General features: G+C 61.0%; 41 protein-coding genes, 2 tRNA genes and 1 pseudogene. 24 read left to right on the top strand and 20 right to left on the bottom strand.

The window, feature by feature from the left end; all coding sequences use genetic code 11:
* A pseudogene (locus AACR93_RS16320) lies at positions 1–443 on the top strand (hypothetical protein); the annotation flags it as partial.
* Positions 440–781 carry an RT0821/Lpp0805 family surface protein gene (locus AACR93_RS16315; RefSeq protein WP_043851361.1) on the top strand — a complete coding sequence of 114 codons (342 nt, stop codon included), beginning with the start codon at positions 440–442 and terminating at the stop codon, positions 779–781. The pseudogene AACR93_RS16320 and the gene AACR93_RS16315, both read left to right, overlap by 4 nt.
* Before the next feature lie 84 nt (positions 782–865).
* On the opposite strand, the gene AACR93_RS16310 is transcribed toward AACR93_RS16315, so the two are convergent.
* Positions 866–2581 (bottom strand): NAD-dependent malic enzyme, encoded by a 1716-nt coding sequence (locus AACR93_RS16310; RefSeq protein ID WP_043851360.1) that lies wholly within the window; start codon positions 2579–2581, stop codon positions 866–868.
* A gap of 246 nt (positions 2582–2827) precedes the next feature.
* On the opposite strand from AACR93_RS16310, the gene AACR93_RS16305 reads away from it, so the two are divergent.
* Positions 2828–3976: a hybrid sensor histidine kinase/response regulator gene (locus AACR93_RS16305; protein ID WP_043851359.1), complete on the top strand. Its 1149-nt coding sequence runs from the start codon at positions 2828–2830 to the stop codon at positions 3974–3976.
* A 72-nt stretch (positions 3977–4048) separates the two neighbouring features.
* Here the strand turns inward: AACR93_RS16305 and AACR93_RS16300 are convergent, their stop codons facing one another.
* From AACR93_RS16300 to AACR93_RS16265, 8 genes are all read right to left on the bottom strand, one after another.
* On the bottom strand, positions 4049–5020 hold the full coding sequence (locus AACR93_RS16300; protein ID WP_043851358.1) for a formate dehydrogenase subunit gamma: 972 nt from the start codon (positions 5018–5020) through the stop codon (positions 4049–4051).
* The gene (gene fdh3B / locus AACR93_RS16295) at positions 5017–5643 is read right to left on the bottom strand and encodes a formate dehydrogenase FDH3 subunit beta (protein WP_005334799.1); all 627 of its coding nucleotides are present in this window, start codon (positions 5641–5643) and stop codon (positions 5017–5019) included. Before fdh3B ends, AACR93_RS16300 begins: the two co-directional genes overlap by 4 nt.
* Positions 5644–5647: 4 nt before the next feature.
* A complete protein-coding gene (locus tag AACR93_RS16290; RefSeq protein WP_043851357.1) occupies positions 5648–8524 on the bottom strand; it encodes a formate dehydrogenase subunit alpha in 2877 nt (958 codons plus the stop codon).
* A 23-nt stretch (positions 8525–8547) separates the two neighbouring features.
* The gene (locus AACR93_RS16285; RefSeq protein ID WP_021229865.1) at positions 8548–8751 is read right to left on the bottom strand and encodes a transcriptional initiation protein Tat; all 204 of its coding nucleotides are present in this window, start codon (positions 8749–8751) and stop codon (positions 8548–8550) included.
* 101 nt (positions 8752–8852) lie between these two features.
* Positions 8853–9470 (bottom strand): TorD/DmsD family molecular chaperone, encoded by a 618-nt coding sequence (locus tag AACR93_RS16280; RefSeq protein WP_043851356.1) that lies wholly within the window; start codon positions 9468–9470, stop codon positions 8853–8855.
* 10 nt (positions 9471–9480) lie between these two features.
* Positions 9481–11220: a 4Fe-4S dicluster domain-containing protein gene (locus tag AACR93_RS16275; RefSeq protein ID WP_043851355.1), complete on the bottom strand. Its 1740-nt coding sequence runs from the start codon at positions 11218–11220 to the stop codon at positions 9481–9483.
* A 103-nt stretch (positions 11221–11323) separates the two neighbouring features.
* Positions 11324–11917, bottom strand: coding sequence for a DUF3306 domain-containing protein (locus tag AACR93_RS16270; protein ID WP_043851354.1), 594 nt, complete (start codon positions 11915–11917; stop codon positions 11324–11326).
* Positions 11910–12464, bottom strand: coding sequence for a DUF3305 domain-containing protein (locus AACR93_RS16265; RefSeq protein ID WP_043851353.1), 555 nt, complete (start codon positions 12462–12464; stop codon positions 11910–11912). The genes AACR93_RS16270 and AACR93_RS16265 overlap by 8 nt, the downstream gene beginning before the upstream one ends.
* Before the next feature lie 318 nt (positions 12465–12782).
* Between AACR93_RS16265 and AACR93_RS16260 the strand changes: the two genes are divergently transcribed.
* The 3 genes from AACR93_RS16260 (at position 12783) to AACR93_RS16250 (ending at position 15566) form a co-directional block, all read left to right on the top strand.
* Positions 12783–13367 (top strand): hypothetical protein, encoded by a 585-nt coding sequence (locus tag AACR93_RS16260; RefSeq protein WP_043851352.1) that lies wholly within the window; start codon positions 12783–12785, stop codon positions 13365–13367.
* A gap of 459 nt (positions 13368–13826) precedes the next feature.
* A complete protein-coding gene (locus AACR93_RS16255; RefSeq protein WP_043851351.1) occupies positions 13827–14684 on the top strand; it encodes a formate dehydrogenase accessory sulfurtransferase FdhD in 858 nt (285 codons plus the stop codon).
* A 15-nt stretch (positions 14685–14699) separates the two neighbouring features.
* Complete coding sequence (locus AACR93_RS16250; RefSeq protein WP_081849330.1) at positions 14700–15566, top strand: helix-turn-helix transcriptional regulator; 867 nt, start codon at positions 14700–14702, stop codon at positions 15564–15566.
* Between the two features lie 385 nt (positions 15567–15951).
* Here the strand turns inward: AACR93_RS16250 and AACR93_RS16245 are convergent, their stop codons facing one another.
* Both AACR93_RS16245 and AACR93_RS16240 read right to left on the bottom strand, forming a co-directional pair.
* On the bottom strand, positions 15952–18066 hold the full coding sequence (locus tag AACR93_RS16245; RefSeq protein WP_043851364.1) for a sensor histidine kinase: 2115 nt from the start codon (positions 18064–18066) through the stop codon (positions 15952–15954).
* Positions 18067–18092: 26 nt separating this feature from the next.
* The gene (locus AACR93_RS16240) at positions 18093–19448 is read right to left on the bottom strand and encodes a sigma-54-dependent transcriptional regulator (RefSeq protein ID WP_043851350.1); all 1356 of its coding nucleotides are present in this window, start codon (positions 19446–19448) and stop codon (positions 18093–18095) included.
* A 251-nt stretch (positions 19449–19699) separates the two neighbouring features.
* Between AACR93_RS16240 and AACR93_RS16235 the strand changes: the two genes are divergently transcribed.
* From AACR93_RS16235 to AACR93_RS16210, 6 genes are all read left to right on the top strand, one after another.
* Positions 19700–20530, top strand: coding sequence for a substrate-binding domain-containing protein (locus tag AACR93_RS16235; protein WP_043851349.1), 831 nt, complete (start codon positions 19700–19702; stop codon positions 20528–20530).
* Between the two features lie 64 nt (positions 20531–20594).
* Positions 20595–21296, top strand: coding sequence for an ABC transporter permease (locus AACR93_RS16230; RefSeq protein WP_104014170.1), 702 nt, complete (start codon positions 20595–20597; stop codon positions 21294–21296).
* Between the two features lie 28 nt (positions 21297–21324).
* Positions 21325–22020 carry an energy-coupling factor ABC transporter ATP-binding protein gene (locus tag AACR93_RS16225; protein WP_043851348.1) on the top strand — a complete coding sequence of 232 codons (696 nt, stop codon included), beginning with the start codon at positions 21325–21327 and terminating at the stop codon, positions 22018–22020.
* A complete protein-coding gene (gene mobA, locus AACR93_RS16220) occupies positions 21992–22627 on the top strand; it encodes a molybdenum cofactor guanylyltransferase MobA (protein WP_043851347.1) in 636 nt (211 codons plus the stop codon). The genes AACR93_RS16225 and mobA overlap by 29 nt, the downstream gene beginning before the upstream one ends.
* The gene (locus AACR93_RS16215) at positions 22624–24369 is read left to right on the top strand and encodes a bifunctional molybdopterin-guanine dinucleotide biosynthesis adaptor protein MobB/molybdopterin molybdotransferase MoeA (protein ID WP_043851346.1); all 1746 of its coding nucleotides are present in this window, start codon (positions 22624–22626) and stop codon (positions 24367–24369) included. Before mobA ends, AACR93_RS16215 begins: the two co-directional genes overlap by 4 nt.
* Positions 24370–24430: 61 nt before the next feature.
* Positions 24431–25489: an FUSC family protein gene (locus AACR93_RS16210; protein WP_043851345.1), complete on the top strand. Its 1059-nt coding sequence runs from the start codon at positions 24431–24433 to the stop codon at positions 25487–25489.
* 76 nt (positions 25490–25565) lie between these two features.
* Here AACR93_RS16210 and AACR93_RS16205 read toward each other — a convergent pair whose 3' ends face one another.
* The 5 genes from AACR93_RS16205 to AACR93_RS16185 all read right to left on the bottom strand — a co-directional run bounded on the left by AACR93_RS16205 (position 25566) and on the right by AACR93_RS16185 (position 30059).
* A complete protein-coding gene (locus AACR93_RS16205) occupies positions 25566–26939 on the bottom strand; it encodes an HD-GYP domain-containing protein (protein WP_043851344.1) in 1374 nt (457 codons plus the stop codon).
* Between the two features lie 87 nt (positions 26940–27026).
* Positions 27027–27581 (bottom strand): DUF3332 domain-containing protein, encoded by a 555-nt coding sequence (locus tag AACR93_RS16200; protein ID WP_041208956.1) that lies wholly within the window; start codon positions 27579–27581, stop codon positions 27027–27029.
* A 160-nt stretch (positions 27582–27741) separates the two neighbouring features.
* A complete protein-coding gene (locus AACR93_RS16195) occupies positions 27742–29037 on the bottom strand; it encodes a methyl-accepting chemotaxis protein (RefSeq protein WP_043851343.1) in 1296 nt (431 codons plus the stop codon).
* A 170-nt stretch (positions 29038–29207) separates the two neighbouring features.
* The gene (locus AACR93_RS16190) at positions 29208–29675 is read right to left on the bottom strand and encodes a GNAT family N-acetyltransferase (protein WP_043851342.1); all 468 of its coding nucleotides are present in this window, start codon (positions 29673–29675) and stop codon (positions 29208–29210) included.
* 183 nt (positions 29676–29858) lie between these two features.
* Positions 29859–30059, bottom strand: coding sequence for a YbfA family protein (locus AACR93_RS16185; RefSeq protein ID WP_005334863.1), 201 nt, complete (start codon positions 30057–30059; stop codon positions 29859–29861).
* A gap of 211 nt (positions 30060–30270) precedes the next feature.
* Between AACR93_RS16185 and AACR93_RS16180 the strand changes: the two genes are divergently transcribed.
* Positions 30271–30564: a hypothetical protein gene (locus tag AACR93_RS16180; protein WP_042029394.1), complete on the top strand. Its 294-nt coding sequence runs from the start codon at positions 30271–30273 to the stop codon at positions 30562–30564.
* Between the two features lie 43 nt (positions 30565–30607).
* Here AACR93_RS16180 and AACR93_RS16175 read toward each other — a convergent pair.
* A tRNA-Cys gene (locus AACR93_RS16175) sits at positions 30608–30681 on the bottom strand.
* A 57-nt stretch (positions 30682–30738) separates the two neighbouring features.
* Positions 30739–30814, bottom strand: a tRNA-Gly gene (locus AACR93_RS16170).
* Between the two features lie 248 nt (positions 30815–31062).
* Here AACR93_RS16170 and AACR93_RS16165 point away from each other — a divergent pair.
* The 10 genes from AACR93_RS16165 (at position 31063) to AACR93_RS16120 (ending at position 45691) form a co-directional block, all read left to right on the top strand.
* Positions 31063–34500, top strand: a complete 3438-nt coding sequence (locus AACR93_RS16165; RefSeq protein ID WP_043851341.1) for a hybrid sensor histidine kinase/response regulator — start codon at positions 31063–31065, stop codon at positions 34498–34500.
* A 415-nt stretch (positions 34501–34915) separates the two neighbouring features.
* Positions 34916–36601, top strand: a complete 1686-nt coding sequence (locus AACR93_RS16160) for an ABC transporter substrate-binding protein (protein ID WP_041208961.1) — start codon at positions 34916–34918, stop codon at positions 36599–36601.
* Positions 36602–36720: 119 nt separating this feature from the next.
* On the top strand, positions 36721–37704 hold the full coding sequence (locus tag AACR93_RS16155; RefSeq protein ID WP_033115357.1) for an ABC transporter permease: 984 nt from the start codon (positions 36721–36723) through the stop codon (positions 37702–37704).
* A gap of 1 nt (position 37705) precedes the next feature.
* Positions 37706–38626 (top strand): ABC transporter permease, encoded by a 921-nt coding sequence (locus AACR93_RS16150; protein WP_041208962.1) that lies wholly within the window; start codon positions 37706–37708, stop codon positions 38624–38626.
* Positions 38623–39642: an ABC transporter ATP-binding protein gene (locus AACR93_RS16145; protein WP_043851340.1), complete on the top strand. Its 1020-nt coding sequence runs from the start codon at positions 38623–38625 to the stop codon at positions 39640–39642. Before AACR93_RS16150 ends, AACR93_RS16145 begins: the two co-directional genes overlap by 4 nt.
* A gap of 11 nt (positions 39643–39653) precedes the next feature.
* Complete coding sequence (locus AACR93_RS16140; protein WP_043851339.1) at positions 39654–40646, top strand: ABC transporter ATP-binding protein; 993 nt, start codon at positions 39654–39656, stop codon at positions 40644–40646.
* Between the two features lie 114 nt (positions 40647–40760).
* A complete protein-coding gene (locus tag AACR93_RS16135; protein WP_043851338.1) occupies positions 40761–42476 on the top strand; it encodes a glycoside hydrolase family 9 protein in 1716 nt (571 codons plus the stop codon).
* A complete protein-coding gene (locus tag AACR93_RS16130) occupies positions 42469–43341 on the top strand; it encodes a BadF/BadG/BcrA/BcrD ATPase family protein (protein WP_043851337.1) in 873 nt (290 codons plus the stop codon). The genes AACR93_RS16135 and AACR93_RS16130 overlap by 8 nt, the downstream gene beginning before the upstream one ends.
* Positions 43326–45191, top strand: a complete 1866-nt coding sequence (locus AACR93_RS16125) for a beta-N-acetylhexosaminidase (protein ID WP_043851336.1) — start codon at positions 43326–43328, stop codon at positions 45189–45191. The genes AACR93_RS16130 and AACR93_RS16125 overlap by 16 nt, the downstream gene beginning before the upstream one ends.
* A 155-nt stretch (positions 45192–45346) precedes the next feature.
* Complete coding sequence (locus AACR93_RS16120) at positions 45347–45691, top strand: MGMT family protein (protein ID WP_043851363.1); 345 nt, start codon at positions 45347–45349, stop codon at positions 45689–45691.
* A 39-nt stretch (positions 45692–45730) separates the two neighbouring features.
* Here AACR93_RS16120 and AACR93_RS16115 read toward each other — a convergent pair whose 3' ends face one another.
* Both AACR93_RS16115 and topA read right to left on the bottom strand, forming a co-directional pair.
* On the bottom strand, positions 45731–45895 hold the full coding sequence (locus AACR93_RS16115) for a hypothetical protein (protein WP_165791285.1): 165 nt from the start codon (positions 45893–45895) through the stop codon (positions 45731–45733).
* Positions 45896–45992: 97 nt separating this feature from the next.
* The gene (gene topA, locus AACR93_RS16110) at positions 45993–48614 is read right to left on the bottom strand and encodes a type I DNA topoisomerase (protein ID WP_043851335.1); all 2622 of its coding nucleotides are present in this window, start codon (positions 48612–48614) and stop codon (positions 45993–45995) included.
* Positions 48615–48958: 344 nt separating this feature from the next.
* Between topA and astB the strand changes: the two genes are divergently transcribed.
* Positions 48959–50296 carry an N-succinylarginine dihydrolase gene (astB, locus tag AACR93_RS16105; protein WP_043851334.1) on the top strand — a complete coding sequence of 446 codons (1338 nt, stop codon included), beginning with the start codon at positions 48959–48961 and terminating at the stop codon, positions 50294–50296.
* The last annotated feature ends 249 nt before the right edge of the window (positions 50297–50545 follow it).

Raw genomic sequence — 50545 nt, 5'->3', positions numbered from 1 at the left:
GTGGCAGTGACCACGGAGGAGGTGGTAGCGACAATAATGGCGGAGGCAGTGAACATGGAGGTGGTGAACACGCTGGAGGAGACCAACATGCGGGTGGAGAGCGCCATGCTGGTGGCGAGTTGCATGGCGGAGGAGACCTTCATGCCGGTGGTCGTGGCCTTGGCAACGGGCTTGATGACAACGGCGTAGACGCCGTCGATGCCAACGGCAACAAACTCAGAGGTGATGGCACGGTCGATGATAATGGCGTAGACGCCGTCGATGCCAACGGCAACAAACTCAGAGGCGATGGCACGGTCGATGATAACGGTGTGGACGCCGTTGATGCCAACGGCAACAAGCTCAGGGGCGATGGCACCGTCGATGATCGCCAGCAAGTGCTTACCGATGAGCAGGAGCGTGCGCTGCTCAACAACGGTTTTCGCCAACAGGAGCAACCATAATGCGTTATCTGCTAACACTCCTCCTGCTCGGCCTCGCAGGCTGCGCCACGGTCGACACACAGCCGCTTTACCATCAAATGGATAAGGCAGATATTCAACTGGCCAATCAGGCTCTCGCCAAGGCGCTGGAAACCCGCACCAAAGGGCAAAGCCTCACCTGGTTCAATCCGGCTAACCGTCACTCGGGTAGCGTCACCCCGCTGCGCACCTTCCGCCATACCAGCGGGGATTGGTGTCGCGACTATCGCGAGCAACTCTATATCGGCAAGGCCAGCCAGCAGTGGCAGGATACCGCCTGCCGCAATCAGCAAGGGAGCTGGCGGCCACTACGCACTTAGTACGTGACGGGATAAACGAAGGGGGTAGCAGTGCTACCCCCTTGTCATCTTGGCCGACCCGTTATCCGGGTGGTGGATACGCGGTTATACCCGACGATAAGGCAGGTAGGCCGGCTCCCACATGTGATTGAGGATATGCTGCTGCAGATCCTGGCCAATCAGCGGGTGGGACGGATCCTTGCGCACTATATCCTTGAGCACTGCGGTCGCCACATGCACCGAGATACTGCGCAGCTCGCGAATGCGCGGATAGACAGCCCCTTTCGCCAGATCGACCTCACTCACGCACTCGGCCAGCGCAAAGGCGGCGGTGGTGAAGATATCGGGTGTGATCTCGCGGATCTGGCTGACAATCGCCGCCAGCCCCACTCCGGGGAAGATAAAGACGTTGTTGCCCTGCCCGACCCGAAAATCCTGCCCGTCATAATTCACATCCTTGAACGGACTGCCGGTCGCGACGATGGCCTTGCCTTGGCTCCAGTTGTAGATATCTTCCGGCAAGGCTTCGCAGTTGGCGGTCGGGTTGGAGAGCGGGAACACCATGGGACGTTCACAGTGCTTTTGCATCAGCTGGATGTGCTCTTCCTTGAAGGCGCCACCTGAACCACTGGTTCCCAACAAAACGGTGATGGGCACATGACGCAACACATCGGTCAGACTGGCCTTGCCGGGCACTTCGGTGTCCCAGCCGGCCAGCAGCAGGCCCGGCTTGGCATAGCGACGCTTGTACTCGTCGAGCCCCTCGCGGTTGTCGCACACCAGTCCCTGGGTATCCAGGATGTAGATGCGATCCCGCGCTGCCTGCGGATCCATCCCCTCGCGGATCATCCCCGCGCAGATTTGATCCGCCACGCCGACTCCGCCGGCACCCGCGCCGTAAACCAGATAGTTCTGTTGGCCCAGCGTCTCGCCCTTGACCTTGACCGCACCAATGATACCGGCCAGCACCACGGCCCCCGTACCCTGAATATCATCGTTGAACGACGGCAGTGACTGCTGGTAGCGGGCCAGATTGTTGAAAGCGTTGGATTTGCTGAAGTCTTCCCACTGCAGCACCGCATTGGGGAAGTGACGCTTGACCCCCTGCACAAACTTGTCGATGAACTCCTCATACTCCTTGCCACGGATCCGCTTGTGCGGGCGACCGAGGTACATGGGATCATCCAGCAGTTTCTGGTTGTCGGTGCCCACATCCAGCGCAATCGGCATGCAGCAGGCCGGATGGATGCCCGCCCCCAGGGTATAGAGCGCCAGCTTGCCGATGGGAATACCCATGCCGCCAACACCCTGGTCGCCGATCCCCAGAATGCCCTGGCTGTCGGTGACGACTATGATGCGGATCGATTTGGCATCGAAGTGACGGGCCTGACTGCCCATGTCATCCACGTTGTCCGGGGTAATGTAGAGGCCGCGCGGCTTCTGGAAGCGGTGGCTGAACTCCTGACACGCCTTGCCGACGGTCGGGGTGTAAATATACGGGGTCATCTCCTCCACATGGCGAGACAACAGGGCATAGAAGAGGGTCTCGTTGCGATCCTGCAGCGCGCGCAAGTTCTGGTACTTTTCGATGTCACTGCCAGCACTCTTGAAGCCTTCATAAACCCGATCCAGCTGGGCTTCGAAGGTTTGCACCTGAGGAGGCAGCAAGCCATCGAGATCGAAATCGGCCCGCTCCTGTTCGGTAAAGGCGGTGCCCTTGTTGAGATAACGATTGTTGAGCAGATCAGTGCCTGTCAGTGCAACGGGGCGAAAATCCTGTCCCTGTGCATCTTTCCACAGCAGATATTGTCCGGTAGCCATAGTCATTCTCTTTGATTTACGTGAAGTTGCCGTTCGGCAGGAGAGCAAGAGTGATAATGAAATCAATCATATGACGTTTGGTCGTTCGGTTTTGTGAGCTTGGCCATACCCTGCGGCCAAAAAGATGTCCAAACGTGGCTCAAACACATCCATTTTCCGCACCAATGGCGACGGCATCAGACCACACTGCGGTTGATGAAGAACTATGCTGAACATCAGACCCATTGCACGGAAACACCAACCGGTATGCCAGGCACCAACACCATACACAACATTCTTGTCGTCGATGATATGGCCTCCAACCGCTATATCCTGCGCAGCCTGCTCGAAGAGGAGGGCTATCAGGTACGGGAAGCGGAAGATGGCCAGCAGGCCGTTGCTGCGGTAGCGCAAGCCACTCCCGACCTCATCCTGATGGACATCAATATGCCGGTGATGGATGGCTACGAGGCATGCCGCCGTATCAAGCAGCAGCAGGGGCACTGGGGCTTGCCCGTCATCTTCATCAGCGCCAACAGCGAGATCAGTGCCCTTGAGCAAGCCTTTCAGGCGGGCGGCTGCGACTATGTCTCCAAGCCGTTCCATCAGCTTGAGGTTCTGGCCCGGGTACAGAACCAGCTGCGCCTGCGCGAGCTTGGTCGCCAGCAGGCCAAGGTGCAGCTCTATCAGAGCTTGTTTCAGCTCACCGCCGGCATCGCCCATGAGATCAACACCCCGGTCGGAGTTGGCATCACCGCCTCCAGCCTGATTCAGGGTGCCGGCGACCTGCTGGCCAATGCGGTAAAAAACGGGGTACTGGGTCAGCGCCTGCTCAACCAGCAACTGACCGATATCAAGGAAGGCACCGAGCTGGTGGAGTCCAGCCTGCGCCGGGTCGCCCTGCTCATCACCCGCTTCAAGGAGCTGACCCGCGACCAGAATGAACAGGAGGCGCGCCCCTTCGCAGTGAAAAAGTGTGCCGAGCATATGCTGCAGGCATTCGCCGCCGAGCTGCAGATTGCCAGAGTCACCCCCCGCCTTGAGGGGAACGAAGTCACCCTGACCGCCCCCGAGACACTCTTCGTCGACCTGTTGCAGGAGCTGGTGAAAAACAGCATGGATCACGCCTTTCACGGCAACGGGGAGCACAGCTTCACCATCCACGTCGCTCAGGATGAGGAGTCGTTGCTGCTCACCTATCAGGACTCGGGCCCCGGCATGCCGCCAGAGAAACTGCCCCGCCTGTTTGAACCCTTCTTCACCACTCTGCGCGGCAACACCAGCCACTGCGGGCTCAGCGCCTGCCGCATCCACAATCTGGTAGAAAACAACTTGCACGGTTCGGTCAACGTCACCAGCCCGCCGGGCGAGGGATTGCGCTACGAAATCCACCTGCCGCTCAAGCCGGTGGCCTGAGCCGGCATTCGGAGAAAATTGAACATAAAAAGGGGCGCCTCAGCGCCCCTTCCCTTTACTCATTTTCGACCATCAGCTTGATTTGCCTGCCTTGGGCTCATCGAGGGTGTGCTTCACCTCTTCATACCAGAGGTCGTGGTGCTCCTTGGCCCAGGTCTCGTCCACCTCGCCGGTCACCATCCCCTCCAGCGCCCCTTCCAGCTGGAACAGGCCCATGTAGATATGGAAGATAAAGCCGCAGATAAGGATCAGCGCTCCGACGATATGGATGAAACTGGCCCACTCCATCTGGCGGCGCAGCTGGCCGAAGATGGGGAAATCGAGGAACAGCCCGGTCGCCACGACTATGCCGCCAAACCAGATCAGCAGCCAGAAAATCGCCTTCTCGCCACCGTTGGAGAAGCCCGCCGAGGGGTGACTCCCCTTGTGGGGCCCCAGCATGCCGCCCGCCTTCATAAACCACTGCACGTCCACCATGTTGACGATGTTGTGGCGGAACCACTTGATGAGCACTCCCATCAGGCAGAGGAAGAAGAGCGGCCCCACGTAGTTGTGGAACACCTTGGCGAACCAGATCCAGTTCTCCCACACCCCGAGGCTCACCACCGGCTTGATGAAGTGCTTGCCGTAGATGATGGCCAGCCCCGAGCCGGAGAGGGTCAGGAACATGCCCGCAGTGGTCCAGTGCAGCGCCCGATCGAGCCGGCTCCAGCGCTTGAGCTTGCGCCCGGTGCGCGGTTTGGAGAGCTTGGTCGGCCCCACCACCCAGTACATCAGGCCGCACATGGCCAAGGAGCCGAAGATGGCGATGGCGCCGAGCGGCGACACCCACTTGGTCTTCACCTCGAACCAGAGCTGGCCCGGCACCGAGATAAGTACCCCGTGTTCCGGCGAGCGGGAGGTGGTGTACCCCTCCTGCCCATCCTTCACCGCCCGCCAGTAGTCGGCGCCGGCAAAGCCGACCGCCTCTTTCTCTGCGTCGGCGAAACTTGCGGTACTCACCAGCAGCAGGGCAGCAAACAGGGCCATTAGCCAAGTTTTCATGCTGCCCCTCCCTGCTTGTTCAGCTTGCTGGCGTCGTGAAACAGCTCATCGCCATTACCCCAGGCCGCATCCTTGGCACCGCGATAGGCAACCCGCTCGCGGAAGATATCGGAGATAACCTGCGCATCCCCCGCCAGCAGCGCCTTGGTGGAGCAGAGCTCGGCACACATGGGCAGCTTGCCCTCGGCGATACGGTTGGCACCGTACTTCTGACGCTCCGCCTCGCTGTGATCCTCTTCCGGGCCACCGGCGCAGAAGGTGCACTTGTCCATCTTGCCCCGATCGCCAAAGGCGGCGGTTTTCGGGAACTGGGGGGCACCGAACGGGCAGGCAAACAGGCAGTAGCCGCAACCGATGCAGAGATCCTTGTTGTGCAGCACTATGCCGTCGTCGGTGTGATAGAAGCAGTCGGCCGGACAGACAGCCATGCAGGGGGCGTCGGTGCAGTGCATGCAGGCGACCGAGATGGAGGTCTCCCCCGGCAGGCCGTCGTTGAGGGTCACCACCCGGCGGCGCTGGATGCCCCACTCGAGGGCATCGTCGTTCTCGTTCTTGCACGCCGTCACACAGCCGTTGCACTCGATGCAGCGCTTGGTGTCACACATGAATTTCATTCTGGCCATGGGATCAGGCTCCTACTTTGCGAAAACGGCACAGGGTGACCTTGGTCTCCTGCATCTGGGTGACCGGGTCATAACCATAGGTAGTGACTATGTTGACCGACTCCCCCAGCACATAGGGGTCTGACCCTTCCGGATATTTGGCGCGCAGATCCTTGCCCTCGAAGTGGCCGCCGAAGTGGAACGGCATAAAAGCGAGCCCCGGCTTGACCCGCGGGGTCACCAGCGCCTTCACCTTGACCCTGCCCCCTTCCGGCCCCTCGACCCACACATCCTGACCGTCGCGCACGCCGACATCGTTGGCGTCCGCCGGGTTCATCTCGACGAACATCTCCTGCTGCAATTCAGCCAGCCAGGGGTTGGAGCGAGTCTCGTCGCCGCCCCCCTCGTACTCCACCAGACGGCCGGAGGTGAGGATGATCGGGAACTCCTTGCTGACATCCTTCTCCTGCACCGAGGCGTACTGGGTCGGCAGGCGCCACAGGCTCTTGGCATCGGGCCAGGTGGCGTAGTCGGCCAGCAGATCCCGGCGCGGGGTGTAGAGCGGCTCGCGGTGCTTCGGCACCTGATCCGGGAAGGTCCACACCACGCAGCGCGCCTTGGCGTTGCCGTAGGGGACGAAGCCGTGCTTGATGGCGACCCGCTGGATACCGCCGGAGAGATCGGTCTTCCAGTTCTTGCCCTCGGCCTCTTTCTTCTCGGCCTCGGTCAGCTCATCCCACCAGCCAAGCTGTTTCATCAGGTCGGCAGTGATCTCGGGATAGCCATCTTCCACTTCGCTTCCCTTTGGCCAGGAGTCTTCGGCCAGCAGCGAGACACCCTGATACTCGATGCCGAAACGGGCGCGGAAACCGCCGCCCCCTTCCGACACCGGAATACTGGTGTCGTAGAGGATGTGGCTGCCGGGGTGTTTCATCTCCGGGGTGCCCCAGCAGGGCCACGGCAGACCGTACACTTCGCCACTGACCGGGCCGCCCTCGGCCTTGAGGTTGGTCTTGTGGAAGGTGTGCCAGTTCTGCTGGTGCGCCTTGAGCCGCTCCGGGCTCTGGCCGGTGTAACCCACACTCCACATGCCGCGGTTGTATTCGCGGGTGATGTCTTCCAGCAGTGGCTGGTTGTTCTCCACCTTGATGTGCTTGAACAGCTGGTCGGCAAAGCCGAGTTTCTTGCTCAGGAGATACATGATCTCGTGATCGACCTTGGATTCGAACAGGGGTTCTATCACCTTGTCACGCCACTGCATGGAGCGGTTGGTGGCGGTGACGGAACCATAGGTCTCGAACTGGGTGGTGGCCGGCAGCAGGTAGACGCCGTCGGTACGATCGTTCATCACCGAGGCAACGGTGGGGTACGGGTCGACAATCACCATCATGTCGAGCTTTTGCATTGCCTTCTTCATCTCGGGGCCGCGAGTCTGGGAGTTGACCGCATGGCCCCAGTAGAACATGGCGCGGATGTTGGAGCCCTGCTCGATGAGATCGGCGTTCTCCAATACCCCGTCCACCCAGCGGGAGACCGGAATGCCGTTGTTGTTCATCGGCAGCTTGCCGTTGTAGGCCTTGTTGTCAAAACGGGCCTTTATCCACTGGTAATCGACATCCCACACCCGGGCCCAGTGCTTCCAGGAGCCCTCTTCCAGCCCGTAGTAGCCGGGCAAGGAGTCGGAGGTGACACCAAAGTCGGTGGCCCCCTGCACGTTGTCGTGACCACGGAAGATGTTGGTGCCCGCACCGCTCTTGCCCACGTTGCCGAGGGCCAGTTCGAGGATGCAGTAGGCACGGGTGTTGTTGTTGCCGGTGGTGTGCTGGGTTCCGCCCATGCACCAGACCACGCAGCCGGGGCGGTTGTCGGCCAGCAGCTTGGCGGCATCGTGCACTTGCTGTTCGTTGAGGCCGGTCACCCGCTCCACTTCGGCCGGGGTCCAGCGCGCCACCTCTTTTTGCACCTCGTCCATGCCATAGACGCGGGTGCGGATGAACTCCTTGTCTTCCCAGCCGTTCTTGAAGATGTGCCAGAGCATGCCCCAGATAAAGGCGACGTCGGTGCCCGGACGCAGGGAGAGGTACATGTCCGCCTTGGCGGCGGTACGGGTGCGACGCGGGTCGACCACTAGGATCTTGCAGCCGTTGCGCTCTTTCGCCAGCAGGATGTGCTGCATGGCGACCGGGTGGGCCTCCGCTGGGTTGGAGCCGATAAACATGATCGACTTGCTGTTGTGCATGTCGTTCAGGCTGTTGGTCATGGCGCCGTAGCCCCAGGTGTTGGCGACACCAGCGACCGTGGTGGAGTGGCAGATGCGCGCCTGATGATCCACGTTGTTGGTGCCCCACAGGGAGGCCATCTTGCGAAACAGGTAGGCCTGCTCGTTGGAGTGCTTGGCAGAGCCGAGCCAGTAGACGCTGTCGGGACCGGACTCCTTGCGCAGGCGCAGCACCTCGTTGCCCACCTCTTCGATGGCCTGATCCCAGCTGATGCGCTGCCACTTGCCGCCCACCAGCTTCATCGGGTACTTGAGGCGACGCTCACCGTGACCGTGCTCGCGCAGGGCCGCACCCTTGGCGCAGTGACCGCCAAGGTTGAAGGGGTGATCGAATGCCGGCTCCTGACCGGTCCAGACGCCGTTTTGCACCTCGGCATAGACGCCGCAGCCCACCGAGCAGTGGGAGCAGATGGTGCGCTTCACCTCGACCGGCACCCCGGCCGCCACGGTTTTGGCCTCGGCTCGCTGCATCATGGCTGGGGCCAGCCAACCGGCGGCCACGGCGCCACCTGCCACCAGACCCGAGTTGACCATAAAGGCGCGACGGGTCAGCCCCTGACCGCGAATGGCCTCATTGCCCTGCTCGTCCGCCTGGGGCTGCTCGGCACGTTTTGTCAGTTTCATGAATTCTCCTTCACTGAGCCGGCTCAGTCGGTGCCGCGCAGGGTGCGATAAAAGTCGTGAACGTGGGGGGTCTCCCGATAGCCCTTGTCGGGTTCGGTGTCGTGGGTCAGCACCTCCTTGCCCACGACCCGGCCGGTGGCACCGGCCAGCACGCCTATGGTGGCAACCACCCCCACCCCCTTGATCAGATTGCGGCGGGACGGGTCTTTCAGCTTTTCATCGCTCATTCTTGTGACCTCTGTTGTTGTTCTTGCCGGCGCCAGCGGGCCAGCTTCGCGTCCAATGGGATATCTCGTCTGCTCGTTTTGTTATGCACAGATGGAGGCGTTCAGCCCGTCACCACGCAGGCGCCAAACGGCAGGCGCAATTCGTTTTCCAGCTTGAAGAAATCTTCGGCAAGGGCCCCGACCGCCCGGTAGAAGCTGCCCCCTTTCGCCTGTTGTTGATCGCGGCAGCAGGCAAGTACCCAGGGGGCAAGGTGGCGATCATAGAAGCGGTTGCGATCCGGGTGCTGCTCGGCGATCAACACCGCCATCACCTCACAGAGGGCGGCGAGATGATCTTCCGGCTCGCACACTCCGCTCTGGCGCTCGAAACCGAGGGACTGCAGATCTGCGCGCAGCACCGCCAGCGGCAGCTCCATCAAAGAGCCGGTGAGATACCAAGAGGCAAACGGCACTATCTCCCCGCGCCCCAGCCCGATAAAGAGATCCTGATACTCCTCGGCAAGCTCGTTTTCGTGGTGGCTACTGGCCGCCAGCTGCACCAGCCCCAGCCCTCTGGCAAAGGGGCCCGGCATCGGCTGCAACCCTTGCAGCCAAGCGAGCTGTTCGCCACGGGGGGCGGCGCGCCAGAGGCTTGCCAGCAGGGCGTAGAGATCGGCGCTGCTCTGTTCCAGTTCGGTCATGGTCAGTTCGCCAGCCTCTTCGTTACGTTGTTCACTCATCACTGGCCCCTCACACCTTGAGCTGGGAGACGGGATCCGCCGCCAGCGCTGCAAATACATCCTTGACCCGGCACTCCTCACACATCAGCAGCCGCTGGGCGGCCTCGTTCTGGAAGTGGGAGTGACCGGCCAGTTTTTGCTGGATGCGGCGGATCATCGAGGCGGGCGCGAACGGCTTGGAGCAGCGAATGCAGCAGGCAGCCTCTTCGGCTTTCAGGCTCTGCACGGCGCGGCGCGCCTCGGGCACGGGTTGCAGACGAGGCATCAGCACTATGGCCTGCTCGGGGCACGCCTTTTCACACATGCCGCACTGGATGCAATCCTGCTCGATAAAGTTGAGGCCCGGCGCATGACCCACCGCATGCAGGGCACGGCTCGGGCAGACCGCCACGCAGCCCATGCAGAGGGTGCAGTCTGCTTCTTTGAGTTCCACGCTACCGTATGGGGCGCCGTGAGGCACCGCCAGCGGCTCGCGGCTCCCTTCGTTGGCCTGCCAGAGGGCGTCGAAGGCGGCAAACAGGTTCTCCCGTTTGTCCCCCTTCAGCGGCTTCTCCAGCAAGGCAACGGCCGGCTGGCCGGAAACAGGCTCACCAGCATCTGCGTCAAACAGAGCAATGCGATCGGCAGCAAGGCCGGCGCCCGCCAGCAGCACGGCGGCGCTCGCCAGCTCCCGCTCAACCAGCGCACGGACGCTTTCGGGGGCATCGTCACCCAGCGCAATGTGCACCGCACTGGCGCCATAGGCGAGTGCGGCGAACCAGCTCTCGATGCCTAAACTCGCGCTCTCCTCCACCCAGACCGGCAGCCAGTTGGCGGGCAGGCGGGTGAGTTCCGTTTCCACCCATTCGCGCTCGCTTTCGCCGGCGATCAGCAGTCGAGGCGCTTCGCCGCCCGCCTCCCGATAATGCTTGAGCAATCGGAACTGGTAGTCGCTGTTGGTGTTGGCATCGGGCTGGTGATAGGCAATCGCCCCGGTCGGACAGGCAGAGGCACAGCTGCCAAAGCCCTGACAGAGATGGGGATCGATCTGGATGCGACCATTGATGGGCTTGAGGGCATCGGTCGGACAGACATCGAGGCAGCGGCTGCAACCGGGCACGCCGCGGGCGGTAAAGGCGCAGGCCTCGGGGTCGAGGCGAAAATAGCGCGGCTTGTCGAAAATACCGGTCAGCGCACAGAGCTCGGCGAGTCGTTCGGCCAGCTCTTGGTCATCGGCAAGATGCAGATAGCCGACCGGCGGGCGCTCCAGCGCAAAGAGCGGGGCACGGCCCAGATCGGCCACCAGATCGAAGCGCGGTTCGCTACCAACAACCGTTTGTTGTGGAAAGCAGAGCGCAGCCAGATTAACCCGCTCACCCTGCCCATTGAGGCCAATGAGCTGAAACTGGCCGAGATACCCTGTCAGGCTCGGCTCGCGCAGGGTCAGGGCCGCGAGGGATGCGGTGGCATCGAAAATGGTTTCGAGATCTGCTGCCTCGGCATCGTGGACCGCTTCGGTCACCAGCAGGGTGGGCTTCACCCCGGCGGGCAGCAGGCTGGCAGCGCGGCGAATGCGATCTTCCGGGCCGACCAGCAGCAGGCGCCCCTGACTCTGGTAAGAGACAGTGGCCGGGATCAGGTTGTCGATCTTGACCGTATGCTGCAGGGCATAGGCGCGAGCGCGCGCGTTATGCTCGGCCGCCCCCGCCCCATGGGCAAGATTGGAGGTTAGATTTGGGGCCAGATTTGGCAATGTTTGTTCAGTGCTCACATACACTCCTGTGCGCGCCACCTCATGGGATGGGCGCTTGTTGGTAAGCCGAGAGAGCAAGAGGCGAGCCAACTCCCCCGGAAAAAAAGTGACTGACAGGGAGTCAGGATCCTGAGGGTTCCATTCCCCCACCTTTGGTTGGGACATTTTGTCCACCAGAGGAAACCAAAATGTCCCGATCGTTGGTGTGGGTTTGAGAATGGTTATCAGCCAGCTCGTCGGCGGCAGGCTCGCTGGCAAGCGCCACCGGTTCAGCGGATCCGCTGGCCGAATTGGCCGATTCGCTCTCCGGGGCGGTTACCTGATCTACCAGCCAGTTGCGCAGCCCGGCGGTCAGGGCTGCGGGCAGCAATTCGGGCTGGCTGAAATCCTGGGTGTAGTCGTCGAGCCCATCCGGCTTATGGCTGCGAAACATGGCCCGCAGTGCCTCCTTGTCGGGGAGTTTTGGCTTGTCCTGCTGGGCCGTTTTCAGCGGCGGTTCGCCACTCTCGGCCCCCTCAATGGCAAGGGGTTCACTGCTCCCCTTGTCAGTGCTGACTACGGGGTTATCCAGCGCGGTATCTGGGTTTCCAGCTTCGCCACTGCCTTCGACTGGGGCGGCAACTGCCTCGGGGATAACCTCTTCCCTCGGCTGCAATGCCTGATGCTTGCGCGCCTCACTCTTGCGAGACGACCAGCGCTTGAGGAACTCACTCATGGGCGCGATTTCCGCTGTCACTGCCACGCTCAAGGCCATCGGGGCCGGTGGCCTTGACGGCGCCGCAGCTGGCTTGATCTACCGTATCGACACCGAGCTGATCCTGCGCCCGCCCCTTGCCCTTCTTGCCCTTGCGACGGGCCTCCAGCAGCTCGCCGTGACGACCGATAAAGGCCTCCACCCAGGCTTGCAGCGCCTCGGGCAGCGGGCAGGAGAGCACCTGCCGCTCGCCATCCATATAGGCGGCGGCCACGGTCTGGCTCAGGGTCAGGCCATCGGCCACAAAGCCATTGTCCACGCGGCTTCCGGTGACAAACAGGCGGGGCGAGCCGGAGCTCAAATTGAAGCGATAATCCCCCCGCTCATCGCGAAACAGGGTAAGGGGCAAGGCACCGGCAGCCTCAGGTTCGGCGGGATGGAGCGCCGCAATCTCGAAACGGCGGCTCTGCCAGCGGCCAACCTGGCTGTCGATGGCCTTTAACTCCAGTTGCAGCCAGCGCTGCGGGGGCAAGGTATTGGTTATCTCTTGCACTGTCACGGCTCCCATCAGAAGGTCTCTGCCGGGCCACCCTCCCCCTTGAACCACCCCGTTCGGGGCGGATCACGGCAGGTGATTTATGGCGGCCACGGCCATCAATGGGATAAGACATAGCAAGAGTGGGGCCAAGGCGGGATGTGGCTTTCCTTCAAGGCGGACAGGGGACGTAGCAATTCCAATACGCAACCGTTCAAATAAGATCCATTATTCGGTTCTACGACCATTTTTGATCATATATAGAGTGTAGGGTGTACCCATTTACCACTGATAGATGATATTCTTTCTTCCTAAAAATAGTTAGGCAACAGTTCTAGGAGCATGAATCCAATGAATTTCATAAGTACTTATGGTAAAGAAATAGTTTCTATTTTGGTGCCTTTTATTACCTGGTTTCTTAATGTTGGAATGAAATCAAAAGCAAAGTTAATTTGGACTAGCCCGCATGCATTCACATTTATTCTGCAGGAACCTATTAAAAATGGTGATGGAGAAGTTATCAGTCCAAACCAAAAGGTTGTCACGGCGTCGTTTAAAGTTATAAATATGGGTAGGGAAACAGCCAATAAAATAGAGCTGATTTTTAATTGGGTTCCACAATATATTAACCTTTGGCCTGTCCGCCACTACGAGCAAAAAACAGATCCTGATGGACGTCACATTTTGATTTTTGATAATCTTTCTCCAAAGGAAGAGATTGGGATAGAAATAATGAGTGTCAACACTGACCTTCCTGCATTACTTGTTGTTCGAAGTGCTGAATGCACAGCAACTAATGTTGCGGTTAGGTGGATCCAGTATGTTCCTGCATGGAAAAACAATATCGCAATCTTTCTTATGATTCTTGGGTTGAGCACATCAATTTATTGGTTGATCAACGTAATTCAATTCCTTGTCCTAAAAACACCACACTAAAATTTTTAAAATAATCGTAGGTTCGAATAGCGAAGCGTATTCGGACGTTCGCGTATTCACATGACCGAATCTTGACTATGTAGATCGCAGGCTCCTAGATTGGTTGATTCGGTCATTCTGACATTTTATAGTAAACTCGTTAGCTGGTTACTCCAATTAATGAAGTAACTGGTCAATCATGCAGCACCAATTCATCGGGTAGATACAGCTTTCTACATAATAATAAAAGATTGAATAAGATTAATTGACCATCCTCTTTTCATAGTCAAAAAACAAACATAGCTTCACAAACCGGCAATATAGATACGTATTCAAGACTACAAGACTCGCGATCGTCCGAATACGCTCCGCTATTCGAACCTACTTAACTCCACAAAAGAGAATCTCGCCCAAAGTAATCTGGAACAAAACTTGCTGTGCCCCTCCCCTTAGATCCCGGCAACCGGTCGCGAGGGGCCCATGACACCGACCTTTATCAAAAGCAATGCTGCCGCCCAGCTCACCATGGCCGTCGAGGTGATGGATGAGCAGGGCACGCTGCAAACCCGCCAAATCGCCTGTGAGCGGCCACTGACGGTCTACCTCAACTGGAAGGAGATCGTAACCCTGATGACGCTGGGGGCCCGCCCCGAGGCACTGGTACTGGGTTATCTGAAAAATCAGGGCTTTATCGAGGATATTGCGGCCATCGAGTCGGTGATCGTCGACTGGGAGAGCGAGGCCGCCGCCGTGGTGAGCAGTCAGCAGGCCGCCGATCTCGACAAGTCGCTGGAGAAGAAGACGGTCACCTCCGGCTGCGGTCAGGGCACCATGTATGGCAGCGTGATGAAGAAGCTCGAAGGGGTGGTCTTGGCGGCGCCCGAGCTTAAACAGAGCACCCTCTACGCCCTGCTCAAGGCGCTGTCGGCCCATAACGAAACCTACAAGATGGCGGGGGCAGTGCATGGCTGCGCCATCTGTCGCGGCAGCGAAATCCTCTCCTTTGTCGAGGATGTGGGACGCCACAATGCGGTGGATACCCTGGCGGGCGAGCTCTGGATGAGTGGCGAGGCTGGCCACGACAAGATCTTCTACACCACCGGGCGGCTCACCTCGGAGATGGTGATCAAGGTGGCGCAGATGGGCATTCCGGTGCTGCTGTCGCGCTCCGGCGTCACCCAGATGGGGCTGGATCTGGCCCGCCAGCTCGGCATCACCATGATTGCCCGCGCCAAGGGACGCCACTTCGAGGTCTTTAGCGGCCACGACCATATGGTGCTGGACGAGAAGCCGCCGGTGCTGACGCCCGGTTCAACCGGTCGCGGGATGCGGGATTAAGCCATGAACGAGTTTATGAACGTGAAGCAGGTGGCCGAATACCTCGATCTCAACGAGAAGAAGGTCTACCAGCTCGCCAACGAGGCGCGCATCCCCGCCACCAAGGCGACCGGCAAGTGGCTGTTTCCCCGCTCCCTGCTCGACCGCTGGCTGCTCGGCAGCTGCCACGAGGGGGTGATGAACGACCGCCTGCTGCTGGCAGGCTCCGACGACGTGCTGCTGCACTACGCCAGCAGCCGTTTGGCCCGGCAGCTCGGCACCCAGGCACTGGTGGGCTACACCCCGTGCGGCACCCGGCAGGGGCTGGCGATGCTGGCACGCGGCCATGTGGATCTGTGCGCCATCCACTGGGGGCAGGCCGAGGAGGCCCACCTGCGCCACCCGGCGCTGGTGCAGCAGTATCAGGGCCACCGGCAATGGGTGATCGTTCATGGATTTCGGCGGGTGCAGGGGCTGGTGCTGCGGCAGGGGTTGCAACCCAAAGAGGCGAAAGAGGCACTCGACTGGCGCTGGGCCATGCGTCAGGAGGGGGCTGGCAGCCAGCGCGCCCTGCAGGAGTGGCTGCAAACCCAAGGGGAGTCGCTGACCCGGCTGGAGCGCACCCTCGAGGTCAACAGCGAGCGGGAGCTGGCCGCTGCCATCAGCCGCGGCGATGCGGACGTGGGGCCCGGCGCCCAGAGCACCGCCACCGAGTTTGGCCTCGGCTTTATGCCCTTGTCGCAGGAGTGCTTCGATCTGGTGATGCCGCAGGGGGTGTTCTTTCGCACCCTGCTGCAACAGCTGATCGGCTGGCTGCAATCCCCCGAGGGGCGCGAGCTGGCGGCCCGCCTCGGCGGCTATGACCTGAGCCAAAGCGGCAAGCTGGTGTGGAGCCCGCAGTAAGCGGCCCGGCACGACCTAACAATTCCCCCCTCCCGAAATTCCCGTCTCGCTGGCAGCCTGGCCTGCGAGACGGTTTGCCTGACGTTCTTGCCACTACGCCTCTTCATCACCTTCCCCCCAAATCGGAGGGAGTGCACTGACGACCTCCATCCACCTGTAACAGGCGCTCAGAACGGGTTAGCCCTCGGCATAAGTTAAAATCGGGTCATTTTGGCAAAACCCATAAATTTAATTTATACCGACTGTTTTGCCCCGGAGAGGCCATCAAGGTCGCTCCTGACAGCCCTGCAGCAACCCCCTCCGATCCGGCAAAGCAGCCCAAGCCGCCATAAAAAAATCCCCAAGGTTTGCTTGGGGATCTTTGCCGTTGCGCGCAGGTGAAGGGTTACTGACTGCGCTCGCCGCTGGAATCAAACCCCTCGGCATTGAGGGCGATGCGCCACCCTTCGAGCTGGGCCGGTTCGCCGCCGCTTGGCAGCAGGGCGTGGCTGCGCAGCCGCACGGTAAAGCAGCTCCCCTGACCCGGGGTGGAGTCCACCAAGAGCTCGCCGCCCCAGCGGCTGATGATGCGGTGACTCAGGGCCAGCCCCAGTCCGGTGCCGGTGGCGCGGGTGGTGAAGAAGGGGTCGAAGATCTTGTCCATGATGGCCGCCTCGATGCCGCTGCCGTTGTCGATGACCCGCACCAGCGCCCCCTGCAACACACCCGCCTCATCGAACCAGTCACGGCTCTCGACCCGGATCTCCCCCTGCTCCCCCAGCGCGTGGCTGGCGTTGACCAAGAGGTTTATCAGCACCTGCAGCAGCTGCTGGCGATCCGCTTCTATGGGTTGCTGCGCCTTGAGGTCGGCCACCAGCGCCACCTGCTGCTGGCGCAGGGCGGAGCGCACCAGAGTCAGGCTCTCCTCGATAATGGGGTTGAGGTGCTGCCACACCGGCGCCGTCTCGTAGTCGCCGGGGCGGGAATATTGCAGCAGGCTGCGGGTGATGGCGCGAATGCGCTCGATCTGGGTCAGCACCAGCGCCAGCTCCTCGCTGACCGGCTCTGCCGCCTCCCCCAGCTCCAGCTTCATCAGCTCCACGTTGCCGAGGATCACCGCCAAGGGGTTATTGATCTCGTGGGCCACCCCGGCCGATAGCTCGCCAAGGGCCGCCAGCTTCTCGCTGATGAGCAGCTGCTGGCGCGCCTCGGTCAGCATCTGGATATGCTCCTCCAGCTCGGCGGTCTTCTGCTTGAGGCTTTGGGTGCGCTCGGCCACCTTCTGTTCCAACTCGTCGGCGCTGCGGGCCATCTGCAGCTGGTGCGCCTCCTGCCGGTCCAGCATGGCGTCGAACTGGCGGCCAAGCTGGGCCAGCTCGTGGTCGGGGTCGAGGGCCAGCTCGCCGATGCGGGCCGACTGCCCGGCCTGCACCTGCCGCACCACCTTGTGCATCCGCTCGATGGGGGTGAAGAGATCCCGCGCGCTGCGATAGACCAGCAGGCCCGAGATAAGCAGCAGCACCACCACGCCGGAGCCGAGCTCCACCAGATTGGTGAGGTAGGTGCGAATGATGGGCCACTCAAGGAAACCGACGTAGAGCATGCCGATCCGCTCGCCTTTGGCCCCCAAGAGCGGCTCATAGCCCGAGACATACCAGGCGTCGTGGACGAAGGCGCGGTCAATCCAGAGTTCGCCCCGCTTCAGCACCTGCTCGCGCACCGGCGGCGAGACCCGGGTGCCCACCGCCCGGCCCACCTGATGGCTGCTGCTGATCGGGACGTTGGTGCTCACCCGCAGATCGTCGAGAAACAGGGTGACGGTGCCAACGCTGCCATCCGGCAATGTGTTCTTGGCAAACACCTGCCCCTTGATCTCGTCCACCAGCCGGGTGCTGCCGTTAATCAGCTCGCCCCCCTCCAGCACCGCCCAAAGGGAGCCGTCGCGGCCCATCACCGGCGTCAGCGAGAGGCTGATCAGCCCCCGGTTCTCCACCACTTTGGTGCCATCCCGTTGCCACAGCACGGCCCGTTTGGCCAACAGCGGCGAGAGGGCGCGCATCTCCTGCTGCGACCAGACCACGAAGTGGCTGACGCTGCGTCCGGCGCGCAGGGCCGTCAGCTCCTGAGCCGTCAGGGTGTCCAGCTCGGCGCCGCGGCGCAGACGCAGAAAATCGAGGCCGTAGTTGGATGCCAGCGGCATCACCCAGTCCTGCAGCTGATCCGGCGATTCCCGCAGCCGCAGCTGGAAGGCCCAGGCATCGCGCAGGTGCTCGAGGTGCTCGCTCTGGCGAGTCTGCTGCACGATCACCGCGTGGTGGGCGCCAGCCAGATCGCTTCTGACCGTGGTGAGCAGGTTCTGCCAGCTGTAGGTGAGCGTCCAGTAGAGGGTAAGCGCCACCATGCCCGCCAGACTCAGCATGATGGGCATGGAGGTGAGCAGCAGCAGGCGCCAGCGCACCTTGGTGCGCACGCAGCGCGGCAACAGAATTCGGATACAGCGTGACAACAGGCTCTTTTTCATCGCCACTCCCTTGGCATCGGCAGACCTCATTCGATGGCCCACTCCTTGAACTTGCGATCCAGCGTCTTGCGCGCCACCCCGAGCACCCGGGAGGCGGCCGACTTGTTGCCATCGTGATTCGCCACCACCTGCAGGATGTGGGCCTTCTCCACCTCGGCCAGCGGCCACTCCAGCGGATAACCGTCGCCGCCATCGCTTTGCGGCGCAGGCTGGCTGCTCTGCCAGTAGTCGGCAGGGGGCTTGCCGAGCAGCAAACAGCGCTCGATAAGGTTGCGCAGCTCGCGCACGTTGCCGGGCCAGGGGTAAGCCTGCATCGCCACCACATCCTCGTGGGTCCAGCTCAAGGAGCCCATCCCCATCTCGGCAGTGAGCTGGCGGGTAAAGTGGTGCACCAGCGCGGGAATATCGTCGATGCGCTCGCGCAGCGGGGCGACCGGCAGCGCCACCACGTTGAGACGATAGAAGAGATCCTCGCGAAAGCGCCCCGCCTCTACCTCGGCTTTAAGATTGCGGTTGGTGGCGGCGACGATACGCACATCCACCGCCAGTTCGCGCTCGGCGCCGACCGGGCGAATGGCCTTCTGCTCCAGCGCCCGCAGCAACGAGGCCTGCATCGCAAGGGGCATCTCGCCGATCTCGTCCAAAAAGAGCGTGCCCTGATGGGCGACCCGAAACAGACCGTCACGCCCCTTGCGGGCGCCGGTAAAGGCCCCCTGCACATGGCCAAACAGCTCGCTTTCCAAAAGCTCCGGCGCGATGGAGGCGCAGTTGAGGGGCACGAAGGCCCCGACCCGACCGGAGAGCTGGTGCAAGGCGCGGGCCACCAGCTCCTTACCGGTACCGGACTCCCCCTCCACCAGCACGGCGGCGTTGGAGGGGGCGACCCGGGCGATCAGGGTCTTGAGCTCGCTGGTCTTGGCGCTGTCACCAATCAGGGTGGGCGGGAAGAGCTTGCTCACCTCCCGGCGCAGCAGCAGGTTCTCCCGCTCCATCTGGCGGCGCTCGATGACCCGGTCCACCGCCTGCACCATCTGATCGAGATTGAAGGGTTTGAGAATAAAGTCGCTGGCCCCCAGACGCAGCGCCTTGAGGGCAGTCTCCATGTCGCCAAAACCGGTCATGAAGATGATGTCGCTGCGGCGGGTACCGGGTTCGATGGCCTCGTGCCACTCGATACCGGAGCGTCCCGGCAGGCGGATGTCGGCGATGATGAGATCAAAATGGAGGCGGCAGCGCAGGGCTTCCGCCTCCTCCACGCTGGCGGCTGTCTCTATCTGGGCGAAGCGCCTGGCCAGCGCCTTGGCCAGAAAACTGCGCATGCCGGGCTCATCGTCGACGATGAGCAGGGAGAGGGCAGACCAGTGGCCGGAAGAGACTGTCATGAAAAAAAGTACCTCGAATACAGGTAAGGTCGGAGAATGTCCCGATAACCGGAACTTTAGTGGGACATTTTGTCCTTCCCGTATCAAAATCACCAACCCCAATTATTAAAAGCGATAACCGGCTCACCTAATTGCCGCAATTAACCATCTGTTTTTAAAGGGTAAAGAGCTAATCACAGTGGTATGAAACAGTTTGGCACCCCGCTTGCTTGGCTGTTTCCTCTCTCACCGCCCCTGAAAGTTGCATCACGATGACGATAAAAACCAACCTCAAACGTTTTGCCCTCTCTCTCGCCGCCAGCCTGCTGATCGCCGGTGCGGCCCATGCTGACACTACCAAGGCGCCAATCCGCCTCGCCACCACCACCAGTACCGAACAGTCCGGTCTGCTGGGCTGGCTGCTGCCCCAGTTCACCAAGGAGACCGGCTATCCGGTGCAGGTGATGGCGGCCGGTACCGGCCAGAGCCTGAAGATGGGCGAGAATGGCGACGCGGATCTGGTGATGACCCACGCCCCCTCTGCCGAGAAGAAGTTCGTCGACGCGGGCTTTGGCATCGAGCCGGTGCACCTGATGTACAACGACTTCGTCATCGTCGGCCCGGCCAAAGACCCGGCGGGTCTGGCCAAGCTGCACGACGCGGCCAAAGCGCTGCAAGCCATCAAGGATAAGGGCCAGACCTTTATCTCCCGCGGTGACGAGTCCGGCACCCACATCAAGGAGAAGACCCTGTGGCAGGCGGCTGACGTCAAACCAGAGTTTGCCGGTTACAAATCCATCGGCCAGGGAATGGGCCCGACCCTGACCATGGCCTCCGAGCTCGGAGCCTACACCCTGACCGACCGCGGCACCTGGCTCGCCTACCAGAGCAAGCTGGATCTCGCCGTGCTGCTGGAGGGTGACAAGCGCCTGTTCAACCCCTATCAGGTGATCCTGGTCAACCCCAAGCGCTACCCGGATCTCAACACCGAAGGGGCCCGCACCCTGAAGAACTGGCTGGTCTCCGAACATGGCCAGAAGCTGATCGGCGACTTCAAGGTGGCCGGTCAGGCGCTGTTCGTGGCCGACGCCAACACCAAGTAATGCCCGCACCGACCGACATGGCGGCGCAGCTGGCCCTCCCCCTGCATGCTGACGGGGGAGGCGCCTGATGACGCTGCTCGACACGACCCTGGCAGCCCTCGCCCTGCTGTTCAACGGCGATACCGAGCTGTGGCAGGTGGTGGGGGTCTCCTTCTCCGTCTCTGGTATCGCCCTGCTGCTGGTGCTGCTGCCGGCACTGCTGCTGGGTTTTGCCCTGGCCTACCTGCCGCTGCCCGGCCGCTGGCTCTGGCTCTCCTGCATCAACACCCTGCAGTCGGTGCCGACCGTGGTGATCGGTCTTTTGCTCTACATGCTGCTGTCGCGGGCCGGCCCTTTTGGCGACTGGAAGCTGCTCTTTACCCAGCAGGCGATGGTGGTGGGGCAGATGCTGATCGCCTTTCCGGTCATCGCCACCATGGCTCACGCCGCCTTTGTCCAGAGTGACCGGCGCGCCTGGGAGACCGCCCTGACCCTGGGCGTCTCCTGGCCCAAGGCGCTGCTCGGGTTGATGCACGAGTGCCGCTTTGGCCTGCTGGCGGCGGTGATCGGCGCCTTCAGCCGCATCGTCACCGAGGTGGGTTGCTCCATGATGGTGGGGGGCAACATCCTGCACTTTACCCGCAACATCCCCACCGCCATCGCGCTGGAGACCCAGAAAGGGGCCTTCACTCAGGGGGTGGCCCTCGGCATTGTGCTGCTCACCCTCGCCTTGCTGCTCAACCTGCTGCTCACCGCCTGTCGCGGCCAGAGCTATCTGAAGAATTGACCATGCCCGCAACCCACAGGAGTACCTCATGGCTCTGACCGCCCACCAGCTGACGATGCGCTTTGGCGATCGTCAGCTGTTCGAGATTGAGCGCCTCTCCATCGCGGCGGGAGACACCATCTGGCTGCACGGGGCCAACGGGGTGGGCAAGACCACCTTGCTCAAGATCCTGGCGGGGCTGCTCCCCCCGACCCGCGGCTACACCAACCTGCCGGGGCGCTGGCAACGGCGGCTCAACCGTCTGCTCAAGAGGGATCTGGGGCCCGGCCGGGTCACCTATCTGCACCAGACCCCCTATCTGTTTGATCGCACGGTGCATGACAATGTCGCCTGGGCGCTGGACAAGCAGCTCGGCAGCGAGGTACGGGTGTTCGAGGCGCTGCGCCGGGTCGAGCTGGAGGGGCTGGCTCGGGAGCACATCAGCATTCTCTCGGGTAGCGAACGGCAACGGCTGGCCATGGCCCGTGCCTGGGCGCTGCAACCCGCTTTTCTGCTGATGGACGAGCCCACCGCCAATCTGGATGCACATTCGGTTGCCCTGATGGCCGCATTGGCGCAAGATCTGCGGGAACATGGCAGCGGCCTGGTGGTGATCAGTCACCAGCACAACGCCCTGACCGACCTGTGCGAGCGGCAATGGACCCTCGCCCGTGGCCAGCTGCAAGAGACGACCCCTTTAAAAATCATCGAGCGACATGACTTCAAGAAGCGAATCCCCCTCTAGCCCTTTTCCCGTTTCGGCAGTGATCCTCGCCGGCGGCCGCGCCACCCGGATGGGGGGCGAAGACAAGGGATGGGTGGAGCTGGCAGGACGCCCGCTGATCGTCCACGTACTGGAGCGGCTGCGCCCCCAGGTGGACGAGATCCTCATCAATGCCAATCGCAGCCACGACCGCTATCAGGCGCTGGCTCCCGTCATCAGCGATGACAATCGCGACTACCTCGGCCCGCTGGCGGGCATGCAGGCTGGCCTTGCCGCCGCCCGCCACGACTGGGTGCTGTTCGTCCCCTGTGATGGCCCCGCCCTCCCCCCGGATCTGATGAGCCGCTTTCGCGCCGCCCTGACCCCGGATACCGAGCTGGTAGTTGCCCACGATGGCGACTGGCTGCAACCCGTGGTCGCCCTGCTGCACACATCCCTGCTCCCCTCCCTTAGCGCCGCACTGGCCGAGGGGGAGCGCAAAATCGATATCTGGTTTGCCCGCCACAACATGGCGGTGGTGAGCTTTGCCGATCAGCCGGATGCCTTCATCAATCTCAACAGCCCGGACGAGCTGGCCGCCTACGAGGCGCGCCTGCAAGACGCCACCGGACAAGGAGCCACCTCATGACCCCGGCCCCCACTCTTCCCCTGCTCGGCTTCGCCGCCTGGAGCGGTACCGGCAAAACCACCCTGCTCGAGCAGCTCATCCCGCAGCTGACAGGGCGCGGCCTGCGCATCGGGGTGCTCAAGCACGCCCATCACGACTTTGACATCGACCAGCCGGGCAAGGACAGCTACCGCCTGCGCAAGGCGGGCGCCCGGCAGATGATGGTGGCCTCCCGCCGTCGCCATGCCCGCATCATTGAAACGGAACTGGCCGAAGCCGATTTTCGCCAGCTGCTGGCAAGCTTCGATCAGACCGAGCTAGACCTGCTCTTGGTCGAGGGGTTCAAGCACGAGCACTTCCCGAAAATCGAGCTGCACCGCGCCGAAATTGGCAAGCCGCTGCTCTTCCCCGAAGACCGGGACATCATAGCACTGGCCAGCGACCAGCCGACAGAGACCACCCTGCCGCAACTCGATATCAACGACCTTGAGGCTATCGCCGACTTCGTCTGTAGCTGGCTTGACGGCTGTCAGAGTCGCGAGCAGGAGGCAGGCAACGGCTTTTTGTCGGTCGAGGCGGCCCGCAACGCCATTCTGGCGACCCTCACCCCAAGCACCGCCTGCAGCGACAAACCGCTGGCCCAGTGCCACGGCGCCGTGCTGGCCATCGATCTGATCAGCCCCATCAATGTGCCCCCCCACGCCAACTCGGCGATGGACGGCATTGGCCTGCGCAGCGACGATCTCGCCGCCGGTCGCTGGCAACTGGTGGGTGAAGTGCTGGCGGGCCAGCAGCGCCACGAACCGGTGCTGGCCGGTCAGGCGGTGCAGATCATGACCGGCGCCCCGCTCCCCCCCAGGGTCGATACCGTGGTGATGCGCGAAGAGACCCATATTGAGGGTGAGTGGGTCACGGTCACCGCCCCCGTTCACGCAGGGCAGAACGTGCGTCAGGCCGGGGAAGATCTGGCCAAAGGTGCGGTCGCCATCCCGGCCGGAACCCGACTCGCAGCTCCCCAGCTGGGGCTGGCGGCATCGCTCGGGCTGGGCAGCCTGCCGGTACGCACGCCGCTGAAAGTGGCGCTGTTCAGTACCGGCGACGAGGTGCAGGCACCGGGCGAACTGCTCGCCCCCGGCCATATCTTCGACAGCAACCGCTTCACCCTGATGGCCCTTATTCGCGCCGCCGGTTGCGAAGTGATGGACCTTGGCATCATCCCCGATGACAAGACCATCCTGCGCCAGCAGCTGGAGCAGGCTGCCGCCAGCGCCGATCTGGTGCTGAGCTCCGGCGGGGTCTCGGTGGGCAACGCCGACTTTATCAAGCTGGTGCTGGCTGAGCTTGGCCAGATCGATTTCTGGCGCATCCAGATGCGACCGGGCCGCCCGCTCGCTTTTGGCAAGCTGGGGCAGACCCCCTTCTTCGGCCTGCCCGGCAATCCGGTGGCCGCCATGGTCTGCTTCCTGCAATTTGTCGAGCCAGCCATCGCCCGCCTGCAGGGCAAGCTGTGGCAGCCGCTGCGCCTCTCGGCACTGGCAGACGAGAAGATGAAGAGCCGCCCGGGTCGCACCGAGTTCCTGCGCGGCATCTTCCATCAGGATGGCAACGGCCAGCTGCGGGTGCGCACCACGGGGCCACAGGGTTCCGGCATCCTGAGCTCGATGGCCGATGCCAACTGTCTGATTGAAATCGTCCCCGCTCAGAGCGGCATCGCCGTTGGTGAGCGGGTCTGGATCCACCCCCTGCAAGGACGATTGGCCTGAATCCCGACGGGGCGCAGGCCGGATGCAATGCGCCCCCAGGTCACTTTACACGAGGCTCACTGTGCGTCTTGATGCCCCCTTATCCCGGCTCGATCTGCTGGTCTACGGCCACTATCGCATCGTCCATGGCCTGCGCATTGCGCTCGCCTTTATGCTCACCTTTCTGCTCACCCGCCAGCTGCAACTGCCGGAGAGCACCTGGCCGCTGATCACCCTGGTGGTGGTGATGGGCCCCATCTCGTTTTGGGGCAATGTGCTCTCCCGCGCCCTGCAGCGGGTGGTGGGCACCATCTTCGGCGCCAGCTGCGGGATAGTGGCGCTTTATCTCGAGATCTACTCCCTGCCGCTCACCTTGATCTGGTGCGGCTGCATCATGTTCCTGTGCGGCTATCTGGCGCTCGGCAAGCGCCCCTATGTGGGATTGCTGATCGGCATCACCCTCGGCGTCACCATGGGGGCCCAGCCGGGGGATATCCATACCGCCCTCTGGCGCAGCGGTGACGTGGTGCTGGGCTCCCTGCTGGCACTGCTCTTTTGCAGCATCTACCCCCAGCGGGCCTACAGCCACTGGCGCCTGCAGTTGCACCATATCTTGCAGCAGTCGGGACGGCTCTATCACACCCACCTCTCCCCCAACGTGCTGGAGCGGCCGCAGCTCAAACACAATCTCTCCCAGCTGCTGGCCCAAACCGGCAAACTGCGCGCCCTGCTGGCACCGGCAGCCAAGGAGACCCGCCACAGCATCGCCCTGTTTGATGCGGTGCAGGTCACCATGCGCAATACCCTCTGCACTCTCGAGATGCTGGCCAACACCTACTGGAACGATCGGGAGAGCCACTTCCTGATGCAGAGCACCCGCGAGCTGCACGAGTGCCATCAGGCGACCGAAGAGGCGATAAACCAGCTTGCCCGGATGCTGCAAACCGGCGACGGGCGCGGAGCAGAGGCCGCCATCGCCCGTCTGCACGAGCTGGCGACCCGGGTCAACCTGCCCGCCAATACGGAGACGGCCATCATCGGCTATCTCTGGCTCAACGTGCAGCTGACCGAGCAGCTCACCCACCTGCGCCGCCTGCTGGGGCTGATCCTCACCGTGCCCCATCGCAAACAGCCAGCCTGAGCGCCATAAAAAACGCCCCGCATTGCGGGGCGTTTTGCTATCTGACTGGCCGCTTGGGCTGTCATGGCTATAAACCTTAACTGGCATTGGCCAGCGGCTGTTCGGGGGTGAGGTAGAGGGAGAAATCCTGAATACCCGCCTGCAGGGCGGCAAAGCAGTCGGGGTCGATAGCGGTGCCCAGATTCTCCGCCATCATCTCCAGCGCCTGCGGCACGGGGATGGCACCGCGGTAAGGACGCCTGGCTGTGATGGCATCGAAGATGTCGGCCGTGGTGATTATGCGCGTCTCAAGGGTAATCTCGTCCCCTTTCAGCCCCTTGGGGTAGCCTTTGCCATCGAGGCGCTCATGGTGGGCGCCCGCTACTTGTGCCAGCTCCTCGAAGGCGCCGATGCGGCTCAGGATCTCCTCGGTGTAGGCGGCATGCATCTGCACCGCAGCCCACTCCTGCGCATCGAGCTTGCCCGGCTTGTCGAGAATGGCATTGCTCACCCCGAGCTTACCCACGTCATGGAGCAGGGCACCCCGCTTGAGCCAGCGTCGACGCGACTCGGACAACCCCATCTGGGTGGCAAGAATATCGGTATAGAGCGCCACCCTGCCGCTGTGACCCGCAGTGTAGGGACTTTTGGAGTCCACCACCTGCCCGAAGGCCGCCGCGATCTCGTCCAGATAATCCTCATCCAGCGCTACTTCGCCCTGTCCGGCCGGGTGGACCAAAACCCACTCGGTCAGTCGGGGATCGGTCAGCCCTTGCCAGAAAGCATCGTCCGCCAGCGCTTCAAATTCGCGAACCAGCGCCGGATCAAACCAGCTGCCGCTGCGCTCGCGCAGCTCCTTGAGCGCTGCATCCGGGCCGGCGGCCGCATGAAACACATCCACCACCTGGCAGAGCAGGGCAATGCGGGAGAAGAGCGGGATCGCCTCGCCAGCCAGTTGCAGGGGGCGACCTTTGCCATTCCAGTGTTCATCAAGGGAGAGGATGCCATTGGCTACATCATCACTGAAACGGAGCTGGCGAGCGATATCCGCCCCCCGATGACAGCGGGTCTGGATCAGTTCGTTGGCAATCTGGTCGCCGTTGCGAAAGATATGAAACAGGCTGCGAAAACGTCCCAGCAGATCCGCCTGCAGGCCGGTATGGCCCAGCACGAAGTTGACTACCTCGGAGAGAGAGCCATCTACCAGTTTGAAATCGCGTTTGAAGTGAAGATCGTCGGTGAGATAGAGCTCGCAGATGCGGGCAGCATTGCTGCTGCACCCAAGATCCTTGAGCAGGAGCGTGTAGTAGAGATCATGGCGCAGCCGGGCATCCAGTCCCAGCCGCTCCCCCAGACGGGAACCTATCCAGCAGCAGCGAATGCAATGCCCTCTTGGTTGTCCCTCGGTCATATCGAGCGCATGACTGAGGGAACCAATCAACTCCGCCAATCGCAATCCATTCACCGTCATAGTCTACTCCCTTAGACATCATGGCGATTTTGCCAGCTGATTATGTATACCCCATCTGGTGCCGGATAGATCTGGATTCAGTTGAATTTAGGCAGCGGCCTTGCCCTGATTCACCCGCTCTTCCAGCTCAGCACGGCTCAGGGTAGAGACGAAGCGACCGTCGAAGTAGATATCCATCAACTCGCCGCGCTTCTCGCCACGCATCATGCTGCTGCGGCCATCCAGATAGTGCACCTCCATCTGGGCGGTATGCTCGTCGGGATAGCTGATCTCCACCTCACGCACCCCTTGCGGCAGCATGGCCAGCGGCACTTTGTGAAGAGAGGGGTCGAGGTGCTGGTTCACCTTGATCACCGGGTCGACTTTCATATCCACCACCGCCGGTGACTTGCCGGTGATGGGGTTCTTGCCAGTCCAGAATTCGATGGTATTGAAGACGAACAGGTCGGCAGTCGCCGCCAGACCATAAATCGGGGAGAGCAGCATAAAAACGCCAGCCCGGCCGTAGCGGTTATCCACTACGCTCAGATTGCCCTTGGTCACCATGCCGGATAGCCCCATCTGCCCCATGCAGCCGCTCAGCCCCATGCTCGCAACCATCATCAGCAACGCGGCCGCCCGCCCCTTCTGTTGTCGTACCATCTTGTTCTTTTCCTGCTCGGTTATGAATGAGGCGGCAAGCCTAAGCAAGAGAGGAGGTGGGGACAATTCACAATGGCGGGGTGATACAGGAAGAGTTCAGATTGGGGCACTGACTGGTCAGAAGTGCATCAGTGCCCCGGTTTGATTGTGGTCGGATGAGTCACATGGCCAGACCCGAAACCGTGGCGGAGACATTGTTTGCCTCGCGGCGGATCTCGCTCATCACCTCGTTGACCTCACCTACCTGCTGCTTGCCCAGCTCGGCGCTGCCCGCCACATCAGACATCTCGGCGGTCACCTTGGCGGTCAGTTCACGGTTGTTCTGCACCACCTTGGCAATCTCGTCGGTAGAGAGCGAGGTGCGCGCCGCCAGCTGGCGAACCTCGTCAGCCACCACCGCAAAGCCACGCCCCTGATCCCCGGCTCGGGCCGCTTCGATGGCTGCGTTGAGGGCGAGCAGGTTGGTCTGGTCGGCAATGCTGCTGATGGTGGAGACGATCGCCTCTATGCTGCGCGACTGCTCGTTCAGCTGATTGATAAGGCCGATGCTGTGAGTCAGCTGACTGGCAATCAGGCTGGAGGTATCGACCACCGAGGAGAGCAGCCCAGCCCCGCGCTCGGCGCAGCTAAGGGTCTCCCGAGCTGCGTCGTGAGCCAGCATGGCCGCCTCACACACCGCATCGCTCTTGTTGATCCGCTCCGTGATATCGCTGGCAAACTTGATCACCTTCACCACCCGGCGGTTGTCATCCAGGATCGGGTTGTAGGTTGCCTCCAGCCACACCTTGCTGCCGTGGCTGTTGAAACGGCAGAAGAGGCCGGATTTGAACTGGCCGCGCCCAAGCTCTTCCCAGAAGTGGGGATTTTCCTGATAGAAGTGGTCATCGCAGAAGATGCGGTGGTGCTTGCCCTGCACCTGAGCCAGGGTGTAGCCCATGGTGTTAAGGAAGTTGGCGTTGGCAGTGAGCACTTCTCCAGTCGGCGTGAATTCGATGACGGCCAAAGAACGATCAAGGGCCTTTACCACCGCCTGCTGGCTCAGCAGCTGCAGATGATGCTCGGTGATGTCGGCGGCAATCTTGATCACCTTGGTCACTATGCCGCGCAATTTGACGGGGAAGTAGGTGGCCTCCAGCCAGATTGGCTCACCGCGGCGATTAAAGCGCTGAAAGACCCCGGTACGGGAACGCCCCTGTTTCAGGTCGGCCCAAAACTGCTGGTAGGCGCTGCTCTGGGCATACTGCTTGTCGCAAAAGATCCTGTGATGCTGGCCCACGACCTCGGATGCGCTGAATCCCACCACGTTGAGAAAGAGATCGTTGGCGGCCAGCACGGTGCCATCAGGGCTGAAAGTGATGGTCGCGACGCTGCCATGCACTGCATCGTAAAATCCCTGTTGCTCCAGAAGCTGCTCCTGACACTGCTGCAACTCGGCTTTCAATTTGTTATTGAACATCGAAACATATCCTCCAGACAGGCACCCGCCATGGCCAAACCACATGGTGGATCAACAAGATAATGACGGCGTGTACCCTCAGCATAGCTGGCTGGGCCATCAGACTCCCTTTTAACAAGCTATTTATTGTCACCCATCACACGACGGGCTGATGGCTGACATGTCACGGCTCACCGGGCAGTTGGTTGCCACTCCATATAAGCCGGATTGGCGACAAAACCGATCCGCTCATAGAGAGGCCGGCCAGCCTCGCTGGCATGGAGCCATACCTTGCCAAACCCGCGGGCTATGGCCTCTGCCGCCATAGCATCGAGCAGTGCACTGGCTGTACCCTGCTTGCGATAATCGGGCAAGGTATACATGTTGAGCAGATAGGCCTCTCTTCCCGCCAGATTGCCGGGATAGGGTGGCCGCACGAACATCGCCAGAGTACCTGCCGCGACAACCTGTTTATCGACCTCGGCCAGCCAGGATAAAGCGGATCCGCTCAAAAATGCGTTGGTAAAATAACGTTCGGTTGCCTGTATCAGGGCAGGGTCGGCTGCGGGGTGCGGTAACTCCCCCACTTCACAGAAGAGCGCCATTCGCATGGCAACCAGCATCGGAATATCGGCCTCGGTGGCCTGACGGATCAGCATCGCAGCTCCTTGCGTCATCGGGATCCATAAAATGAGCAACTAACAGGGGGAAGAGCGTAGCTGCTGCCACATTGTGACATCCCCTTTTTGCACCAGCGATAGTAACAGAGTCGAGCATTAACCATCTGTTTTTAAACGCATAAAAAAAGACAGCCGAAGCTGTCTTTTTTTTCGAAGAGGGTCTTAGTAGAAGATCCGCTCGCCACGTTCGCTCATCTTGAGCCAGACCGGCTTGGTACTGGTCTTGTTCCAGATGCGGTGCAGATAGCTATAAAAGCGGGCGCGATCACTACGAAACAGCATCACTGGAAACGCCAGAATGCCCACCAGCAATACATAAATGCGACGAAGAATAATCTGAGTCAGAGAAAAGGGATGAAACATGATGCAACTCCTTACTGGTACGACCACTGAGCAAAGATTACTCCACTATCTGTAGGATTACTACATCCTCAGCCATATTTTTTCATAAAAACGGCAAATTAGCGGGATAAATGAAATTGAGCAACGTGATTAATCAACAATTAACACATTTGCGAAAATCGGGCGCTCTGCCACAGTTATGAGTGCGGAAACGTGCCGTATGGAGATGCGTATGAAGCTTTCAGAAGTTGCTCTGCTGGTGCTGATGCTCGCCTTGACCAAGGCGCAAATCGATGAATGGCAGCTCAATCAGGGGGATGCCATCGTGCTTGCCCGACAAGGGCCAACCACCGTGAGTCTGTGGCAGTGCGGCACACTGAAACAACAGATGGCGGATCTCACCCAATACAGTGCAGAAAGCCAGTTTCAGAATCGGGGCCAAAACGTGGACGAAGTTAATCACTATCTTGAACGGCAGTGGCGAGAAGCAGGCTGCGAACGGCTGATGCTGCAACAGAGTTACTGATAAATTCGGTTTGAGATGATTTTTTGAAAATAAAGAAGAGAGATGGAGGCACGTTCCGGAGTCGAACCGGACTAAACGGATTTGCAATCCGCTGCATAACCGCTTTGCTAACGCGCCATGCTGACAAGACTGATTGTCTTGAAAGTGATATCCATCGTTGGTGCGATGGAAAATTGGAGCGGGAAACGAGACTCGAACTCGCGACCCCGACCTTGGCAAGGTCGTGCTCTACCAACTGAGCTATTCCCGCATTACTATTTCGTGCCAGTTGCCTGACAACGAGGCGCATTATACGTACCCCGAGCGACAGCACAACCCTTTTTTCGCATTTAAGCGCCGCAACCGGATCGTTTGCTCACCCTTTAGACGGGTTGCTGCAAAATCAGCCGTTCAGCTGTGACCAACCAAGCGAATTTGGGATAAAGTCGTTGAAATGATTACGCTTTAGTTCGAGACTTGAGCCGCTTAATAACCGGATTCTCAATTGAAATTCACAAGATGAAATGGATCTTCAGGCTTCGTGGACTCAGGCCGCAACTAATGCTGGCTTTTTTCATGTTGGGAATGGTGCCATTCCTGGTCGTCACCCTCTTCTTCCTCTACAGCCACGGCAAGGACCTCACCACCCAGACTTCCAACCATCTGGTCTCCGTTCGCAACATAAAAAAGAGCCAGCTTGAGGATTACTTCAACAACCTCAAGGAGCAGATCACCAACTTCTCCCAGCAGGACTTTGCGGGCAACAGTATCGGTCGCTTCTACGGTTTTGCCGGTGCCTTTGAAAAACTGGGCACCACGCCGCAAGAGGCCCGTGCCCGGGCACAGGCACGCTATGTGCCGGGCTCCTGGGATCAGCTGCAAAAACCGGATCCCGAAGTCGAAATCGAACCCTCCATCAGTGCCCTCATTCTGGCTGACGAGATGTATGGCCGGGTGCATCAGCGCTTTCATCGCGGCTATGCCGACATGGTGCGCAAATCCAACTACAGCGACATCTTTCTGGTCGACCTCAACGGTGATGTCGTCTATTCGGTCACCAAACACCCCAACTTTGCCACCAACCTGCTCTCCGGCCCCTATCAGGGCAGTGGCCTCGGTCAGACCTTCGCCAAGATCAAGCGGCGCCTCGATGGCGGCCAGAAACCGCAACAGATCTTTGAATTCACCGACTTTGGCCGCAACGAGCTGACCGGTCAGGTGGTCGCCTACATGGCCGCCCCCGTGATGCAGTACGACTATGTGCGCGGGGTGGTCATCTTCGAGCTGCTGCCAGACAAGCTCAACCAGATCATGGCGGAGCGGGAGGGGCTCGGAAAAACCGGCGAGACTATTCTCATCGGCCCCGACAAACGGATGCGGGCCGATGCCTGGCTGGCGCCGGAGTACAGCGTCGAGAACAGTTTCAGCCAGAATTTCCGCCTGCTGCAGACCCCTCTCGTCACCAAGACCCTCTCTGGCGAGCAAGGGGTCGGGCTGTTTCGCTCCTATCAGGATGACGATGTACTCGCCGCCTACACCCAGGTGAAGGTATTCGATACCGAGTGGGCCTTTATCGCCGAGATCTCCACCCGCGAAGCCTATGCCCCAATCCGCCAGCTGGAGACGCTGGTCATCGTGCTGGGGGCTGGCTCCCTGCTGCTGCTGATCCTCTTCTCCCGCTGGCTCTCCCACTCCATCACGGCGCCGCTGCGCTCCCTGACCGAGGCGGCAGAGCAGGTTGCCGATGGTGCACTGGATCACCCCATCGCCATCGAACGCACCGGCGATGACATCGACCGGCTGGCGCAGGCGTTTCGCCATATGCAGCGCTCGGTGAAGGAGAAGATCGAACTCATCGAACAGCAGACCATAGAGCTGCAGCAGCAGGTCAAGCTGACCCACAAGCAGAACCTCAGCCTGCAGCAGGCGGACAAGCTCAAGGATGAACTGCTGGCCAATACCTCCCACGAGCTGCGCACACCTATTCACGGCATCAAGGGGATGGCCGAGTCGATGCTCGCCAGCCAGCAGGATTTGACCGAGGGGCAGCAGAAACAGCTTGGCCTCATCATCAAGAGCGCCGACGGTCTGGCCCGTCTGGTGGACGATCTGCTCGACTACCACCAGATGCGCTACGGCCAGCTGGAGATCCACCCTCAGCCCGTCTCCTCCAAGGGGGTCATACGGCTGGTACTCGACCTCTGTCAGCATCTGGTGCAGGCCAAACCCCTCACTCTGGTGGATATCAGCCCGGCCGAGCTGCCTCCTGTGCTGGCTGACGAACAGCGCCTCGAACAGGTGCTCTACAATCTGGTCGGCAACGCCATCAAGTACACGCCGCAGGGCAAGGTGGTGCTGAGCGCCATGGTGGAGGGCAACTTCCTGCGCATCAAGGTGACCGATACCGGTATCGGCATCTCCCCCGAGCATCTGGAGCATATCTTCGAACCGCTGGTGCAGATGAGCCCGGAGGTAAGCAAGCAGGGAGCCGGCCTTGGCCTCTCCATCACGCGCCAGCTGGTGCACTTGATGGGTGGCGAGCTGAGCGTGCAGAGCGAGCCGAGCGTCGGCTCCACCTTTGCCTTCACCCTGCCGCTCGCGACTGGCAAGAGCGCCCCGCTGACTCAGGGCAGCCGTCAGATAGAGCTGCAACTGGTGCGCCAGCAGCCGCTCATCCTGCCCGACTGGGAGAGCGAGGATCTGCCTCCCCCGCCCGAAGGGGCCCCCCTCATCCTGGTGGTGGATGACGAGCCCATCAATCTGCACATCCTGCGTCATCTCTTGCAACCCTGCGGCTATCGCATTCTGCCCAGCAGCGATGGCCACGATGCGTTGGCCAAGCTCACCCAGGAGCCGGTGGATCTCATCCTGCTCGATGTAATGATGCCGACCCTCTCCGGCTTCGATGTCTGCCGCCGGCTCCGGGAGCATCATCCCAAAGAGAAGCTGCCGGTGCTGCTACTCACCGCCCTCAACCAGCCCAAGGATATCGAGGAGGGATTCAACGCCGGCGCCAACGACTATCTGGTCAAACCCTTCTGCAAAGAGGAGTTGTTCGCCCGGGTCAAAGCCTTGCTGGAGGCCAAGGCGGGGCGAGCCTCGCTGGTGGAAAACCGCTTGCTCAAACAGGAGATAGAACACCGCCTCACCCTGCAGGAGCGACTCCATCAGGATCAGATGCGCCTGCTGGCCCTGCTCGGCGAAGGGGCCGACCCCATGCTCTTTATCGACGAGCAGGGCACAGTGCTGTTCGCCTCCCGGGTACTGGCTCGCCTGCTGGGTCAGGAGCCGGAAACCATGGAGGGACAAACTATCGACGAGTGGCTGGCCGAGCCGCTGAAAGAACAGTGGCCCGATCTGGCTGGCCAGCGGGAGCATATTGTCGAGTTTCTGGTGGCAGGCCAGAAAGATGAACTCAATGCCCGCGCCCTGCCCATCACCCTCGGGGGGCAAGCGGCCTTTGCCCTTACCTTTACCACTGAACAGCGCCAGGATGAGAGCCGCATCGTGGCGCTGGAGAACGCCCTCAAAAACCTCTCCCGGCAAGCCATCATCGAAGATGAGCAGCTGCTGGGCGAGCTGAGCCGACTGGGCGGCGAATTCCGCTCGCTGGCCGACAACCTCATTCGCCAGCAGGATGACGAGCCCCTGCGCCGCGCCCTGGTGGAGACCATGCAGCTCACCCTGGATGCCTGGCAGCAGGGCACCGGCAAGGGCAAGATCGTGCTAGCGGAGAAGAGCAAGCTGTGGCGCGTCTACATGGACAGATCCAGCCCGCAGACCCGCACCCTCGACAAGTACCTCAATCTGGACACCCTGCCCAAATCGCCGCGCTGGAAGACGGTCGTTGCCACCACCGAGTATGTGCTGGGCCACTGCCCGCTCAACGAGCAACAGCGCCAGCAGTTGCAACAGAGTGCCCAGACCCTGCGTCAGCTTGCCAACCGCAAGGTGTGAGTCGGCGCAGGATGCGCGCTGGCTCACACTTGGCAAACCGGTTTCTTTTTCCAGCAAAACAAAGCCCGATATCCACCCTGAAATCCGAGCCGATCCACGTCACATATTTGTCATGAACGTTGTTTTCAAGGCGACTTTTAGCGCAGAGAGAACTAACTTAACGATATGATTTTCAACAGATAAAAATCCATTTTGACGAAATTGACGTAAGGCCCGGGATTTTTACGAAAACAACGAAATCAACAGTTGTTGTTTTCCTGTTAACTCTGTTTTGCTAAGGGCGTTGGAAAACAAAACGACAAGGGTGCAGACACCCAACCAACAACGAGGGCCGGTCTCATCAGCATGCGAAACCGGTGCTCACACAAACAAGGCGAACCCTCGGGAATGCCAAAAAAATAAGAAAGGAAAACATATGCTTGCCAAAGTATCCAAAATCTCTACCGCTGTAATGCTGGGAACCATGATGCTTGCCGGTGCTGCCGGCAATGCCATGGCTGCCGAAAACAAGACTGTGCTGACCATGGTTGCACAGCAGGAAACCGCCTGGGTCAAGAACTTCAACCCCTTCCTGCAAGCAGGCCTGCTGCACACTACCCGTCACTTCATCTATGAACCGCTGGTGATCTTCAACGATATGCAGGGTGGCAAACCCGTCTATCGTCTGGCCACCAACTACGAGTTCAGCAAAGACCTGAAATCCGTCACCTTCGATCTGCGTGACGGCGTGAAGTGGTCAGATGGTCAGCCCTTTACTGCTGATGACATCCTGTTCTCCTTCAATCTGGTCAAAGCCAACAAGGCACTGGATGAGCGCTCAATCTGGACCCAGATCAAGAGCGTCGAGAAGCTGGCCCCGAACAAGGTCAAGTTCGACCTGACCGAGGTCAACACCAACGTGGTGAACGATCTGGTACTGGTGCCCATCGTACCGGAGCATCAGTGGAAGTCGGTGAAAGACCCGGTTGCCTTTACCAACGACAAACCGGTCGGTACCGGCCCCTTCACCGAAGTGGAGAACTTCTCCGCCCAGCTCTACACCCAGTGCCGCAACCCGCACTACTGGGATAACGCCAACCTCTCCATCGACTGTATCCGCATGCCGCAGATGGCCACCAACGATCAGGTGCTGGCTGCTGTGATGAAGGGCGACATCGACTGGTTCGGCTCCTTCGTACCGGATATCGAGCGTCTCTACGTCGGCAACGATCCGAAGAACAACAAGTACTGGTTCCCGGCCTCCGGTACCGTAGCGTTCAACGTCAACTTCCAGACCAAAAACCCGGGCAACCACGAAGCCTTCAATGACGTCAACTTCCGCCGCGCCTTCTCCATGGCGATGGATCGCCAGTCCATGGTGGATATCGCGGGCTACGGCTACCCGACCGTCAACGAATACCCGTCAGGGCTTGGCAAGGCGTTCGCCTCCTGGAACAACCCGGATGTGGACAAGAAATACGGCAAGTTCAACAAGTACGATCTGGAAGGGGCCAAGGCCCTGTTGAAACAGGCTGGCTACAAGGATTGTGACGGCGACAAGTTCCTCGACACCCCGAGCTGCAAAAAGATTGAGTTCAAGGTACTGGTGCCGAATGGCTGGACCGACTGGGTCAACACAGTACAGATCGGCGTGGAAGGGCTGCAGGCACTGGGCCTGAATGCCAAGACCGCCACCCCGGAAGCAACCGTCTGGACCGAGAACCTCATCACTGGCGACTTTGATGTGGCGCTGCAGGGCTACTTTGCCGGTGCCAACCCGCACAAGTACTTCGAGACCGCCTTCCACTCCCGCAACATGGGTGAGCGTGGCAACCGCTTTGCGGCTCCCCGCTACAAAGATCCCGAGCTGGACAAACTGATCGACGACTTCACCCAGACCGCCGATGCAGCCAAGCAGAAGGACATCATGTTTGCGATTCAGGAGAGGGTCGGTGCCAACCAGACCATCATTCCGGTCTTCAACAACCCGACCTGGTATGAGTACAGCACCAAGCGTTTCCACGGCTGGTTCAGCGCTGACAACCCGGTTGCCAAGCCGCAGCTCCACCCGGACACCCCCGAGCGTCTGCTGCACATCCTGGCACTCAAGCCAAACAGCTAAACAATCCCGGCCCCCTGCGGGGGGCCATCTTCCCCGTTGATCCCCCCTTCTGCCCGCATCTGCCGGGGTTGGGGTAGCCATGCCCGACGCGGGGCGGACTTGCAGTAAAAGGTATCATCATGGGATTCATACTGAGACGCTTTTCCTTCTATCTGGTTGCCTTTCTGGTAGCCGCCACCATCAACTTCCTGTTACCCCGAGCCATGCCAGGCGATCCTGTCTCCGTGATGTTTGCCCGCGCTGGCGCCATGATGGAACCCGCCGCACTGGAAGCGCTCAAGGCCACCTTCGGCTTTGTCGACGGCCCCATCGGCACCCAGTTTCTTACCTATGTGAAGAGTGTCTTCACCTGGGATCTCGGCACCTCGGTGCGCTTCTATCCACAGCAGGTCTCCGACGTGCTGGGCCGCGCCATCGGCTGGACCCTGTTTCTGGTGGGTACCTCCACCATTCTGAGTTTCTCCGTCGGATCCATCGTCGGCATCTTCGCCGCCTGGTATCGCGGCGGCCGGATGGACAGCATCCTCTCCCCACTCACTCTGGTGATGCAGGCGATTCCGCCGGTAGTCGTCTCCCTGCTTGCCCTGTTCCTGTTCGGGGTGAGTCTTGAATGGCTGCCGATTGGCTACGCCTACAGCCCGGAGATCACGCCGGACTGGGGCTGGGAGCACATCAAGAGCATCCTGACCCACGCCATCATGCCGGTCGGCACTCTGGCCATGGTGCAGGTGGGGGGCTTTCTCATCACCATGCGCAACAACATGATCAACCTGCTGGGCGAGGATTACATCACCATGGCCAAAGCCAAGGGGCTCTCCAGCAACCGGGTGATCTTCAACTACGGCGCCCGCAACGCCATTCTGCCCAGCGTCACCGCCCTCTCCATGGCGCTCGGTTTCGTCATCGGTGGCTCCCTCATCACCGAGGTTATCTTCAACTATCCCGGCCTGGGCCTGACCCTCTATCAAGGCATTCTGGCCCGCGACTACCCGCTCATTCAGGGGCAGCTGCTCATCATGACCATCACCATGCTCAGCTTCAACTTCCTGGCCGACGTGCTCTACGTCTTCCTGGATCCCCGTCTGCGTACAGGAGGCAAATAAGATGCGTATGCCGACCATTCTCAAAATCCTGCTGGGCAACAAGAAGGCTGCCTGCGGCCTCGTCATCGTCGTTACCTTCGTACTGATGGCGCTGTTTGCCCCCCTGCTGGCCAGCAACGAGCCTACCAAACGGGTTGCCCGCCCCCACCAGCCGCCCAGCGCCGAGTTCGTGATGGGCACCACCCGCATGGGCCACGATATCTGGTCCCAGTTCACCAACGGCGCTCGGATCTCGCTGCTGGTGGGCTTTAGTGCAGGCCTGCTAGTCTGCACCTTGGCCGTCGCCATCGGCATCACCGCAGGCTACTTTGGCGGTCTGGTGGACGAGTGCCTCACCTTCCTGATGAACGTGGTGCTGGTGATCCCCAACCTCCCCTTGCTGCTGGTGCTGGCGAGCTTTATCGGAGAGGCGTCGCCGGCGGTCATTGCGGTGATAATAGGGTTGACCTCGTGGGCCTATGGCGCGCGGGTCATCCGCGCCCAGACTCTGGCGCTGCGCGAGAAGGAGTTCGTCATCGCCGCCGAAGTGCTGGGTGAACCGGCCTGGCGCATCATTCTGGTGGAGATCCTGCCCAACCTCATCTCCATCATCGGGGTGAGCTTCATCGGCTCCATCATCTACGCCATCGTCACCGAAGCGACCCTGGAGTTCCTCGGCCTCGGCGACCCGACCGTGGTGAGCTGGGGCATCATGCTCTACAACGCCCAGACCTCCAGCGCCATTCTGGTCGGCGCCTGGTGGGAGATTCTGGCCCCCTGCTTTGCCATCGCCACTCTGGGCGCCGGCCTGGCCCTGCTCAACTTCGCCATCGACGAGATCGCCAACCCGCAGCTGCGCTCCCACAAGGGGCTCAACCGCTGGAAAAAACTCGCCGCGCCAACCCCTTCTGCGGTATCAGCTGTACAGGAGAAGACAGCATGAACAAGCACCCCCTGCTGTCAGTACGCAATCTTTGCGTCGACTACATCACCGAAAATGGTGACGTGCGCGCCGTCAACTCGGTGAGCTTCGATATCAAACAGGGCGAGATCTTCGGTCTCGCCGGCGAGTCGGGCTGCGGTAAATCCACCGTCGCCTTCTCGGTAGCCCGGCTGCACAAGCCGCCGGCCTACATCAGCGGCGGCGAGATCCTGTTCAAGGGGGAGAACATCCTCCACTACGGTGACGAGCGGCTGCGCTCCTACCGCTGGCAACAGGTGTCGGTGGTGTTCCAGTCCGCCATGAACGCCCTGAACCCTGTGCTGCGGATGGAGGAGCAGTTCTGCGACGTGCTGCTGGCCCACAACCCCGGCATGACCCGTTACGAGGCGATCAAGCGCGCCCAGGAGCTGCTCACCATCGTCGATATCCACCCGAGCCGGCTCAAGGATTATCCGCACCAGTTCTCCGGCGGCATGCGCCAGCGGCTGGTGATCGCCATCGCCATGGCGCTCAACCCCGAGCTGCTCATCATGGATGAGCCAACCACGGCGCTCGATGTGGTGGTACAGCGGGAGATCCTGCAGAAGGTCTATGCCCTGAAAGAGAAGTTCAACTTCTCCATCCTGTTCATCACCCACGACCTCTCCCTGATGGTGGAGTTCTGCGATCGCATCGGCATCATGTATGCCGGTGAACTGGTGGAGGTGGCTCCTTCCAAGGCGATCCTGACCGCGCCGCTGCACCCCTATACCAGAGGGCTCGGCAACTCCTTCCCGCCCCTGCACGGGCCGAAGAAGGTGCTGGAGGGGATCCCGGGCACCCCGCTCAACCTGCTGGAGGTGCCGGTCGGCTGCCGCTTTCAAGCCCGCTGCGGCAAAGTGCACGATCGCTGCCGTCAGGAGTACACCAAATTGGCCGAGATCCGCCCCGGGCAACAGACCGCCTGCCATCTCTATGACGTGCAGGATGAACAACAAGATCCCCTGATCTATCTGGACAAGGCCGCTGGCTGTTAAGGATGTCTGTCATGCAAATCGCCAAAACCGATGCACCCATCATCGAAGTCCAGCATCTCTACAAGGACTTCCCCGTCAACTCCAATGCCATCAAGAGTGGCAAGATGCGGGCACTCTCCGACATCACCTTCAACCTGCACCGGGGCCGTGCCCTGGCGGTAGTGGGGGAGTCGGGCTCCGGCAAGAGCACCATCGCCAAGATCATCGCCAAGATGTACAAGCTCAGTGCCGGGCGCATTCTCTATCGCGGCCACGATCTGGAGGAGTTCAACAAGGGCACCGCCCTGCTGGATTATCGCCAGAGCGTGCAGATGGTGTGGCAAGATCCGTTCGGTTCGCTCAACCCGACCCACACCATCTATCACCACATCGCCCGCCCCCTGCTGCTGCACAGCAAGGTGATCGACAAGAGAGATCTGCCCGACATGGTCTATGCCCTGCTGGAGAAGGTCGGCCTGACCCCCGCCAAAGCGACGGCGGCCAAATATCCGCACCAGCTCTCCGGCGGCCAGCGCCAGCGGGTCAACATCGCCCGCAATCTGGCGGTGGAGGCGGAAGTGGTACTGGCGGACGAGCCGACTTCCATGCTCGACGTCTCCATTCGCATCGGCATCCTCAACCTGATGGAGCAGATGAAGGATGAGCTTGGCGTCTCCATGCTCTACATCACCCACGACATCGCCACCGCTCGCTATGTGGCGGAAGATCTGGCGGTAATGTACGTGGGCCACATGGTGGAGTGGGGCGAGGTGGACGAGATCCTACACCACCCGCAACACCCCTATACCCAGCTGCTCATCTCGGCGGTGCCCGACCCAGAGAAGAGCATCCACGCCGAGCTAGAGGGGGGCCGCAAGGGGGAGATCCCGCTCTGGACACCGGAGTCCTGCGGTTGCCCCTTTGCCGGGCGCTGCAATCAGGCAATGCCTCGCTGCAAGGAGAGTCTGCCAGCCATCACCAGGCTTGCCGACAACCACTTCGTGCGTTGCTACCTCTACGAGTGAGGGTGAGCCTTAGACCGGCCGGACTGCAGAGTCCGGCCATGCCTCGATACGGGGCGGCCATAGCCCCGTGATGTGCCTCACCGCCCGGCGGTGAACCACAGGAGTAATACCTTGATGGAACTCTTGATCAATCAGGTGGGCTACGAGTGCGACGGGCACAAGGTCGCCCTGCTGCAAGCCTCCCCCGCCCATGATCTCGGCGGCTACGTCAGGCTGCAACGCCTTGATGATAGCCAGATCCTGTTTGAAACCCCGCTACAAGCGGCTGGCAGCGTCCCCGGCTGGCAGGGCCGTGCTTACTGGCGCGCCGACTTCTCCGCCTTCAAGGAGCCCGGCCACTATCGGCTGGAGGCGATCACTGCCCAAGGCATTGTCCGCTCGACCCGTTTTGCCATCGGCCAGGATCTGCTGGCCAGCCGCTGCCTCTCCGATATCATTCACTACTTCAAGGGGCAACGCGCCAGCGGCATCTTTGATCGGGCCGACCGCAACGCCCGCCTGTTTGGCACCGACCAGCACAAAGATGTGCACGGCGGCTGGTTCGATGCCAGCGGCGACATGAGCAAGTACCTGAGCCACCTCTCCTACGCCAACTACCTCAACCCCCAGCAGACCCCCATGGTGGTCTGGTCGCTGCTCAAGTGCCGGGAACTGCTGGCCCCGCGCCGCGATATCGACGGGGTGAACCTCTGCAAGCGGCTCAATGACGAGGCGCTGCACGGCGCCGACTTTCTCTGCCGGATGCAGGATGAGTCGGGCTTCTTCTACATGACCCTGTTCGACAAGTGGAGCAAGGATCCCGCCCAGCGCGAGCTGTGCGCCTATGCCACCCAGCAGGGGATCAAATCCGCCAACTGGCAGGCAGGTTTCCGCCAGGGGGGTGGCATGACCATCGCCGCACTGGCCCGCGCTGCCCGCGAGCACATCGGCGGTGACTTCGATACCAACCATTACGCCGAGGCGGCCAAACGCGGCTACCTGCATCTGCGTGAGCACAACCTTGCCTATCTGGACGACGGGGTCGAAAACATCATCGACGACTACTGCGCCCTGCTGGCGGCGGTGGAGCTGACCCGCACCTTCGGCTCCGAGTGGCTGAATGAGGCGAGAGCCCGCGCCAGCAAGCTCTGCGCCCGTCAGCGCATTCATCCGGAGCTGGGTCACTACTGGTCGGCCAACGAGGATGGCTCGCGCCCCTACTATCACGCCGCCGAGGCGGGGCTGCCGGTGCTGGCGCTGCTGGAATATCTGGGCGTAGAGCCGGATCAGGGGCACCAGGCCCGGGTACAAACTGTGGTGGAGCAGGCGCTGGCCGCCGAGTTGGCGCTCTGCGCACGGGCGGGCAACCCCTTCTCCCTCGCCCGCCAATATGTCAAAGGGGTGGATGAAGCGCCGCGCGTCAGCTTCTTTATGCCCCACCACAACGAATCCGGTTACTGGTGGCAGGGGGAGAATGCCCGGCTGGCCTCGCTGGCCGTGATGGCCTTTGCCGCCGCAGCACAGTTGCCCCTACAGAGCAGGTTGCTGCGCACTTTCGGTCAGCACCAGCTCGACTGGATCCTCGGGCAAAACCCCTTCAACACCTGCATGCTGGCCGGTCACGGCATCAACAATCCCGCCTACACCGCCGGTTATCCCAATGCGCAGGGGGGCATCTGCAACGGCATCACCTCAGGGTTTGAGGACGAAAATGAGGTGGCCTTTATTCCAGAGGAGTACAGGGAACGGCTGGATCAGAACTGGCGCTGGGGCGAGCAGTGGATCCCCCATGCAGCCTGGTTTGCCCTGGCCATCAGCTGGCAAAATGCCGCAGGAGGTCAACATGATTGAGTACTGGGTCGGGGTCGATGGCGGTGGCACCCACACCCGCGCCCGCATTCGGGATCGGGCCGGCAAGCTGCTAGGTGAAGGGCGCGCTGCTGGCTCCAATCTGGAGCTGGGGATCCCTCACGCTCATGCCAATGTGCTGGCCGCCATCGCCAGCGCCCGCCTTACGGCCGGACTCGGCATCGAGTGCGAACAACAGATGGGGGTCGGGCTGGCGCTCGCCTCCGCCGAGCTGGCCGACTGCTATCACGCCCTGCTCGAGATGCCCTTCCCCTTTGCAAGCGTGCGGCTCACCTCCGATGCCTTTGGCGCTTGCCTCGGCGCCTTTGGTGGCCGGGAGGGGGCCATCCTGATCGCCGGCACCGGTTCGGTCGGGCTGGTTTATCAGAATCACCAGATCCGCACCTGCTCCGGGCGGGGCTTTCCCATTTCGGATCTCGGCAGCGGCGCCTGGCTGGGCTTACGCGCCATCCAGCAATCCCTGCTCTGCCACGATGGCATCCTGCCCCCCAGCACTCTGGCCATCCGTTTGCTCGACCACTTCAAACGGGATCAGGCCGAGGTAGTGCGCTGGGCTGCTCGCGCCATCCCAGCCGACTTCGGCCGCTTCGCCCCCTGGGTGTTCGATGCGGCCAGCGATGGCGATGAGCTCGCCAACCAGTTGCTGGATGAGACTTGCGCCCAACTCACCACCCTGCTGGAGGGAATGAAGTTGTTGGGTGCCACCGAGATCGCCCTGCTGGGGGGTATCGGCACCCGCCTCGCCCCTCGCCTTGGCGAGCTGAACCTTGTGGCCCCCAGAAGCGATGCACTCGACGGGGCCATCCTGTTTGCCCAATCAGAGGATTACCCATGTCTACACCCCTGATCCACTCCCGGGTCACCCGACGTGACGGCGAGGATGTCTGGTTTGCCTTCACCCTGTCCAACCTGCCGGTAGAGGCGTGGAAGCTACACTTCTGTCTGGCACGCCATATCGACCCGGAATCGCTACAAGGGGGCGAGCTTGAACGCCAGAGCGGTAGCTACAAGGTGCTGATCCCGCAGGCTGGCAGCAACGAGATCCTGTTTTGCTGCCGCCAGACCCCCATCAAGAAGATCTCCGACATGCCGCAGGGCTTCTTTCTCAGCCTGCCGGAGGCGACCACGGGTGCCCAGCTGCTGCCGGTGACCCTGGCCGCAGAGGAGCTGGGGCTGGAAAACCCGCTCACCCGCAAGCCAGACCTGCCGGACGTCGAGCCGCTGCCCGGCATAGTGCCGCAGCCCGCACATCTGACGCTGCAGGAGGGGTATTTTCGCCTCGCCGAGCGGGCCCACGTGAGCGCCATCCGCGATATCAGCGGCTTGCTTGACCACTTCAACGAACTTACATCGCTGGCACTGGAGCAGGATCACGACGCCGAGATCAGGCTGGTTGAGACAGCACTGGCCCCCGAAGCCTACCGGCTCACCATCACCGAAGAGGAGATAGTGATTGCCGCTGCGGGCGAGAGTGGCTGGCGCCACGCTCTGGTCACGCTGGCCCAGTGGTATCTGCAGCACGGCGAGAGCCTACCCTGCCTGACGCTGGAGGACAGCCCGCGCTTTGGCTTTCGCGCCATCTTTCTCGACTGTGCCCGCCACTTTCACAGCACGGCGACCATCAAGCGGCTGCTCAAGCTGATGAGCCTCTACAAGTTCAACCGCTTCCACTGGCATCTGACCGATGACGAGGGGTGGCGCCTCGAGATTAACGCCTTCCCCGAGCTCACCACGGTGGGTGCCTGGCGCGGCCATGATCTGGCCATAGATCCGCAGCTGAGCGGCGGCCCCAGTCCCTACGGTGGCTACTACACCCAGAGCGAGGTGCGCGAGCTGGTGGCCTATGCCGCCGGACTTGGTATCACCATCATCCCCGAAATCGACATTCCGGGGCACTGCCACGCCGCCATCAAGGCGCTGCCGGAGCTGCTGGTGGAAGAGGCTGATCGCTCCCGCTACCGCTCGGTGCAGCACTTTGACGACAATGTGCTCAACCCGGCGCTGCCCGGCACCTACCGTTTTCTGGAAGCGGTGCTGGACGAGGTGTGCGAGCTCTTCCCCGGCTCCCAGATCCACATGGGGGGAGATGAAGTTCCAAGCGGCGTCTGGACCGACAGTCCCGCCTGCCAGCAACTGATGATCGAGCAGGGTTACGCCGACTGCCGCGAACTGCAGGGCCATCTGCTGCGCCACTGCCAGCGCTATCTGGCCGCCAGAGGCAAACAGATGATCGGCTGGGAGGAGATCCTGCATGGGGACAAGGTGAGCCGCAAAGCGGCCATCTGCGCCTGGACCAGCTTTCAGGCGGGACTGGATGCGGCCGCAGCCGGTTATCCGGTGGTGATGGCGCCCGCCCAGTACCTCTATCTGGATCTCGCCTGGAGCGCCGATATTCACGAACCCGGCCTCTACTGGGCGGGCACCCTCAATCTGGAGCAGATCTACTCGTGCGATCCTGCCCCAGCCGATTTCCATGCCAGCGATAACATCCTCGGGGTGCTGAGCCCCTTGTGGTCAGAATTGATCACCTCGCGCGATCGTCTCGACTACATGTTGTTTCCGCGCATGCTGGCCACGGCCGAGGTGGCCTGGAGCGAGCCCGCCCGCAAGGGGTGGGAGCACTTCGCCGCCCGGCTGCCCGGCCAGCTGCAGATCCTCGACCAGCTGCAGGTGCGCTACCGGATGCCACAGAGGTAATGTTGTCTTTACTTTGGCGGCCCTCAGGCCGCCTTTTTTCATTCAGGCCCCACCATCCCCTGATATCAGATATTCCACCCTCTGCCACGCCTTGCTCCCGGCCCTGCCGAGAAGCCACAATGACCCATCCACCCAACGGCAACAGCAGCATATCCATGTATCACCCCTCCCATGAAAAAGTGGCCAGAATCGAGGCGATTATCGCGCTTATTCCTGCTGGCAAGGTGGCCAGCTACGGTCAGGTAGCCGATCTGGCGGGTCTGCCCGGGCGGGCAAGGCTGGTAGGCAAGGTGCTGCGGGAGACCGACAAGGTGCTGCCCTGGCATCGGGTGCTGGGCGCTGCCGGTACCATCTCGTTGCCCAAAGGGTCTGAAGGATTTGCCACCCAGGTCGGCTTGTTGCAGGAAGAGGGGGTTGTCGTGATTGGCGGGCGAGTCAGAATGCGGGATTGGCAGTGGCAGCCCGACCTGGCCGAGCTGCTGTTTTTACTGCCGTTTTGAGGTTGTTCTCACCTGAAGTGGTGATTGTTGGGCTGACGCTTACTCCAGCGGAGCCAGGATCTCGTCACTGCGTACCTGCACCGGAATGGTCTCATCTTCGCGCTGCAACAGCACCAGCAAACTTTGCCGATCCACTTCCAGCACATAGGCCGCCCCTTCACGGGTCATGCAGCTCATGCCCGGCCGGATCTCGTGTATCTCCATCACCACCTCCCTGTTACAACGCTGCACTCCTTGCAGCTGGTACTCAGTATATGCTGCTCAACAAGTAAAGAGGCCCCTTGTCGGAGCCTCTTTCTCATCAGGCTTTCTTCGCCTTTGGCAAACTCTCTTGCCAGGTACCGTTATCGTAGTGAGCGGTCCAGCCGGTCGCCTTGCCGTTGACCTCGGTCATTACGTACTGCTCCTTGGTCTTGCGACTGAAGCGCACGATGGCCGGGTTGCCATCCGGATCGGTGAGCGGGGCTCCCGCCAGATACTTGTGCTTGGCCGAGATGCGATCCTTGAAGCGCTTGAGCTCCTCCACCAGCGGCGCGCGGGTCTCGCGGGATTTGGGGAAGTTGCTGGCCGCCAGGAACAGACCGGCAGCCCCGTCACGCAGCACGAAATGGGCATCGGACTGGGTGCACTTGAGCTCGGGCAGCGGTACCGGATCCTCTTTCGGCGGCGCGATGTCACCGTTTTTCAGGATCTTGCGGGTGTTCTTGCAAGTCTCGTTGGTACATCCCATGTACTTGCCGAAACGGCCGTTCTTGAGCTGCATCTCGCTGCCACAGCGGTCACACTCGATGCTCGGCCCTTCGTAGCCCTTGAGCTTGAACTGACCTTTTTCAATTTCGTAGCCATCGCAATCGGGGTTGCGACCACAGACGTGCAGCTTGCGGCTGTCGTCGATGATGTAGGCATCCATCGCGGTGCCACAGACGCCACAGCGGTGCTTGGCACGCAGCGCCTCGGTTTCCGCCTCTTCGCCGTCAGTGGCAGAGACGAATTCGTCAGCAGAGACCAGGTTGATGGTCTTCTTGCAGCGCTCTTTCGGCGGCAGGGCATAACCGGAGCAGCCGAGGAATACACCTGTGGTGGCGGTACGGATACCCATCTTGCGCCCGCAATCAGGGCAGTCGATATCGGTCAGCACCATCTGGTTGGCACGCATGCCACCCTCTTCCGGCGCCTTGTCCGCTTTCTCCAGCTCATGGGTAAACTCGGCGTAGAAGGCATCCAGCACCTTCTTCCACTCGAGGCTCCCTTCAGCGATGCCATCGAGCTTGTCTTCCATCTTGGCGGTGAACTCGTAGTTCATCAGCTCGACGAAGTTCTCAACCAGACGGTCGGTGACGATCTCGCCCATCTTCTCGGCGAAGAAACGGCGACTATCGACCCGCACATACCCACGATCGACGATGGTGGAGATGATGGAGGCGTAGGTAGAGGGACGACCGATGCCGCGTTTTTCCAGCTCACGCACCAGCGCCGCTTCGGTGAAGCGTGCAGGCGGCTTGGTGAAGTGCTGGCGCGGATCCAGCTTGACCAGCTTCAGAACCTCGCCGACAGTCACTGCCGGCAGCTGGCTATCTTCGCCCTTGCGACCCATCGGCGGCAGCGCCTTAGTCCAACCGGCGAAGCGCAGGGTACGGCCACGGGCCTTGAGCTCGAACTCGCCCGCCTTGACGGTCAGAGTAGAGGAGTCGTACTGAGCCGGGGTCATCTGGCAGGCGACGAACTGACGCCAGATGAGGTCGTACAGGCGCATCGCATCCGGTTCCATCCCTTCCAGCATCTCGGCCGTGACCAGCACGCTGGAGGGGCGGATCGCCTCGTGGGCCTCCTGGGCATTGGCCTTGGCGCCGTAGAGGTTAGGCTCGGCCGGCAGGTAGGCTGCGCCATACTGCTCGCCGATATATTCCCGCACCGCGTCCACCGCCTCTTTGCTGAGGTTGGTGGAGTCGGTACGCATATAGGTGATGTAACCCGCTTCATAGAGACGCTGGGCCATCATCATGGTCTTCTTGACCCCGAAGCTCAGCCGGGTAGAGGCCGCCTGCTGCAGAGTCGAGGTGATGAAAGGAGCAGAAGGCTTGGAGCCGGTCGGCTTGTCTTCCCGGTTTACGACCTTGTAGTCGACCCCTTCCAGCGCTGCGACGGCGGCAAAGGTCTCGGCCTGGGTTACCGGCTTGAAGTCGGCGCCGTTGCGGCTGACCACTTCCATGCGCAGCTCGCTCTTCTCGGCGGTCAGCAGGTCGGCGTTGAGATCCCAGAACTCGACCGGCACGAATGCCTTGATTTCGCGCTCTTTATCGACGATGAGACGCACTGCGACGGACTGCACCCGACCTGCAGAGAGGCCGCGCGCCAGCTTTTTCCACAGCAGCGGAGAGACCATGTAGCCCACGACGCGGTCGAGGAAACGACGGGCCTGCTGAGCGTTGACGCGGTCAATGTTGAGCTCGGAGGGCTGGGCAAACGCCTCCTTGATGGCGGTTTTGGTGATCTCGTTGAACACCACGCGCTTGTAGCGGCTCTCATCGCCACCGATGATCTCGCGCAGGTGCCAGGCGATCGCTTCCCCTTCTCTATCCAAGTCGGTTGCGAGATAGATGGTGTCGGCCTTCTCGGCCAGACTCTGCAACTCGCTGACCACCTTCTCCTTGCCGGGCAAAATCTGGTAGTTGGCCTGCCAGCCCGCAGTCGGGTTGATCCCCATCCGGGCAAACAGGGCTTTGCGCTCCTTGGCTGCCTTTTCGGTTTCGCTCAACTTGATACCGCGAATGACGGGTTTCTTGGGCTCGGTGCTGGCGCTGCCGCTGGTGGGCAGATCGCGAACATGACCCACGCTGGATTTCACCACGTAGTCCTTGCCCAGATATTTGTTGATGGTCTTGGCCTTGGCCGGAGACTCCACTATGACCAGTGATTTGCCCATGCTGTAACTATTATCCTCATTGCACCCGACGGGGTTGGTGTGCGGTTTTGTGGGGCTGTATAAGAGATTTGACGGGAAAAAGCAATCTTGTGACTCAATTTGCCTGACCAGCCCCTACCGCGCTGCTTCTTTATTTATTAATGCGAAGGGTCAGCGTCGGGTGCAACCGCTTTTTCATTTTTCTGCCATACGGCCCCTCTTTTTATATCTGAAACGACATAAAAACGTCTGCTGGTTACCGGCTTGTTACAAAAACATAAAATCTCTTTATAATGGCCCCACCCCGACGCATTGTGCGCGGAAGGAATCCGCTACCCATCATAAAAATCGAAAGGATGTACTCAATGAAGCACTTCGAGGTCAATTTCGACGGACTGGTCGGTCCGACCCACAACTACGCCGGTCTCTCCTACGGCAACGTCGCCTCCCAGAACAACGCCCAGGAAGCCTCCAACCCGAAAGAGGCGGCCAAGCAGGGGCTACGCAAGATGAAGGCGCTGACCGAGCTCGGCATGACCCAGGGGGTGCTGGCGCCACAAGAGCGCCCCGATCTTGCCACCCTGCGCCGCCTCGGCTTTACCGGCAGCGATGCCCGGGTGCTGGAACAGGCCGCCAAACAGGCTCCTGCCGTACTGGCCGCCTGCTATTCGGCCTCCAGCATGTGGACTGCCAACGCCGCCACCGTCTCCCCGAGTGCCGATACTCAGGATGGTCGAATTCACTTCACCCCCGCCAACCTGACCAACAAGTTTCACCGCTCCCTCGAGCCGGATGTCACTGGCCAGATCCTGCGCGCCGTGTTCAATAACGAGCGCCATTTCAGTCACCACCTCCATCTGCCGGAGAACGACCACTTCGGCGACGAGGGGGCGGCCAACCATACCCGGCTCTGCCGCGCCTATGGCGAAGCGGGGGTCGAGCTGTTCGTCTATGGCCGCAGCGCCTTTGATCTCTCCCGCCCGGCACCGAAGCGCTATCCGGCCCGCCAGACTCTGGAGGCGAGTCAGGCCATCGCCCGCCTGCATGGTCTTGATGAGGAGAGCGTGGTCTTTATCCAGCAAAATCCAGAGGTGATCGATCAGGGGGTATTCCACAACGACGTGATCGCTGTGGGAAACCAGAACGTGCTCTTCTTCCACCAGCAGGCATTTCTCAACACCGAGCAGGCGCTGGCCGAGGTGCAGACCAAGTTTGGCGAAGGGGAGCTGCACTTTATCGAGGTGCCGACCACCGAGGTCTCGGTGCTGGATGCAGTGAAATCCTATCTGTTCAACACCCAGATCCTCACCCTGCCCAATGGCGAAATGGCGATCATCGCCCCTACCGAGTGCCGCGACAATCCGGCGGTGTCGGCGTACCTGAACAAGCTGCTGACTATGAACACACCGATCAAGGCCGTTCACTACATGGACGTCAAGCAGAGCATGCGTAATGGCGGCGGCCCCGCCTGTCTGCGGCTACGGGTCGCCATGAACGATGCCGAACTCGCGGCTGTCAATCAGGCCTGCCTGATCAACGACAGCCAGTTCACCCGCCTCGATGGCTGGGTCGATCGCCACTATCGTGACCGCCTGACCCTGGACGATCTGCGTGATCCGACCCTTGTGCAGGAGTCTCGCAGCGCACTGGACGAGCTGACCCAGATCCTGAAACTGGGGTCCATCTACCCGTTCCAGCGCTAATCATCGCACCAGAGATCAAGCTCAATTCAGCAAAAGACCGCCATGTCAGGCGGTCTTTTTGTCTGTCCCTCAACGAATGCTGAATTTTTCGACCAGAGCCCGCAACGGGACTGCATAGAAAAGCAGCGCACAACTTGCTGATAAGTCTGAATTTTGAGCACGATGTATCAAAAAATCGACGAACAGTCATTTTTTGCTGCCAGAAACACATCAAGGGGTTCACAAAGAGCGAAGATCTGTTAGTATGCG

Source organism: Aeromonas sp. L_1B5_3, from assembly GCF_963866575.1.
In the GTDB taxonomy this organism is placed as follows: Bacteria; Pseudomonadota; Gammaproteobacteria; order Enterobacterales; family Aeromonadaceae; genus Aeromonas; species Aeromonas jandaei.
The sequence above is the reverse complement of the archived record's forward strand: the minus strand, read 5'-3'. Positions and strand labels throughout refer to the sequence as shown.

What these genes read in the sequence shown, in the direction of transcription:
- AACR93_RS16180 (WP_042029394.1), top strand. Translation starts at nt 30,271, where the DNA reads ATGAAGCTTTCAGAAGTTGCTCTGCTGGTGCTGATGCTCGCCTTGACC.
- mobA (WP_043851347.1), top strand. Translation starts at nt 21,992, where the DNA reads ATGACTTCAAGAAGCGAATCCCCCTCTAGCCCTTTTCCCGTTTCGGCA.
- AACR93_RS16120 (WP_043851363.1), top strand. Translation starts at nt 45,347, where the DNA reads ATGTATCACCCCTCCCATGAAAAAGTGGCCAGAATCGAGGCGATTATC.
- AACR93_RS16190 (WP_043851342.1), bottom strand. Translation starts at nt 29,675, where the DNA reads ATGCTGATCCGTCAGGCCACCGAGGCCGATATTCCGATGCTGGTTGCC.
- AACR93_RS16200 (WP_041208956.1), bottom strand. Translation starts at nt 27,581, where the DNA reads ATGGTACGACAACAGAAGGGGCGGGCGGCCGCGTTGCTGATGATGGTT.
- astB (WP_043851334.1), top strand. Translation starts at nt 48,959, where the DNA reads ATGAAGCACTTCGAGGTCAATTTCGACGGACTGGTCGGTCCGACCCAC.
- AACR93_RS16215 (WP_043851346.1), top strand. Translation starts at nt 22,624, where the DNA reads ATGACCCCGGCCCCCACTCTTCCCCTGCTCGGCTTCGCCGCCTGGAGC.
- AACR93_RS16135 (WP_043851338.1), top strand. Translation starts at nt 40,761, where the DNA reads ATGGAACTCTTGATCAATCAGGTGGGCTACGAGTGCGACGGGCACAAG.
- topA (WP_043851335.1), bottom strand. Translation starts at nt 48,614, where the DNA reads ATGGGCAAATCACTGGTCATAGTGGAGTCTCCGGCCAAGGCCAAGACC.
- AACR93_RS16145 (WP_043851340.1), top strand. Translation starts at nt 38,623, where the DNA reads ATGAACAAGCACCCCCTGCTGTCAGTACGCAATCTTTGCGTCGACTAC.
- AACR93_RS16265 (WP_043851353.1), bottom strand. Translation starts at nt 12,464, where the DNA reads ATGGGAGCCGTGACAGTGCAAGAGATAACCAATACCTTGCCCCCGCAG.
- AACR93_RS16245 (WP_043851364.1), bottom strand. Translation starts at nt 18,066, where the DNA reads ATGAAAAAGAGCCTGTTGTCACGCTGTATCCGAATTCTGTTGCCGCGC.
- AACR93_RS16130 (WP_043851337.1), top strand. Translation starts at nt 42,469, where the DNA reads ATGATTGAGTACTGGGTCGGGGTCGATGGCGGTGGCACCCACACCCGC.
- AACR93_RS16165 (WP_043851341.1), top strand. Translation starts at nt 31,063, where the DNA reads ATGAAATGGATCTTCAGGCTTCGTGGACTCAGGCCGCAACTAATGCTG.
- AACR93_RS16280 (WP_043851356.1), bottom strand. Translation starts at nt 9,470, where the DNA reads ATGAGTGAACAACGTAACGAAGAGGCTGGCGAACTGACCATGACCGAA.
- AACR93_RS16285 (WP_021229865.1), bottom strand. Translation starts at nt 8,751, where the DNA reads ATGAGCGATGAAAAGCTGAAAGACCCGTCCCGCCGCAATCTGATCAAG.
- AACR93_RS16205 (WP_043851344.1), bottom strand. Translation starts at nt 26,939, where the DNA reads ATGACGGTGAATGGATTGCGATTGGCGGAGTTGATTGGTTCCCTCAGT.
- AACR93_RS16310 (WP_043851360.1), bottom strand. Translation starts at nt 2,581, where the DNA reads ATGGCTACCGGACAATATCTGCTGTGGAAAGATGCACAGGGACAGGAT.
- AACR93_RS16185 (WP_005334863.1), bottom strand. Translation starts at nt 30,059, where the DNA reads ATGTTTCATCCCTTTTCTCTGACTCAGATTATTCTTCGTCGCATTTAT.
- AACR93_RS16235 (WP_043851349.1), top strand. Translation starts at nt 19,700, where the DNA reads ATGACGATAAAAACCAACCTCAAACGTTTTGCCCTCTCTCTCGCCGCC.
- AACR93_RS16255 (WP_043851351.1), top strand. Translation starts at nt 13,827, where the DNA reads ATGACACCGACCTTTATCAAAAGCAATGCTGCCGCCCAGCTCACCATG.
- AACR93_RS16270 (WP_043851354.1), bottom strand. Translation starts at nt 11,917, where the DNA reads ATGAGTGAGTTCCTCAAGCGCTGGTCGTCTCGCAAGAGTGAGGCGCGC.
- AACR93_RS16250 (WP_081849330.1), top strand. Translation starts at nt 14,700, where the DNA reads ATGAACGTGAAGCAGGTGGCCGAATACCTCGATCTCAACGAGAAGAAG.
- AACR93_RS16115 (WP_165791285.1), bottom strand. Translation starts at nt 45,895, where the DNA reads ATGGAGATACACGAGATCCGGCCGGGCATGAGCTGCATGACCCGTGAA.
- AACR93_RS16160 (WP_041208961.1), top strand. Translation starts at nt 34,916, where the DNA reads ATGCTTGCCAAAGTATCCAAAATCTCTACCGCTGTAATGCTGGGAACC.
- AACR93_RS16155 (WP_033115357.1), top strand. Translation starts at nt 36,721, where the DNA reads ATGGGATTCATACTGAGACGCTTTTCCTTCTATCTGGTTGCCTTTCTG.
- AACR93_RS16225 (WP_043851348.1), top strand. Translation starts at nt 21,325, where the DNA reads ATGGCTCTGACCGCCCACCAGCTGACGATGCGCTTTGGCGATCGTCAG.
- AACR93_RS16140 (WP_043851339.1), top strand. Translation starts at nt 39,654, where the DNA reads ATGCAAATCGCCAAAACCGATGCACCCATCATCGAAGTCCAGCATCTC.
- AACR93_RS16125 (WP_043851336.1), top strand. Translation starts at nt 43,326, where the DNA reads ATGTCTACACCCCTGATCCACTCCCGGGTCACCCGACGTGACGGCGAG.
- AACR93_RS16240 (WP_043851350.1), bottom strand. Translation starts at nt 19,448, where the DNA reads ATGACAGTCTCTTCCGGCCACTGGTCTGCCCTCTCCCTGCTCATCGTC.
- AACR93_RS16290 (WP_043851357.1), bottom strand. Translation starts at nt 8,524, where the DNA reads ATGAAACTGACAAAACGTGCCGAGCAGCCCCAGGCGGACGAGCAGGGC.
- fdh3B (WP_005334799.1), bottom strand. Translation starts at nt 5,643, where the DNA reads ATGGCCAGAATGAAATTCATGTGTGACACCAAGCGCTGCATCGAGTGC.
- AACR93_RS16150 (WP_041208962.1), top strand. Translation starts at nt 37,706, where the DNA reads ATGCGTATGCCGACCATTCTCAAAATCCTGCTGGGCAACAAGAAGGCT.
- AACR93_RS16195 (WP_043851343.1), bottom strand. Translation starts at nt 29,037, where the DNA reads ATGTTCAATAACAAATTGAAAGCCGAGTTGCAGCAGTGTCAGGAGCAG.
- AACR93_RS16305 (WP_043851359.1), top strand. Translation starts at nt 2,828, where the DNA reads ATGCCAGGCACCAACACCATACACAACATTCTTGTCGTCGATGATATG.
- AACR93_RS16300 (WP_043851358.1), bottom strand. Translation starts at nt 5,020, where the DNA reads ATGAAAACTTGGCTAATGGCCCTGTTTGCTGCCCTGCTGCTGGTGAGT.
- AACR93_RS16260 (WP_043851352.1), top strand. Translation starts at nt 12,783, where the DNA reads ATGAATTTCATAAGTACTTATGGTAAAGAAATAGTTTCTATTTTGGTG.